The organism is Agrococcus beijingensis (assembly GCF_030758955.1).
In the GTDB taxonomy this organism is placed as follows: Bacteria; Actinomycetota; Actinomycetes; order Actinomycetales; family Microbacteriaceae; genus Agrococcus; species Agrococcus beijingensis.
In genome coordinates, this window is record NZ_CP132360.1 from 1721313 (window position 1) to 1777973 (window position 56661).

Below are 56661 nucleotides of genomic sequence, written 5' to 3' on the forward strand. Positions count from 1 at the left end.
GCCGCCACTCACACGCGGGCGCCGCCACTCACACGCGGGCGCCGCCACTCACATGCGGGCGCCGCCGCTCACACGCGGCAGCCGCCACTCACACGCGGGAGGCGCCAATCGATGAGTGCAGCGGGCGGTCCGGCGCAGGTGCGGGGCGGCGGGGCGGCGGGGCGGCGGGGCGGCGGGGCGGGGCGTCAGGCGCGGGCGGCCAGCTGGCGCACCAGGCGCTCGACGGCGTACTGCGGGTCGCGCTCGGCGCCCTTGACCGCGTGGTCGGCGTGCGCGATCGCCTGGATCGCGTCGAGCAGCGTTGCGTCGCTGTAGGAGCGCAGATCCTTGCGGGCGCCGCGCACCTGCCAGTCCTGCATGCCCAGCTGCCGCGCCGCCTGGCTGTCGGATCCGCCGGCGCCCGAGACCTTCGCGAGCTGCCGGAACCGCATCGCGAACGCCGCGACGATCGGCACCGGGTCGGCGCCGGTGGCGATCGCGTGCCGCAGCGTCACCAGCGCCTCGGCGACGTCGCCGCGGATCACGGCGTCGACCACCGCGAAGGCCGTCGTCTCGACCCGGCCCGAGTAGTACGTGCGCACGACCTGTTCGGTGACGCCGCCGTCGGTGTCGAGCGCCACCTGGCGCACGGCGTTCGCCAGCTCGGCGATGTCGGAGTGGAACGCATCGACGAGCGCTGCGATCGCGCCGGGCGTCGCCTCGCGCTCGATCAGGCGCAGCTCGGCCCGCACGAACGGCACGAGCTCGTCGCGCTTGAGCGGCTGGCAGACCACCTCGATCGCGCCGGGCGTCGAGCGGATCGCGTCGAGCATCTTCTTGCCCCGTACCGTCGAGCCGTCGTGGCGGATCACCAGCGTGGTGCCATCGACGGGGGACGCCAGGTAGCGGAGCACGTCGGCGATGAACGCATCCGTCGCCTTCACGCCCTGCTCGACGCGCACCAGCCGCGGCTCGTCGAACAGCGACGGGCTGGCGATCAGCTCGAGCTGCCCATCGATGTAGTGACCGGCGTCGACGTCGTGGATCTCGAGCTCGGGATCCTCGAGCAGCAGCAGGGCACGCAGTCGCTGCAGCGCGCGATCGGCGAGGAACGACTCCTTGCCGAACACGAGCACGACCGGTGCAGGAGACACCTGCTCCCAGCCGATCTTGGGGATGCTCGCTGCCATGCGTTCAGCCTACGGCCCGGTGCCCACAGTCGGAGCCGTCCCCGCAGGAGGGTCGGACCCGGACCGCTCCGACCACACGCGGATGCCGTCGTGGTCGACCGCCAGCGCGATGGTGCCCAGCAGGTCGGTGCGCAGCGGCGCACCGCCGGACTCGCGCACGATGCGCAGCGACGCATCCGTCGGGTGGCCGTAGTCGTTCTCCCCCACTCCGACGAGCCCGACGGCGGCGCCGATGCTCCGGTAGATCGCCGGCAGCTGATCGGCGGAGCCGTGATGCGCGACGACCACGATCGCCGCGGCCGGCACGCCGAGCCGCAGCAGCCGCGACTGCGACTCGGCCCCGAGGTCGCCGAGCACCACGAGCTCGAGGAGACCGCCGGACGGTGCCGTCGCGCCCGCGAGCGCACCGGCAGCACCTGACGGGGCAGCGCCTGACTCAGCGGCCCCTGACCCAGCAGCTCCCGCCGCAGCGCCCCCTGGCGAAGCACCGCCGGGCTCCACCGCTCCGGGATCAGGCAGGTCGACCGCCACCGCGACGCTGGCGTCGTTGCCGGGCCCGGCCTCCCCCACCGGCCACAGCGCCTCGACGCGCACGTCGCCGACGGCCCAGGCATCACCCCGGCGCGCCTCCTGCACCTGCGCGCCGGCGGTGGCGAGCTCGGCCACGAGCGGCTCGGAGCGCTCGTCGACGGGTCCGTGCACGAGCGTGCCGACGCGACCCAGCAGCGCGGTGGCGCCGCCCGAGTGGTCGAGGTCGAAGTGCGTGAGCACCAGCAGGTCGATGCGCTGCACCCCGAGGGTGCGCAGGCAGCCGTCGATGAGCGCCGGATCCGGCCCGGCATCGACGAGCACGATCGCCCCGCCCGAGCGCACGACCGTGGCGCTCCCCTGCCCGACGTCGCACTGCGCGATGCGCCAGTCGGCGAGCGTGCCCAGCCGGATGCCCGGCCACGCGGCCGTGCCCGCCGCGACGGCCCCGACCACCAGCGCGACGACGATGCCGCGCGCCAGCCGGCCGCGCGCGTGCGCCACCAGCACGGCGGCGAGCATGGCGGATGCGGTGACGACGCCCCAGGGCGCCACCGGCCAGGGCACATTGGCGGCCGGGAGCTGCTGGGCGACCATCGCCACCTGCCCGATCCAGGCGGCTGGCAGCCAGGCGACCCATGCCAGGCCGATCGCGACGGCCGGCGCGAGCGGCGCCGCGAGGCACGCGACCAGCCCGACGACGGTGACGATGGGAGCCGCCGGGCCGGCGAGCAGGTTGGCGAGCACCGACACCACGCTCACCTGGGCATCGAGGCCGACGAGCACCGGCAGGCACCACAGCTGCGCTGCCGCCGGCACGGCGATGAGCGCGGCGATCGGCATCGGCAGCAGCCGCGAGAGCGCCGCGGCGATGGGCCTCGCGTGCACGATCAGGCCGCAGGTGGCGAGGGCCGACAGCGCGAAGCCGGCGCTCGTCGCCAGGTGCGGCTGCGTCGCCAGCACCACGAGCACCGCCAGTGCCAGCAGCGCCACGGCACCCGCCTTCCGCCCGGTCACGATGCCGATGAGCGCGATCGCGGCCATCGTGGCGGCGCGCACCACCGACGGCTCGGGCGTCACGAGCACGACGAAAGCGGCGAGCGCCCCGGCCGCCGCCGCGACGCGCATGCCCCGCCTCGCTCCCACGGCCGCCGCCAGCTGGAACGTCGCGCCCACCACGATCACGCAGTTGGCCCCCGACACCGCGGTCAGGTGGCTGAGGCCCGCGTCGAGCATCGCGGCGCGCAGCCCCGCGCTCACCCGCCGCTCGTCGCCGATCGACAGGCCCGGCAGCAGCTCGCCGCCGAGCCCAGGCAGGCTCGCCGATGCCGCGAGCAGCCCGTCGCGCAGCTCGCCCGCCCACGCGGCCCAGGCGGCTGGAGCCTCGACCTCGAGCCGGCTGCAGGTGACGAGCCAACGTGAGCCGTCGAGCCACGCGTCGCAGCGCCCGGCGGCGGTCGCGCCGATCGCGAGCGACGCCTCCTCGGGCGCCCGCAGCAGCATGGCGCTGCGCAGTGCACCGGCGCCGTCGCAGCCGGTGACCACGACCTCCGTCGGCGCCGCCTCGCCGAGCACCAGGAGGCGCAGCGCGTCGCAGTCGTCGAGGGCCGCGCCCGCGGCGGCGTCGGCCCCGGCGAGCAGCGGGCTCGAGAGCGCCGCGGCCACGGCGATCGTGCGCAGGGCGGCCGCGGCACGCTCGGCGCCCGGGCCGGCCCGCATGGTGGCGGATGCGACCCGTGCCGCCACCAGGCACGCCCCGGCCGTGCAAGCGGTCACCACCGCGGCCGCGCCGAGCAGCGCGGCGTGAGCGCTGAGCGCCGCGAGCACCGCCCAGGCGATGGCCACCGGCAGCGCCAGCCGCAGGTCGCGCATCAGCGCCGGCTCGCGACCCGCGGCACCCGCAGCCGCCCGCTCACAGCGTCACCAGCGGCGTCAGCGTGGTGAGCAGGGCCGGCCCGATGCCGGGCACGTCGTCGAGCTGCGCGATGTCGGTGAAGGGGCCCTGCTCGTCGCGATGCGCGATGATCGCGAGCGCCAGCGAGGGCCCGACGCGCGGCAGCGCTTCGAGCGCGGCCTGGTCGGCGCGGTTCAGCGAGACGAGCCCGCCCGCCTGCGGCCCCGCGGCCGCCTGCTCGGCCTGCTCGCCCGCGGTCGGCACCAGCAGCTGCTCGCCGTCGACCAGCGGGCGGGCCAGGTTCAGCGATCCGGGTGCGGCCTCGGCGGTCGTCCCGCCGGCACGGGCGAGCGCGTCGAGCACCCGCGCCCCGCCGGGCAGACGGTAGACGCCCGGCTCCCCGACCGCGCCCTGCACGTCGACGACCAGCTCGGCCGAGGCGCTCGCCACCGGCGTCGCGACGATCGCGGCCGGCTGCGCGTCGACCACCATGCGCTGGGCGACGCCGCCCGCGACGGCCCCGAGCACGAGCAGCACCGCCGCGCCCGCGCCCAGGCGCCAGCGCGCATCCGTCCCGGCCATGCGGGCAGGCTAGGTCGGATGCGCTGCTGCAAGGCGGCTGCGCCGGTGCGGCTGTGGAGGGCGGGCGCGTCACGGCGCGGGCTTGAGCCCTGCGCTCGCCGGAAGATTCGGGCGGGTGGGCACTTCCGACTGGATGATCCGATCGGAGACCGCCACAGGTCGGAATCTTCCGGAGCCGCGCTCACCGATCAGAAGTCGACCAGCCGCGGCGCGTGCCGATCCGACGGGCTGAGCCAGCGCGGATCGACCCCGTCGGCCTCAGCCGATCACGAAGTTGACCAGCCGCGGCGCCCGCACGATCGCCTGCCGCACCGAGGCTTCGCCGATCGCCCGCACCACGCCGGGCAGGTCGCGGGCGATGCGCTCGAGCTCGGCCTCGGTCACGTCAGCGGCGACATCGATGCGGTCGCGCACCTTGCCGTTGACCTGCACGACGGCCGTCACGGTCTGCTCGACCAGCAGCGAGCGGTCGGCCTTCCGCCAGCCGGCGTTCGCGATCGGCGGGGCGAACCCGAGGTTCGCCCACATGTCCTCGGCCGTGTAGGGCGCGAACAGCGACAGGCCGAGCGCGATCGTCTCGATCGCCTCGCGCACCGCCGGGTCGGCGGCGCCGGGGCCGGAGTCGACCGCCTTGCGGGTGGCGTTGGTCAGCTCCATCAGGCGCGCGACGACGACGTTGAACTTGAGCGCCTCGATCTGCCCCGGCGCATCCGCCAGGAACTTGTGCGTCTCGCGCCGCAGCGCCCGGTCGCCGGGCTTCGGGTCGGTGCCCGGCTTCGCCAGCGACTCGTTCGACAGGCGCCAGGCGCGGGCGAGGAACTTCTGCGCACCGGTCGGGCTGACGTCCTTCCAGTCGATGTCGTCCTCGGGCGGCCCCGCGAAGCTCATCGACAGGCGCACGGCGTCGACGCCGAAGCGCTCGAGCTCCTCCGACAGCGTCACCAGGTTGCCCTTCGACTTCGACATCTTCGCGCCGTCGAGGATGACCATGCCCTGGTTCAGCAGCGACTCGAAGGGCTCGGTGAACGGCACGTGGCCCAGGTCGAACAGCACCTTCGTGATGAAGCGCGCGTAGAGCAGGTGCAGGATCGCGTGCTCGACACCGCCGACGTAGCGGTCGACGGGCGCCCAGCGCTCCACCTGCGCACGATCGAACGGCTGCGTCTCGTCGTTGGGGTTGAGGAAGCGCAGGTAGTACCAGGATGAGTCGACGAACGTGTCCATCGTGTCGGCGTCGCGCTTGGCGGGCGAGCCGTCGATGGGCGAGGGCACGTTCACCCAGTCCTCCGCGGCGCCCAGCGGGCTCGTGCCCTTCGGCGACAGGTCGAGGCCAGTCGAGTCGGGCAGCACGACGGGCAGCTGCTCGAACGGCACCGGCACCTCCTGCCCGTCGGCGGTGTGGATGATGGGGATCGGGGTGCCCCAGTAGCGCTGACGGCTCACCAGCCAGTCGCGCAGTCGGTAGGACTTCGCGGCGCGGCCGACGCCCTTGCGCTCGAGCACCTGCACCATCCGGCCGATCGCGTGCTGCTTCGACAGCCCGTCGAGCTCGCCCGAGTTGATCAGGCGGCCGTCGCCCGTGAGCGCCTCGCCGGTCGACTTCGGGTCGAGCGGCGGCTGCTCCTCGGGCCAGACGGCGTTGCCGTCGTCATCGAGCGGGATCTGCGGCATCACGCCCGTGACGGGCGCGTTCGTGTCGACGACCACCTTCACCGGCAGGTCGAAGACGCGCGCGAAGTCGAGGTCGCGCTGGTCGTGCGCGGGCACGGCCATGACCGCGCCGTGGCCGTAGTCGGCCAGCACGTAGTCGGCGGCCCACACCGGCATCCGCTCCCCCGTCAGCGGGTGGATGGCGGAGCGGCCGAGGTCGACGCCCGTCTTCGTGCGCTCGGTGTTCTGGCGGTCGATCTCCGTCATCCGACCGACGTCGTCCAGGTAGGCCTGGAAGCGCATCCGCACGTCTGCATCGGCGCCGGCGGCCAGCTCTGCCGCCAGGTCGGAGTCGGGCGCGACGACCATGAAGGTGGCGCCGTAGAGCGTGTCGGGGCGCGTCGTGAACACCGGCACGGTGCCCTGATGGCCCTCGATCTCGAACTCGACCTCGGCGCCCACCGAGCGGCCGATCCAGTTGCGCTGCATGCGCAGCACCTTGTCGGGCCAGCGGCCCTCGAGCTGGTTCAGGTCGTCGAGCAGGCGGTCGGCGTAGTCGGTGATCTTGAAGTACCACTGCGTGAGCTTCTTCTTCACGACCGGGGTGTCGCAGCGCTCGCAGCGGCCGTCGACGACCTGCTCGTTGGCCAGCACCGTCTGGTCGTTCGGGCACCAGTTGACGTTCGAGGGCTTGCGGTAGGCCAGGCCCGCCTTGTACATCTCGAGGAACAGCCACTGGTTCCACTTGTAGTAGCCGGGGTCGGAGGTGTGCAGGATGCGGTCCCAGTCGAAGGCGGTCGCGTACTGGCGCATCGACTGCTTGTGCTGCTCGATGTTGGCCTCGGTCCAGCGCTTCGGGTCCTCGCCGCGCTTGATCGCGGCGTTCTCGGCGGGCAGGCCGAAGGAGTCCCAGCCGATCGGGTGCAGCACGTTGAAGCCCTGCTGGCGCCAGTAGCGCGCGAGCACGTCGCCGTAGGCGTACGACTCCGCGTGCCCCATGTGGAGGTCCCCGGACGGGTACGGGAACATATCGAGCACGTACTTGCGCGGCCGTGCGTCGGTCTCGTCATCGGTCGCGAAGGGGCGCAGGGCGTCCCAGACCGGCAGCCACCGCTGCTGGATGCGGGCGAAGTCGTAGGTCTCGTCAGTCAACAGATGCTCCTGGGTGTCGTCGGCCCGTGTCGGCGCGACGGCTTCCAAGTCTACGGGCGCCCCGCAGGGGCTTCCCCGTGGCACAATCGAGACCGGCCGCGAGGATCGCCTGTGCGCGGTCGGAGGGATCTGCGCGGTCGGAGGGAGTTGGTCGGTGCCGGAGTTCGAGAACCCGCCAGCGACCGTCGACGTGCCCTCGGCGCGGGTGACCCGCATCGTCGCGGTCGACGCCCGGCGCAGCATCGTCTGGCGCTGCCTCACCGAGCCCGAGCTGCTCGCCCGCTGGCTCGGCGACATCGCCGCCTTCCCCGAGGGCGTGGTGGCCGGCGCCAACGGCCGCTTCGCCTGGACGGGCGAGGTCGTGCTCGCCGCCCGCGTGCTGGCGCTCGAGCCCGAGGAGCGCTTCGTCTTCGACTGGTCGGAGGGCATCCTGTCGGATCGCGCCTCGACGGTCGAGGTGACGCTGCGCGACACGGGCGCCGGCCCGAAGCACGGCACCCAGGTGCACCTGGTCGAGCACGGCTTCCCGCTCGAGGGCGACGACACCGCGCGCCGCGAGTCGCTGCGCGCGCTCGCCGCGGGCTGGACCGTCGAGCTCGACGAGCTCGTCGACCTGGCAGAGCACCTCGAGGCCGCAGCCAACTGAAGCAACCGAACGGTTGCACGACCGGCTGCGTCGGCGTAGCGTCACCTGCAACCGAAGGATTGCAGGAGGATGCGATGGGTCACGACGCCGAGGCCGAGGTCGACGAGGACACGATGCGCGTCACGCGCACGATCGAGGTGCGCGCGCCGCTCGATGCCGTCTGGGAGACGCTCACCGACCCGCGCGAGCTCGCCGAGTGGTTCGGCCAGCGCGCGGACTTCCCGGGCGGCATGCGCCAGGGTGCGACCGGCTCCTTCGGCTGGACGGCGCACGGCGACTTCCTCGCGGTCGTCGAGCGCTGGGAGCCGCAGCGCGTCTTCGCCTTCCGCTGGGGCACGCCCGGCGAGCCCATCCGCGACGACAACAGCACGCTCGCGACCTTCACGCTGGAGCGCGACGGCGACGTCACCCGGCTCACCGTGGTCGAGACCGGGTTCGACCGGCTTGCCGACGCGGGCGCCCGACGTGCCGCCATGCTCGACAACCGGCAGGGGTGGACGGAGGAGCTCGACGAGCTCGTGACCCTCCTCGCGCGCCGATGGACGCCATCCGTCGTCGACCGGGCCGCAGGCACCATCACCCGCTCGCTCGACATCCCGGCGCCGCGCGAGCGCGTCTGGCAGCACCTCACCGACCCGGCGTCGATCGAGACGTGGTGGGGCCACCCGGCGGTCTTCCCCGGCGGCGTGCGCGAAGGCGTCACGGGCACGTTCGAGCACGAGGGCCAGACCTGGCCGGTCACGATCCGGGTGCTGCGCGAGCCGGCTGCGTTCGCGTTCCGCTGGGGTGCCTTCGGCGAGGCCGAGCCCGGGCCCGAGGCCTGCGACGTGCGCTTCGACCTCGAGTCGCTCGGCAGCGGCGGCACCCGCGTCACGGTCGTGGAGTCGGGGTGGATGCGTGTGCCCGCGCAGGAGCGCGGCGAGCGGATGCAGGGCAACGGCGGCGGCTGGGAGATCGCGCTCGACGGCCTGCGGCGGCACGTGCTGGCGGCGGCGGGATGATGGCGCCGTCTGGGATGGCGGCGGGTGCAGCAGCGGCGCCGCTGCAGTTCGCGGCGCTCGCGGACGACACCCGCTGGGCGATCCTCGAGCTGCTCGGCAGCCGGGCGCGGTCGGCGAGCGAGCTGGCGCTCGAGCTGCCCGTCAGCCGGCAGGCCATCGCGAAGCACCTGGCCGTGCTCGAGGCCGCGGGGCTCGTCGACTCGGTGCGGGAGGGGCGCTCGGTGCGGCACCGGGCGATCGGCGCAAGCCTCAGCGCGCTCGCCGAGCGACTCGACGCGATCGGCCGGCAGTGGGATGCCCGGCTCGATCGCCTGACCGAGCGCGCCGAGGCCGCTGCGGCGCTGCGCGAGGCGGGCACGGCGGCGCGAGGCCGCTAGCTGGGCACGAGCGACGCGAGCATCGCCGCCGCCTTCACGTGCAGCTCCTCGACCTCGAACGCCGGCTCCGACAGCGCCGTGACGCCGCCCCCGACGCCGATGTGCGCGCCGCGCGCGTCGGCGACGACGCTCCGGATGACCATCGCCAGCTGGCACCGATCCCCCGCAACCAGCCCGAAGCATCCGCTGTAGACGCCCCGCGCCTCGCCCTCGAGCGCCTGCAGCAGCTCGACCGTGCGGCGCTTCGGCGCGCCCGTCATCGAGCCCGCCGGGAACAGCGCCCGCACCGCGTCGAGCGGCCCGAGGCCCGGCAGCAGCTGACCTCGCACGGTCGAGACGAGCTGGTGCACGGTCGGGTAGCTCTCGACGGCGAGCAGGCTCGACACCTCGACCGAGCCGGGCGACGACACCCGCTGCAGGTCGTTGCGGCAGAGGTCGACGATCATGACGTTCTCGGCGCGCTCCTTCTCGCTCTCGAACAGCTCGAGCGCGAGCGCGGCGTCGTCGTCGGCGCCGCGGCGGCGCGTGCCCTTGATCGGCCGGGTGGTCGCGACACCGTGCTCGACCTGCAGGAACGTCTCGGGGCTCGAGCTCGAGAGCGTGACGCCCGCGATGCGCAGCAGCGCGCCGTGGTGCACGGGGCTCGCCGCGCGCAGCCGGGCGTGGGTGGCGACCATGTCGAGCGGCGGCGCCTCGATCGCGGTCGTCAGGCACAGCACGTACGAGTCGCCCTCGTGGATGTGCTCGCGGCAGCGCTCGACCTTCGCGGCGTAGGCCGCGTCGTCGTCGCGCCAGCGCAGCAGCGCCCGGTCGATGCGACTGGTGTCGGGCAGCCGCGGTGCCTCCGCCGGCGGCAGCGCCCAGGGCTCGCCGCCCCGCGACTGCAGCTGCGCCGCGCCGTGCGCGACCACGACCCACCGGTCGAGCAGCAGCCACGCCGCCTCGGGGAAGCGCCCGGCCGCGGGCTCGACCCCGAGCATCCGCACCCCCGCCTCGTAGCCGAACCACCCAACCCAGGCGCCCGGCATCGCCGCGCGGGCCGTCTCGAGCGCCGCCACGGCGTCGCCCGCCACCGGCTCGCCGTCGAGCGTCGCCCGGCCGCCCTCGACGACCAGCACGTGCGCGCCCACGCCGATCAGGTGGTCGCCGTGCGACGACGAGTCGAGCCAGACGACGTGCTGCGCGTCGGCCTCGAGCGCCGCGAACGCCGCCTCGGGCGTGGTCTCGACAGGGTGCACCCAGCGAGCGCCGAGGTGCGGCAGCAGGGCCGCAGAGGTCGCTGGCATAAGGTGCATCCTATGAGCGAAGCCCAGCCTGCGCGCGCCTGGACGGCGGCAGGCTGGCAGCCCATCGAGGGCGACGCGAGCGGCGGCAGGCCGCCCGGTCGGAGCCCGATCGGCGAGACGCTGGCGGCCGACTCGTGGCTCGTCGTCGACGGCGAGGTGCTCGCGCTCGACCGGCATCGACTGCGGTTCGCGGATGCCGTGGCCGAGGCCGGCGGCGACCGTCTCGACGCGCTGAGCGCGGCCAGGCAGGCGATGGGGCTCGTGCCCGCCGGCCGCTGGTCGCCGCGCCTCGACCTCACGCCCGACGGGCTGCGGCTGCGGATTCGCACGCCGCCGCCGGCCGGCGGCACGGTCGACGTGGTCACGGCGCGCCGCGATCCGCGCACGCTGCCGTCGCGGAAGGGCCCCGACATCGCGGCGCTCGCCGTGCTGCAGGAGGAGGAGACGGCGCACGCCGGCATCGCCGTGGAGCCGGTGCTCGTGAGCCCGGAGGGCTGGGTGGCCGAGAGCGCCTGGTCGGCGGTGCTCTGGTGGCGGGGCGCGACGCTGTGCGTGCCCGACGCGAGCATCGCCCGCGTGGCCTCGGTCACCGCATCCGTCATCGTCGAGCTCGCGCGCCAGGACGGCATCGAGGTGCGCGAGGAGCGCGCAGCCCCGGCCGACCTCGACGGCTGCGAGGTGTGGCTCGCGAACGCGCTGCGGGGCGTGCGCGGGGTGGCCGCCTGGCACGACGGGCCGGCCGTCGGCGAGCCCGAGCGCGCCGCCGCCTGGCACCGGCGCCTCGCGGCGCTGCGCACGACCCCGACGGGCGTGCGCCGCTGATGGACGACATCGTCGGCGACATCCTCGACACGGTCAGCTCGATCGATCCGTTGCTGCGCACGGTCCTCGCGTTCGTGGCGATGCTGCTCGAGACGAGCGTGCTGCTGGGCCTGGTGATCCCGGGCGACACGATCGTGATCGTGGCCGCGCTCGCCGTCGAGCAGTGGCCGTGGTGGCTGGGCCTGATCGCCGCGACGGTGCTCGGCGCGCTCGCCGGCGAGTCGATCGGCTTCGCGATCGGCCACTGGCTCGGGCCCAAGATCGACCGCTGGCTCGCGCGGCGATGGCCGAAGGCCTCGCTGCGCTGGCGCCGCACCGAGCGCTACCTCGCCCGCCGCGGCGGCCCGGCGATCTTCCTGTCGCGGTTCCTGCCGGTGGCGCACTCGCTCGTGCCGCTGATCGTCGGCGCCTCCGACATGCCCTACCGCCGGTTCATCGCCTGGACGCTGCCGGCCTGCCTGCTGTGGGCGACCGCCTACGCGAGCGCCGGTTGGGCGGCGGGCGGCACCTACCGCGAGCTCGCCGACCGCCTGCACGGCGCCGGCTACATCATGGTCGGCGTCGTCGTGGCGTTCCTGCTGCTGGTGCTCGTCGCGAAGAAGGTCGTGGCGCGCTTCGAGGCGCGGCACATGGACGACGACGACTGAGCGGGCGCTCGTGCCCAGCCCGCGTCTGCGCGTCGCGCAGCAGCCGGGCAGGTCGCAGGATCAGGCGGGGCGGATGCCCGGGGTGCGAACGACGAGGGTGCGGCTGACCAGGTCGGCCGGCAGGGGTGCGTGGCTGATCGCGAGGATGATGCGGCCGTCGCCCTGCGCCGCGGCGAGGATGTCGCGCAGCATGGGCTCGGCCAGCTCGCGGTCGACGGAGGCGGTGGGCTCGTCGAGCACCAGGATGCGCGCGTCGGCGAGCAGCGCCCGGGCGAGCGCGATCCGCTGCGCCTGGCCGCCGGAGACCAGGCCGCCCCGCTCGCCCAGCTGCGTGGCGAGGCCGTCGCGCTCGCGCGCCCAGGCGGCGAGCCCGACCCGCTCGAGCACGGCCCACAGCTCGTCGTCGGCGGCCGTCTCGCGGGCGAAGCGCAGGTTCTGCTCGAGATCCTCGTCGAAGATGTGCGGGCGCTGCTCGATCAGCAGCACGGAGCGGCGCAGCGCATCCGGATCGATGCCGCGCACGTCGCGGCCGCCGATGCGGTAGCCGCCGGTCGACTCGAGCAGGCGCACGAGCGCCAGGCCGAGCGTCGACTTGCCGGCGCCCGACTCCCCGACCACCGCGACCGTCTCGCCGGGCATCGCGCGCAGATCGACGGGCTCCATCGCCGGGCCCGCGCCGGGCCACGCCGCCTGCAGGCCGTCGAGCTCGAGCGCGCCGACGGGTGCCTCGTCGGAGCCGCCCTCGGCGGGCACCGCGGCGGCGGCCCGCGCGTCGGGCAGCGCTGCGGCGACCGACGCGACCCGAACGACTACACCGTCAACTGCGAAGAGCCATATTTCTGCCGTGGACCGGTCTGCTGGGAAGCGCCCGCACTAGTAGCCGAGCCGGAAATCCTCAATTTTCTGGCGAATGACAGCGCTGGGTTCCTGCCCCCCGCAATTCAAAGCAAGCATTTCGTCGAAATCAGCGTCGTTGAGCACCACAATCAGTTTTCGATGCAGAATCCACTGCTCTCGCCGCGTTATCTCGGCGCTGCGATCCCCTGCTGTTCGACAGGCGATAATTCCAAAGAGTCCCGTTCCCGGCTCACTTAGGTAGTTGGCGACCTGCAATACTTGGTTCTTTTTGATGGGGCCAGTGTAGTTCTTGGCCTCCACGACAACAAAGTGCGCCGAGTAGTGGTTGCGTAGAAAATGCCAGAATCCGTCGACGGCATAATTCGGCATGATCACGTCTCGCCGATTTACACCCATCCTGTTGGAGAGTTCTTCGATCGGCGACTCGAGCGGCGGAGTAAGCACAAGCCGGAGGATGTCTCGAACGATAGTTTGATACTTGGACCAGTGTGCTCTACCTGGTGGAAGGGAACGCAACTCGTAACTGAGTCGTGCTTCGTCCGCGCACGCCGCCTGGACGCGCACGCGAGCCACGGCTTCGGGCCAGGGTAGGTCCGGCCCTAGGCCCCGGAGTTGAGGTCCGTCGATAATCCTGATGCGGGAACGATCGCCGTGCTTGCGCTCGTTCGTCAGTGCCCCCGGGACGATAAGCACAAGCTGTGGTGGAAAGTGCGATCGGGCCGCCAATCCGCTGGCGTAGGCCTCAAGTTGGAACTGAGCGGCCTCTAGACGCGATGTTGTTGACGGCGTATCGGTTTTCACCTCAACGATTGCGGACTGGCCGCCTCCGAGGTCGACCACAAAGTCCGGACGCCCGCCGTCTGAAAGCCTCACTTCCGGATCGATGCGCGCGCTGGGCCCAAAGAGTGCTGGCAGTACTTCGGCGACGAGATCCTTGAACTGGATCTCGAGCAACCGCGCTTCGCGTTCCATCTTTGCTCCGATCCTCGAGAGTGCACACGGTTGCGAACTCGTCGGAAAACTCGTGGACTGGCTGGGTCGTCCGCGGGTTGGCCGTACGTTAGCACGGGCGGCAGTCGTCGTCGGCTCTGCTTCGCCTCTCGGGGACTTCGGTGCCTTGGATTACTGAGGCTAGGGGGGAGTTCAAATTTTGACGCTTTAGTCCGAGTCTCATCCAGGAGGGGGCCTTGGTTGCTGCGTAGTGATCGTCGACGGACGAAGCGTTGTATAGCCACTCCCGACGCAAACTAAGGCGCGCTGGCGGCGCTTGTGAATGGCGTGCTGGATCCGGCCGCCGCGCTCGGGTGCCTGCCCAGAATTCGTACATCTTCGCGCGTGCATTGATGACCCCGAGAGCGCCGAGATCCTTGTTCGGAATGCTGATGCGTTCCGGCATCGATGGGCCGAGTATGTTGGCTCTTCGCCGTTGAGCGTGGGGAGCGGGTGACGCGCCGGTAGCCGCGGTTGCTCCGGAGATGGGTCGAGGTCCCCGAGGATCAGAGGACTTCTACCTCATCTGATCGCGAGGACCTCGACGATGACCGAGCCTACGTCCTGCTGCCGTGCCGACGGCAACTACTGCGACCGCTGCGACCTGCTGGTCGGCCTCGACGGGCTGCGCGTGATCGCGGTCGAGCGCCGCGGGCGCGACGCGCTGACCGTGACGGTCGAGTCGCCGGCGGGCCCGATCGGCTGCCCAGACTGCGGCGTCCTCGCGATCGGTCACGGCCGCGCGCCGGTGCCACTGGTGGATGCGCCCGCGATGGGCCGACCGGTCCGGCTGCTCTGGCGCAAGCGCCGCTGGCGCTGCCTGGAACCGGCATGCCAGGTGGTGACGTTCCTCGAGCAGGACGCGTCGGTCGCGGCACCGCGCTCGAAGCTGACGACGCGCGCGTCGTGGTGGGCGATCGAGCAGATCCGCCGCGAGCACGCGTCCGTCAACGGCATCCGCCGCCAACTGGGCACCGGCTGGCGGACCGTCTGGGAGCCGATCCGGCCGCTGCTGGCGGCGGCCGAGGCCGACCCTGCGCGCTTCGACGACGTGACCGTGCTGGGCGTCGACGAGCACATCTGGCACCACGTATCGACCAAGCCCATCAGCGCCGGCGGGCGGGGCCCGAAGGAACTCACCGGCATGGTCGATCTCACCCGCGACATCCACGGCCGCACGCGGGCGAGGCTGCTCGATCTCGTCCCTGGCCGCTCCGGCGAGGCGTACCGGTCGTGGCTGCACGAGCGCGGCCCCGAGTTCCGGGACCGGGTGCAGATCGCGACGCTCGACCCGTACCGCGGCTACAAGAACGCCATCGACGACCAACTCGAAGACGCCCGCGCGGTCCTCGACGCCTTCCACATCGTGAAGCTTGGCACCAAGGTCGTCGACGACGTCCGCCGCCGCGTGCAGCAGCAGATCCACGGCCATCGCGGCCGCAAGGGCGACCCGCTCTACGGCATCCGCAACCTGCTGCGCGCAGGCGAAGAGCACCTCACAGACAGACAGCGTGCACGGCTCGAGCGGGCGTGGGCCGCGGACGAACGCCACGTCGCCGTCGAGGTCGCCTGGCACTGCGCGCAGCAGCTGCGCGCCTGCTATCACCAGGCCACCCACCGCGACGGCCGCGCGCTCGCCGAGCAGGTCCTCGCCTCGTTCTCCACGTGCCCGATCCACGAAGTCGCACGCCTCGGCCGAACCTTGCGGACCTGGCGGTCCGAGTTCCTCGGCTACTTGGACACCGGCGGCGCGAACAACGGCGGCACCGAGGCGATCAACGGCCTCATCGAGCTCCACCGCCGCATCGCCCGCGGCTTCCGCAACAGAGACAACTACCGGCTCCGCATGCTCCTCATCGGCGGCGGGCTATTCGCATGACCCACACTCAACGGCGAAGAGCCAGTATGTTTGATGATTCGTCCGATGTCGAACGCGCTCAACCCAGCGCTACCCGCGCCCCCGCCATCAGCATCGTGAGGTCTGAGCCGGCCACGATGTAGCCGTAGCCCTTCGCGCGGGCCGCGACCACCGCATCCGCAGTGCCCGCGAAGATGCCCATCGGCACACCGGCGCGACCCGCCGCCGCCTCGATGGCGGCAGTCGCCTCCTGCATCGGCGCCGAGGCGAGGTCGCCCGGGGTGCCCAAGTCGACCGACAGGTCGACCGGGCCGATGAAGGCGACGTCGAGCGCGGCCATCGCGTCGTCGATCCCCGACGCGTAGTCGGCCGTCTCGAACTGGCCGACCGCGAGCGTCTCGCGGTTCGAGCGCGCGAAGTGCTCGGCGAGCGTCACGCCGATGCCGTACGAGGCGGCCGGCTGCGCGAGCGACACCGAGCGGGAGCCGAGCGGCGGGTAGGAGACGAGCGTGCGGAGCCCCGCAGCCGCATCCCCCGACCCCCGTGCGAGCTGGATGCCCGCGGCTCCCGCCTCGAGCAGCCGGTTGATGTCGCCGCGGTTCAGCTCCGGCACCCGCACCACCACCGGCAGGCCGCGGCCGACGCCGGCGCGCACGATGTCGGTGGCGTCGAGCAGCGACATCTGCCCGAGCTCGTAGTCGCAGACGACGAAGTCGAAGCCGGCGAGCGCGAGCAGGTCGACGACCTCGAAGCGCGGGATCTTCAGGAACGTGCCGACGACCGGGCCGGCGTCGAGCATGGAGCGCAGCGAGAGCGTGCCAGCAGCGGCACCGGCAGCAGCGGCAGCCATGACAGCCCCAGCAGGTTCGCGGGGTTGTCGTTCACGAGCTTGCGCACGTCGCCCTCGGGCAGGCCCCCGTCGAGTAGCCCGCGCGCGATGCGGGCGTAGGCCTCGACGGGGTATGGGTCGACCCAGAATCCGTTTGGATCGCCGTCGACCTCCGGGTCGCGGCCGTCGACGGCGACCGTCGCGCCATCTGCCTCGGCGGTCCCGATGTCGCCCACGACATTGTCGCGGTGGGTGGCCCAGATGAGCGGGCCCATGTCGTTGTCACGCGTGCCGTCCCGGTGCGGATGCCCTGCATTTGATCGGCGATCTTCGCCTGCAAGTAGTCCTTCGCCCGCAACTGGTCGGCGATCGACTCCGCCACGACCACCGAGGCGGGACCATCCGCGTACGGGCCGGCTGAAGCCCCACGTTTGCTGGGCTGTCCGCTGGGCGCGATGCACAGAACGAGCTTGCTAAGGTGCGCCTCCTATTGTTCGACGACCCACTCCTCGTACCAGCGAGGCCCGTCGCCTCGGAGACCGTCGAACATACTGCCGTCGATGTTCCCGACGGCCCGAGAGGCATAATCCGGCAGCTCCGACCTAGCTATGAGCTCGCCATCGTCGTAGTCAGGTCCGAGCGACAGGAACACCCGGTCGCTCGGCTGGGTCGTGCCTGCGAAGCGACGATCGCGCCGAACTGTGTGGCGCCGTAGTTCCTGCGCCTTGAGGTCTCGCTCGCTCATGTTGAACGTCACGTTGCGCTCAAGCTGGTTAGGTCCGGTCACGTCGCTGATGAAGCCCGCCAGGAGCGCACCGGCGATAAACGCGCCGTTGGTGAGATAGTCGCCTCGGAGCTCTTCGGCCAGGTGCTTGAGCCCATAGCTCGAGCGTGAGCGGTTCAGGCCCTTCAGCGGGGTGACGCTCTCGATCAGCCAGTCGTGGACCCACCGGATCGCGTCAAGTTCGCCGCGTAGATACTTGCGCAGCTCGGTGTACTTCACGTCGCGTTCCTGAGGCGAGAGGGCAGAGAACTCGCGCGTGCCGAACGCGGTACCCCGGATGCCGTCCATGCCGACGCTTGTGAGTTGCGGCCAGTCGTGCATGAGTAGCGCGAGCCGGCGTTCGAAGTCGTCCGCCGAGCGAAGGGTAGCCCAGTTCGTGAACCCGGCCTCCTGTGCGATGAGGTGCTGTGTCTTCTGCAGGGAGCGCAACTCCTGGAGCGGAGCGCCGTGTTCCTTAAGTCGCTGGCGGGCGAGCGTCTTGAAAGCGCGAACGGAATCCATGTGATGTCACTCTCCGGCCCGGCACAGTCGCTCGCATAGACAGCCGAACCGCGGTGAGATCAAAGATGGCTCGTGAGGTACTGCTGGAACTGGCGAAGCCTTCGCGCGAGCCGCGGGCATGCCCTATGCCCGCGGCAAGTCTACATGGCCCCCGAAGCCGCCGCCCAGCCTACGGATGCGCCTCGAGTACCTACTCCTCGGTTCCCGCCCGCCGCTGCCCATCCGGGCGACGCACGGATCGAGAGCGTATCGTGCAACCGCCGTCGAGCGCGTAGGCCGTTCTTCGTGCGGGCGGTGCGGGTGAGCTAGTGGCCCCCGCGCCATGAACGCTTCCACGCTCGCGTCTGTACCGGGAGAAGGCTCGATGCTTCTTGACCGCGTCACAGCGCGTCGAGCGGCCGGTAGCGATCACGTACCGAACCGCTTACGATCCATCGTCTTGAAGTAGCCCTTCTTCAGGGCGCGTTCGGCGCTGTCCTTTGGCGTCGAGAAGAAGTCCTGTTCAGAGTTCGACAGACCCACTGTCGCGACTTTCTCGCGAAGCAGCGTCAATGTGCAGCACAGGTCTGCTGCCTGGAAGAGACTGTAATCGGACGGCACGACCTTCCTGACCTCGACGTTGGACAAGTGGGCGTTGAAGACGCTGTTGACCAGGTTTGTGATCTCCCGCTGCCCGTTGTCGTAGTAGATCACGACTCGATCCCACTTGCTGAAGTAAGCGAGATTTTCGCGGATGAAGGTTCCGACCGCGCGAGACATCGCCGTCACCAACTTGTCCGTGTCGTCCAGCTCCCGCTTGCTGAACGCCCACGAGTGGTGCGTCACTTCGCAGAGGCGGACGAAGTCGACCAATACGCGGAAGATGGATCGCCGAGCCGGCAGATCCAGCCAGCGATAGTCGTGTTCGCGCCGGATCAGCGGCCCGGTGTGGATGGCGTGATCCACCGAGAGCCCGCGCGCTCGCAAGGCAGCATGAATCTTGTCGAGCTGACCAGCGATGTCGTCGCTCTGATCGTGCAGGACGACGCTCAGCACGTAGAACGGGGAGTGCTTCTGCACGGGACCGAAGTCCCCTGACTCATCGATGAAGATACTGAGTTCACGCGGGGCAGCCATCACGCCCCCGAAACACAATTAGGCGGGGGATGTCCCCGCCTAAAGGGTGGACCAGGGCCTCGCGGCCAGCCCAGTGCCACAACTGTAGCACTGAGCCGACCTGCGGGCGAAGGTCTTGTTCGACCCTCCGTAGAGTCGCCGTCGAGCGCGGCTCCGCCGCATAGCGGGCCTTGCCGAGGCGGCTTGGCGAGGCGCGATCGGCAGCCGGCAGCCCGAGATTGCCAACCGCTTCCTTCACGTCACCCTTGCCGAGCCGTATCGCGCGCTTCGCCGGGCGACGGCACAAGACTTGGCTTGAGCGCGGTAAGCACGGCGATGAACTGAGCCCAGTCGCTCTCGGTGAGGTCGCTGAGGCCCGTAACCGACACGAGCTTCCCGCTGGCGAGCGGGAAAGAAATCGGTGGGACCTGACCGGACGGAGCCCCGGATGCGATCGGGGCGTTGGTCACGGGCGGAGACGGATCTTGCGAGGCGCTCGGCCTGTCCGTAGCTGACCCAGGCTCGCTGCCGATCTCCGGGGTCTCTGCTCGCGCCGCTGCCGTCTCCGGCAGTTGGTCGTTCAGGTTTGCGAAGTCGATCGTGGCTCGGTACTCCCTGATGAAATCGGTTGCGCCGTTCTGGCTGAAGCCCCGTTCGCGGGTCAGGAACCATCTGAGGTTGTCTTCGGATGGAAGCGCTGGACCGTACTTGTTCCACATGTCACGGTGCACCGAAGGTAGTAGAGCGGCGCTACGCGTGGCGGCCTCACGCTCCTCTGGATCGGGATGTTCCAGAATCTTGACCGCCAAGTCTGTCACCCTGACCTTGCGCTCGTCTTTCGAGCCTTCGTCGTCGAGCAGGCCGAAGCGGGTCAGCGCGGCCAACTGGCCACCGCCCGGGCTGTTGAGGCTCGAGTAGCCCCAATGCCTGACCGCCTGAAGAGCCGGCATCGCATGCTGCCGCTCGGAGCTATAGAGGCTCCGAACTCTGTCAATCGCCCTCGCCAGATCGATCGACGGGTAGTTCGGACTACGCGTCAGGCGCCTTTTGCCGGGCTCGCTCTCACTCATGCTGTGACCTCCTGTGCCCACTGTAGCACACATAATCTAACACAAAACAGGAATCCGTCTACAGCGTGGGTCTGGATGTTCTACAAGGCAAGATCGCCCATGCACCGCGCGGGGCGCGAACTGCTACGCGGGGTTCGGGAACGTCGGATCCTGAGTCCAGGAGGCTTTCGCGAGCGTCACCGCGCGTGCGCGCGTGCGCATAGTGCCGACGCCTGTGGAGTTGTGGCCGGGAGGATCCTCTCGAGCGGGACTATCCCCGCCACGTAGAGACGTGCCCGACGCTCGACAGGCACGCGACGGTCCTGCAGTCGATTGCCCGCCGCTTCCCGCGCGCGGCTGCGGGCAATTGCCCGTGTCGCCGCGGGGTGCTCCCGATTGCAACTGACATGAGGGCGCGCGACCGTGGGCTTGGTCGCCGACGAACGATCCATCGCGGCGGGGCACGTGCTCGAGAACCGTCCGCACCAGCGAGCGTATTGCGCAAGCGAGGAGCCGGAAGTGGATAAGGCGGAGGGCCGACGCAACAGACGCTTCGATCCGGTCGTGCCGGTGAGCCCGGCGTCGGGGGACGGTGCCGGCTGCATCGCCGCGTCGAGCATGGTCACGGGTGGCCGCAATCGGGGTCAGCCCAGCGCAGCGCGCGCCCCCGTCATCAGCATCGTGAGGTCTGAGCCGGCCACGATGTAGCCGTAGCCCTTCGCGCGGGCCGCGGCCACCGCATCCGCTGTGCCCGCGAAGATGCCCCATCAGCACACCGGCGCGAGCGGCTGCCGCCTCGATCGAGGCGGTCGCCTCCTGCATCGGTGCCGACGCGAGGTCGCCCGGCGTGCCGAGGTCGACCGACAGATCCACCGGTCCGATGAATGCGACGTCGAGCGCGGCCATCGCCTGGGCGATCCCCGAGGCGTAGTCGGCCGTCTCGAACTGGCCGACCGCGAGGGTGTCGCGGTTCGAGCGCTCGAAGTGCCCGGCGAGCCTCACGCCGACGCCGAAGGAGGCGGCCGGCTGCGCCAGTGACACAGAGCGGGAGCCGAGCGGCGGGTACGAAACGAGCGTGCGGAGCCCGCAGCCGCATCCCCGACCCCCGTGCGAGCTGGATGCCCGCGGCACCCGCCTCGAGCAGCCGGTTGATGTCGCCGCGGTTCAGCCCGGGCACGCGCACCACCACGGGCAGGCCGCGCCCGACGCCGGCGCGCACGATGTCGGTCGCGTCGAGCAGCGACATCTGCGAGTGCTCGTAGTCGCAGACGACGAAGTCAAAGCCGGCGAGCGCGAGCAGGTCGACGACCTCGAAGCGGGGGATCTTCAGGAACGTGCCGACAACCGGGCCGGCGTCGAGCTGCGTGGTCTCATGGGGATCGCGGTGGAGCATGCGTCACGCTCACTTGACGCAACGCATCCATATGTATACCGTTGCACTCCGACAGTGAGGTCGCGACCGGGAGGATCCGTCGATGGAGACACAAGACCAGCCCACGGGCAAGCGCAGGCGCGTGCCCCGCGCTGCCCAGCTCGTGATCGGCGCAGTCGCGAGCGTCGCGATGATCGCGACCCTGACCGTGACCGGGCTCGAGCAGCGCTCCGACGCGGCATCCGGCTACCAAGCCGCGCTCGGCGGCCGCCAGCTCAGCATCATGGCGCCGGCCAACCCCGGCGGCGGCTGGGATCAGACCTCCCGAGCCGTGCAGGCCTCGCTCGCCGACATCGTCGGCCGCAGCGAGGTCTACAACGTCGGCGGCGCCGGCGGCACCATCGGGCTGCCGCAGTTCGTGCGGCACTCCGGCGAGGCCAACGAGCTCATGGTGACCGGCGCGATCATGGTCGGCGCGATCCTCACCAACGAGTCGGAGGCGTCGCTCGAAGACGTCGACATGCTCGCCCGCCTCACCACCGAGTACCTCGTGGTGGCGGTGCCGGCGAGCTCGCCGATCCAGACCATGGAAGAGCTCGGGGATGCGATGGCCGCCGACGTCGGATCGGTCTCCATCGCGGGCGGCTCGGCAGGCGGCGTCGAGCAGGTGCTCGCCGGGCTGATCGCGCAGGCCGTCGGCGCCGACCCGGCACAGGTCTCGTACGTCGCCCACTCCGGCGGCGGGGAAGCGCTGACCACGATGCTCTCCGGCAGCTCGACCGCGGGCATCTCGGGCATCTCAGAGCTCGCCCCCTACATCGCCGACGGCTCGATGCGCGCGCTCGCGGTCTCGAGCCCCGAGGAGCTCGAGACGCTGCCCGGCGTGCCTTCGCTGCGGGAGAGCGGCATCGACGTCGAGCTGCAGAACTGGCGCGGCATCGCGGCGCCCCGCGGCCTCGAGGACGACGAGCGCGCAGCGCTCGTCTCGATGCTCGACGAGATGCGCGACTCGGAGACCTGGCGCCAGATCCTCGACGACCGCGGCTGGGGCGACGCCTACCTGACCGGCCCCGAGCTCGAGGCCTTCATCGACGAAGAGCAGCAGACAACCGAGCAGGTACTCCGCTCGATCGGATTGGTGGACTGATCATGCTGGGACGCAAGCGAGACGACCGCGAGCGGCGGCACCGCCCCGGACTCGAGACGACCGAGATGAGCGTGCTCGAGAAGGCGGAGTTCAACGCGCCGCCTCCTCAGGACGCCTTCGCCGCCGGCGCCTACCCCGCGGTGCTCTCCGGCGCCACGACCGCGCTCGTCGGCGCGATCATGGTCGTCGCGGCCATCTTCGTGCTGTTCGATGCCGCCCGACTGCCTGCGGCATCCGACCCCCTGGGCCCGGCCGCGTTCCCGATCCTCATCGGCTCGCTGCTCGGCCTCGTCGGCCTCGCGCTCGCGATCATCAACCACCGCTACGCGCTCGTGCTGCTGCGCGTGCGTCGCGGCGGCGTCGTGCGCCGCGGTCGCGGCGTCAGCACCGTGCTCGTGCTGGTCGCGCTGCTCGCCTTCGCGGCGCTGCTGCCGCTGGTCGGCTTCTTCCTCGCCGCGGCGCTGCTCTACGTCGCCGTCGCCCTGCTGCTCGGCGCGCCGCGCGGCTGGCACCTGGCCATCACGGCCGTCATCCTCGCGGGCGCCATCGTGCTGCTCTTCGACCGCATCATCGGGCTCACGCTGCCCGCCGGACCCTGGGGGTTCTGACATGGAAGCCTTCTCCCTCCTGCTGCAGGGCTTCGAAGCGGCGCTCACGCCCGAGAACCTGCTCTGGGCACTGCTCGGCGTCACGATCGGCACCGCCGTCGGCGTGTTGCCCGGCATCGGACCGGCGCTCACCGTGGCGCTGCTGCTGCCCATCACCTTCACGCTCGAGCCCTCGTCGGCACTGATCCTCTTCGCCGGCATCTACTACGGCGGCATGTACGGCGGATCGACCACCTCGATCCTGCTCAACACGCCGGGCGAATCGGCCTCGATCGTCTCGGCGCTCGAGGGCAACAAGATGGCGCGCTCCGGCCGCGCGGCCGCGGCGCTCGCGACCGCAGCCATCGGCTCGTTCGTCGCCGGCACCATCGGCACGATCGGCATCACGCTCGTCGCGCCGCTGATGGCCGCCTTCGCCGTCACCCTCGGGCCGCCCGAGTACGTCGCGCTCATGGCGATCGCCTTCGTCTCGGTCGCCGCGCTGCTCGGCCCCGACCTGCTGAAGGGCGCCGCGAGCCTGCTCGTCGGCCTCACCATCGGGCTCGTCGGCATCGACGTGCAGTCGGGGCAGGCGCGCCTGACCTTCGGCAGCGACCGGCTGCTCGACGGCATCGACGTCGTGCTCGTCGTGGTCGGCCTCTTCGCCGTCGCCGAGACGCTCTCGCACGTGCTGTCGGGCACGGGCAAGTCGACCGTGCAGCCGGTGCGCGGCAGGGCGAGCCTCACCCGCGAGGAGTGGCGACGGTCGTGGCCCGCGTGGCTGCGCGGCACCGCGCTCGGCTTCCCGATCGGCTCGCTGCCTGCCGGCGGCGCCGAGATCCCCACCTTCCTCAGCTACGCCGCCGAGAAGAAGCTCACCAAGCACAAGGGCGAGTTCGGCCACGGCGCCATCGAGGGCGTCGCCGGCCCCGAGGCCGCGAACAACGCGGCGGCCGCCGGCGTGCTCGTGCCGCTGCTGACCATCGGCCTGCCCACCAGCGCCACCGCGGCGATCATCCTGACCGCCTTCCAGTCCTATGGGCTGCAGCCCGGGCCGACCCTGTTCGCCGAGTCAGGCGATCTGGTCTGGGCACTCATCGCCTCGCTCTACATCGGCAACGTGATGCTGCTCGTGCTCAACCTGCCGCTCGTGAAGGTGTGGGCGCGGCTGCTGACCATTCCCACCTGGGCGATCTACGCATCCGTCACCGTCTTCGCGGCGCTCGGCGCGTTCGCGGCCGGCGGCTCGGTGTGGGACGTCGTGATCCTGGTGGTGCTCGGTGCGTTCGGCATGCTGCTGCGGCTCGCCGACATCCCCGTCGCGCCGGCGGTCGTGGGCCTGATCCTCGGCCCGCTGATGGAGGCCCAGCTGCGCCGCGCGATGACCCTCTCGGAGGGCGACCCGATGGTGCTCATCGAGAGCCCGCTGTCGATCGGCCTGTGGGTGGTCGTGCTGCTGCTGCTCGCGCTGCCGCCGCTCATCGGCGTGGGCCGCCGCCGCCGACGCGCCCTGCGCGATGCGGCGGTCGCCGACGCGGGCGCTCAGAGCGACGCCGAGGCGGTCGAGCCGGCCGCGAAGTAGCGCGCTCGACGCCAGCGCATACATCTGTATACAATGGTGCGCAGCATCGCCGTTCGCGCCCGAGAGGACCCAGACATGACCACTCCCACCAGCTACGACGTGCTCGTCGTCGGCGGCGGCAACGCGGGCTTCGCGGCCGCGCACGCCGCAGCCGAGCGGGGCCGCAGGGTGCTGCTGCTCGAGCGCGGCCAGCGCGACATGGCCGGCGGCAACAGCTTCTACACCGCCGGTGCCACGCGCATGAACCACGCCGGCCTCGACGACCTGCGCGACATCGTCGAGCACGACGACCGCCACGCGGTCACCGAGGTGCCCGCCTACTCGTCGGAGGAGTACCTCGCCGACCTGATCAAGGTCACCGACGGCAAGACCGACCGCGACATGGCGCAGGTGCTGGTGACCGAGACGGCGGATGCGGTGCGCTGGCTGAGCGGGCTGGGCCTGAAGTACCGACTCATGTACGAGCGGCAGGCATACGACCGCCCCGACGGCACCTACCTCTTCTGGGGCGGCCTGCACGTCGGCAACGTCGGCGGTGGCGAGGGACTGATCGCCGACCACACCGCGGTCGCCGAGCGGCTCGGCACCGAGGTGCGCTACGGCATTCGCGCCCGCTCGCTGATCGTCGAGGGCGGCCGCGTCGTGGGCGTGAGCGCCACCGACGACGACGGCGCCGAGCACGAGCTGCGCGCCGAGAGCGTGATCCTCGCCGCCGGCGGCTTCGAGTCGAGCCCCGATTGGCGCGAGGAGCACCTCGGGCAGGGCTGGGCGAACGCGAAGGTGCGCGGCACCCCCTACAACGTCGGCGACATGCTCTCGGCGGCGCTCGAGATCGGCGCGGCGAAGGGCGGCGACTGGTCGACCTGCCACTCGGTGCAGTGGGACGCCGGCGCCGAGCACAACGAGTCGAACCGCGAGCTCACCAACCGGCTGACGCGCCAGAGCTACCCGCTCGGCATCATCGTCAACCGCGACGGGCAGCGGTTCCTCGACGAGGGCGCCGACTTCCGCAACTACACCTACGCGAAGTACGGCCGCGAGATCCTCAAGCAGCCGGGCTCGATCGCCTGGCAGATCTTCGATGCGACGCTGCGCCCGATGCTCCGCACCGAGGAGTACGACATGCCGGGCATCGGCGTGCACCAGGCCGACACGCTCGACGAGCTGGCGGATGCGATGGGTGTCGACCGCGCGTCGCTCACCTCCGAGATCGACGCGTTCAACGCATCCATCGACCGCTCGACCACGTTCGACCCGACCGTCAAGGACGGTCGCCGGGCCGACGTGCAGCCGCCGAAGTCGCACTGGGCGTCACCCATCGAGACCGGGCCGTTCTACGCCTACCCGGTCACGTGCGGCATCACGTTCACGTTCGGCGGGGTCAAGGGCGACCTCGACGGGCGTGTGCTCGACGAGTCGGGCGCGCCGATCCCCGGCCTGCTCGCGTGCGGCGAGATGCTCGGTGGGCTGTTCTCGGGCAACTACCCGGGCGGCTCGGGGCTCGCTGCCGGTATGGTGTTCGGGCGCCGGGCGGGCTCGATCGCCTGAGCTCGTCGCGCGTCGCGCCGGCCCGGCAGGTTCGCCAGGGCCGGCGCGAACGCATCCCGGTAGATTCGGCAGCGGAGGTGGTGCGCAGATGGCGACCAGTGTGTACGACGAGATCCGGCAGGCGATCGTCGACGGGCGCATCAAGCCCGGCGAGGCGCTCTCCGAGAACCGGCTCGCCGCCGAGTTCGGCACTTCCCGCACCCCCGTGCGCGAGGCGCTGCACCGGCTCGAGATCGAGGCGCTCGTCGAGCGGCTGCCGCGCGGCGTGCAGGTGCGCGAGACGAGCCCCGAGGAGATCATCGACATCTACGACGTGCGCATCACGCTCGAGGGGGCGGCCGCACGGGCCGCGGCCGAGCGGGCGACCGAGCTCGATCGGCGCAGGCTGCGCGCGGCGCAGGAGGCGATGGCGAGCACGGGGTCGGATGCGCGCGCTCGCGCAGCCGCGAACCGGCAGTTCCACGAGACCATCTGGGCCGCCAGCCACTCGGCCACCCTCGTCGACCTGCTGCAGCGGCTCAACGTGCACCTCGTGCGCTACCCGACCACGACGCTCGAGGGCGACGACCGCTGGGCGGCCGTGCTCGAGGAGCACGAGCAGCTGCTGGCCGCCATCGACGCGCGCGACGGGCTGCGGGCCCGCGAGATCGCGGAGTCGCACATGACAGCCGCGCGCGAGGTGCGGATGCGGATGTACTCGGAGGCGCCGGCGGCGCGGTGAGGCGGTCGTCCACAAGTTATGGTGGGCAGGCACGCGGTGTGGGTCGGAAGTGCGAGCATGGCCGATGCGCACAGGACCAGGTGGGGGTGATCCCGATCACGACACAGTTCGAATTCCGTCTGGTTGACGGAGCCGCGCCTTCCGGCGAGCTCGAGGCGGATCAGCTCATCGCCATCGCGCAGAGCCTCAAGGAGCTGGCGACCAAGCTGAGCCGCTCAGAGACCGAGGCCGAGCCGATCGGGCGCCCTTCGGCTCGGACCCAGCGCGTGGCGAGGCTCACGATCGGGCTCGCGCCCGGGAGCACCCGTGTCTTGGTGCGCCGATCCGAGGACGACGACGCGCTCGCCTTCGACCTGGACGAGGAGCGAGCGTTCGATGAGAAGTTCGAGGCGATCGTCGACTCGATCGCGCTTGACGAACGTCCCGATTGGGTGACTGACACAGTGGCCCTCGCTGCCGGTGAGCTGCGATCCGCGCTGGAGAAGGCGGCGCCGAAGGTGGAGTTCCTCGTCGCGGGGAGGGTGAGTGCCAAGTTCTCCACGGCTGCGACGCACAGGGAGACCTGGCGTCCTCGCAGCACGGACCAGGCTCCTGACACCGTGACGTTCGTCGGCCAGTTGCGCATGGTCAACCTGGACACGCAACGGCTGCAGGTGACCGACGACGTCGGCAACAAGGTCGCTCTGCCCAATGTGGTCAACGCGGATCACGTCGGAGGACTGATCGGCTCCTACGTTGCGGTCGTCGGAGTTCCGGGCCTCGACGCGAGAGGCAGGCTCGCGCAGATTCAGGAGGCAGTCATCGAGCCGGCCGTGGGCCTCGCCGCGACGGCGGGCGCGAGGGCGCCGGCTTCGCTCGAGTCGATTCTCGCTAGCGCGCCTGGCCCGGAGCCAGGCGGCCTGCCCGGCCTCGCACCGCAAGAGGCAGAGGCGTTCTTGCAAGCGATCGGACGCTGAGTGGCGTTGCGCGCGGCATTGTTGGACACGGACGTGTTCAGCGCGCTGTACGTGACGCCCAGGGAGACGGTCACGAAGCAGCAGTACCCGGTTGCTGCGTGGGAAGCGAGCCTTGTCGGTCATCGGGTGCTCATCGCCTTCCAGACCCGAGCTGAGCTCTTGAGCGTAAGGCGCCGGCTCAAGTCGGCGACAGGTGGATAGCGGCGTGCGCCATCGCGAAGGGTCTACCCCTGCTCACCGGCAACCAGCGGCACTTCGAAGGCGCCCCGGGACTCGAGCTCATGGCAGCGATCCTCTAGGTGCTGGCTCGTGCGGCCGTCGCCACCACGATCGGACGGTTCACCGCTCCGGCGTGAACCGCAGCGGAAACCGCCACGGCCCTGCGGCCCGAGACCGCGACGACGGCGCGACCCAAAGGGGCGGCGCCGTCGTCGGTCGGCGTCAGTTGCTCGGGAACCCGAGGTTCAGTCCACCGTGGCTCGGGTCGAGCCAGCGGCTCGTGACGACCTTCTCGCGCGAGTAGAAGTCGAAGGCGTGCTTGCCGTAGGCCTTGCCCTGGCCGAACGCCGACTGCTTCCAGCCGCCGAACGAGTGGTAGCCGACCGGCACCGGGATCGGCACGTTGACGCCGACCATGCCCACCTGCACCTCGTTCTGGAAGCGCCGCGCCGCGCCGCCGTCGTTCGTGAAGATCGCGGTGCCGTTGCCGAACGGGTTCGCGTTGATCAGCTCCAGGCCCTCCTCATAGGAGGCGACGCGCACGATCGACAGCACCGGTCCGAAGATCTCCTCCTGGTAGGCGGCCGAGCTCGTCGGCAGCTTGTCGAGCAGCGTCGGCTTCACCCAGAAGCCGTTCGGGTCGCCATCCACCTCCGGGTCGCGGCCGTCGACCACGACTTCCGCGCCGTCTGCCTCGGCCGTGGCGATGTAGCCGACCACCTTGTCGCGGTGAGCGCCCGAGATGAGCGGGCCCATGTCGTTGTCGCGCGTGCCGTCGCCGGTGCGGATCGTCGCCATGCGCTCGGCGATCTTCGCCTGCAGCTCGTCGGCGATCGACTCCACCGCGACGACGACCGAGATGGCCATGCAGCGCTCGCCCGCCGAGCCGAAGCCGGCGTTCACCGCGGCGTCGGCCGTCACATCGAGGTCGGCATCCGGCAGCACCAGCATGTGGTTCTTCGCGCCGCCGAGCGCCTGCACGCGCTTGCCGTGCTTCGAGCCCGTCTCGTAGACGTACTGCGCGATCGGCGTCGAGCCCACGAACGAGACGGCGGCGACGTCCTCGTGGGTGAGGAGCACATCCACCGCCTCCTTGTCGCCGTGCACGACGGTGAGCACGCCGTCGGGCAGGCCCGCCTCCTGGTAGAGCTCGGCGATGAACACTGCCGCCGAGGGGTCCTTCTCGGACGGCTTCAGCACCACGGCGTTGCCCGCCGCCAGCGCGATCGGCGCGAACCACAGCGGCACCATCGCCGGGAAGTTGAACGGGCTGATGATGCCCACGACGCCGAGCGGCTGCCGCAGCGAGTAGACGTCGACGCTGGTCGAGACGTTCTCGGAGTACTCGCCCTTCGTCAGCAGCGGGAACGCGGTCGCGAGCTCGACGACCTCGATCGCGCGCGCGATCTCGCCCAGCGCATCCGAATGAACCTTGCCGTGCTCGGCGGTGATGATGCGGGCCAGGTCGTCCTTGCGGCTGACGATCAGCTCGCGGAAGCGGAACATGATCGCCTGCCGCTTCGCGATCGACAGGTCGCGCCAGGCCGGGAACGCCGCCTTCGCCGCCGCGATCGCCTCGGCGACCTCGTCGGCCGAGGCGAGCGCCACCTCACGGGCGACGGTGCCCAGCGCCGGGTTGTAGACCGGGGCGGTGCGGCCCGAGCCGGCCGTACGGGCACCGGCGATGAAGTGGGGGATGGTCTCGACCGCGCGGGTCTCGGTGATCGTCATGGATGCTCCTCGTTGCGATGGATTGCGTCGTACTGCGTACTGGGGTTGCGGTGCGCCCGGCGCCAGCGGCGCGGCGGCGCAGCCGGCGGACGGGGTCAGGCGTAGATCGCCTGGTAGAGCTGCTCGACCTGCTCGGCGGTCGGCACGCGGGGGTTATTGCTCGGCGAGCCCGAGGCGAGCGCCTGCTGCGCCATGACGGGCACGAGCGCATCCCAGGCGGCGCGCTCGATGCCGCGCCCGGCGGGCGTCGGCACCTCGAGCTCCCCCGCCAGCAGCCGCAGCTCGGCCACGAGCCGCTCGGCCGCGTCGGCATCGCTGTGCGAGGCGTCGGCGACGCCCAGCGTGCGCGCGCAGGTCGCGTAGCGCTCGATCGCGGCCTCGACCGAGAAGGCGGTGAGCTCGGCGAACAGCATCGCGTTGGCCATGCCGTGCGCGATGCCGAAGTGGCCGCCGAGCGGGCGGCTCATGCCGTGCACGAGGGCGACGGATGCGTTCGAGAACGCGAGCCCCGCGAGCGTCGACGCGAGCATCATCTGCTCGCGCGCCTCGACATCGGTGCCGTCGGCGTAGGCGCGGCGGAGGAAGCGCCCGATGCGCTCGATCGCGGCGAGCGCGTAGGTGTCGGAGACCGGGTTGGCCTTGCGGCTGACGTAGGCCTCGATCGCGTGCGTGAGCGCGTCGATGCCGGTGTCGGCGGTGAGGCGCGGCGGCATCGAGACGGTGAGCTCGTAGTCGATCACGGCTGCCTTGGCGAGGTAGCCGGGGCCGGCGCAGAGCATCTTCTCGTTCGTCGCGCTGTCGGTGATGATCGTGAACTGCGTCACCTCGGAGCCCGTGCCGGCAGTGGTGGGCACGGCCACGACCGGCAGCGCCGGGCCGACGAACTGGAACGGCGCCTTCAGCTCGCGCATGCCGCCGCCCCGCACCGCCAGCGCCGAGAGCGCCTTCGCGGTGTCGATGGGGCTGCCGCCGCCGAGCGCGACGATGCTGTCGGCGTCGTGCGCGCGGATCGCGGCGAGGCCCGCCTCGAGCGAGTCGCTCGTGGGGTCGGGGATGGTGCCGTCGAAGACCGCGACGTGCGCGCCTGCGCGGCGGAGCGCATCCGCCACCCGGCCGGCGACGCCGACGGAGACGAGGAAGCGGTCGGTGACGACCAGCGGCTGGCTGGCGCCCTGCGCGGCGAGCAGCTCGCCGATGCCGTCGACGGAGCCCGCACCGAAGCGCAGGACGGGAGGGGTCTGGATGTCGTAGCTCACCAGTGGCACGCCTTCGTGTCAGCCCGAGTCTCGGGGAGGGGGGATGCCACCAGCATCGGGCGCATCGATGCAGGGCGCAACCGCCATTCGCGCAGTGTCGACTGCAGAAGTGCAGAATGGAGTGATGGACGCCGAGAACCTGCGCTACCTGCTCGAAGTCGCCCGAGCCGGCCGGCTGCGCGATGCCGCCGCGCACCTGCAGGTCGACGAGACGACCGTCTCGCGCCGCATCAGCCGGCTCGAGCAGGAGCTGGGCGTGCGGATGTTCGACCGCACGCCGCAGGGCTGGCGCATCACCGAGCCGGGGCGGCTGCTGCTGCCGCACGCGGAGGCCATCGAGTCGAGCGTGTCGCGCGCGCTCGAGGCGGTCGTATCGCGACCGGGCGTGCTGAGCGGCACCGCCCGGATCCTGGCGCCCGACGGGTTCGGCGCGAACGTGCTGATGCCGGGGCTGCGGCCGCTCATCGAGGCGCACCCGGGGCTCGGGCTCGAGCTCATCACCGCCACCAGTCACGACCTCATCACCGCGCGTGACTTCGACGTGGCGGTGACGCTCGAGCGGCCGGCGCCGCGCGCGGCCGCCGTCGCGCACCTGGCCGACTACGAGCTGCGGTTCTACGCCAGCCGCGACTACCTCGAGCGACACGGCGCGCCCGCGTCGCTCGAGGCGCTCCGAGACGACCACGACCTCATCTGGTACGTGGATGCGCTGCTCGACGTGGCGCCGCTGCGGATCCTCGAGGAGCTGCTGCCGCGGGCCCGAGCGCGGCTGCAGACCAACAACATCACCGGACACCACAGCGCCGCGCGGGCGGGCCTCGGCGTCGCGCTGCTGCCGACCTACATCGGCGCGACCGATCCCTCGCTCGTCGGGGTGCTGCCGGAGCAGCTGCGGATCCGCCGCACCTACTGGCTCGTCGTGCCGCGCGACCTCACCGAGCTGCTGCGCGTGCGCGAGATCACCGCGGCGCTGCACGCGCTGGTGGCGGCGCACCCGCACCTGGAGACGCGCGCGCTGACTCGGCCGGCTACCCCTCCGGCGTGAACCGCAGCGGGAACCGCACAGGGCCCGTGTTCCCCGAGACCGGCAGCCACTCGCCCGGCCCGTCGGCAGCGACATCTGGCATCCGCTGCGCGAGCAGGGGGAGTGCGACGCTCATGTCGGTGCGGGCGACGAAGTGGCCGAGGCAGTGGTGCACGCCGCCGCCGAACCCCGCGTGCAGGGGCCGGTCGTCGTAGCGGATGTCGAACGGCACGTGCTCGGCCATGGCGAGCGGGTCGGTGCCGATCGCGTGCGACAGCACCTGCACGATGCCGCCCTTGGGGATCAGCAGGCCGTTCAGGTCGACGTCGTCGATCGCCTCGCGGGTGACCCAGGTGACGGTCGGGTTCACGCGCATCACCTCTTCGACCGCGCGGGAGCCGAGCTCCGGTCGCTCGGCGAGCAGTGCCCACTGATCCGGGTGCTTGAGGAACGTCTGCAGGGCGAGGCCCAGCTGGTTGCGGGTCGTCTCCATGCCCGCGAACGCGAGGAAGACCAGCGCGACCGACAGCTCTCGGCGACTCAACGCATCCCCCGCCTCGTGCGCGGCGATGAGGGTGCTCACGAGGTCGTCGCGCGGATGCGACTGGCGGTCGACGATGACCCGCTCGATGTACTCGGTGAGCTGCTCGAGCGCCGCCTCGATGCGCGGCAGGTCGTGCTTCACGTTGATGCCGAACGACTTGCCGAGGTCGTCGGCCAGGTGGGCGACCTGCGGCCACTCCTCGTCGGGCAGGCCGAGCAGCAGGCAGAGGATCCGGCTCGAGTAGGGCTCGGCGAACTCGCTCACGAACTCGACCGTGCCGCGCGCCGCGAACTGATCGATCAGGTCGTTCGCCAGCGCCTGGAACTGCGGCCGCATCGCCTCGATGGTCTTGCTGCGGAAGGCCGGGCCGAGCAGCCGCCGCAGCCGCAGGTGGTCGTCGCCGTCGATGCTCAGCAGCGTCTCCTGCCACCACTCGCGCCACGGCCCGTCGTGGATGCCGTTCTGGTCGGGCCACTTGTCGTTGCCCTGGCGGAAGCGGCGGTCCTTCAGGATCGCCGTGCCCTCCTCGTAGCGCAGGATCGCCCAGCCGTACGGCGTCTCGGCGAACCAGCTCTCGTCGCGCGCCGCATGCACGACCTCGGAGGTGACGTCGAAGGCCGGGTCGGCGAGGTCGAGGAAGCGCGAGGCGGTCATGACCGGAGCCTATGGGCGGGCGTGGGCGGTGGCCAGCATCCGCGCGGCACGATCGGGGCGGATGCGCTGCCACGGCTCGGGCGCACCGGTCGCCGGACGGCGCGCACACCGAGAGCCATGCGCCCTCGCACAGGTGCGCTCGTTACGCTCGAAGATGCGAGCCGAACCCGTCGGCTCCCGACGGAGCGCACATGACCGGCAACGCGACCACCCGCTTCAGCAATGTCGCCCTGCTCTCCGTCGCGAGCGCCCTGCCCAGCCGAGTCACCACATCCGATGACATCGAGCACCGCCTGAGCGGCGCGCTCTCGCGCCTCAAGCTCAAGGGCGGCCTGCTGCGCCGCGTCGCGGGCGTCGACGAGCGCCGCAACTGGGCCGAGGGCGAGTCGGCCGACGCCGCCACCGTGCACGCCGGCAGCCGCGCGCTCGCCGACGCCGGCATCGACGCCTCGCAGGTGGGCCTGCTCATCAACACGAGCGTCACCCGCAAGCACCTCGAGCCCTCGGTCGCCGTGCGGCTGCACCACGAGCTGGGCCTGCCGTCGAGCGCCATCAACTTCGACGTCGCCAACGCCTGCCTCGGCTTCGTCAACGGCATGAGCCTCGCCGCCGGCATGATCGAGTCGGGCCAGATCGACTACGCGATCGTCGTCAACGGCGAGGACGCCGACGACATCCAGGTCAACACCATCGAGCGGCTGCTCGGGGCCGACATCGACCGCGCCGACTTCCTCAGCGAGTTCGCCACCCTCACGCTCGGCTCGGGATCCGCCGCCGCCGTGCTCGGCCGCGCCGACCGCCACCCCGACGGCCACCGCATCCTCGGCGGCGTCACCCGCGCCGCCACCCAGTGGCACGACCTGTGCGTCGGCAGCGCCGAGGGCATGTACACGAACGCGAAGGCGCTCCTCAAGGGCGGCCTCGAGCTCGTCGTCTCGGCCTGGAAGGAGGCGGCGCCCGAGTGGCGGTGGTCAGACATGGATCGCTACATCACCCACCAGGTCTCCTCCGTGCACACGAGCGCCATCATCAAGGCGGCCGGCCTCGACCCGGCCCGCGTGCCCACGACCTTCCCCCGCTTCGGCAACGTCGGCCCGGCATCGATCCCCATCACGCTCGCCGAGGAGCAGGCCGGCCTGCGCCGCGGCGACCGCGTGCTGCTCATGGGCGCGGGTTCGGGCCTCAACACCGCGATGATGGAGCTCGCCTGGTGACAGGCGCGACCGCCGGCGGCGCGGTGCCTGCTGGGCCGGAGTCGGCGGGCCCGGCGCCTGCTGGCCCGCCGTCGACCGCGATCCCCGCCTCGCTGCCGCCGCGCGATCTGCCGGGGCTCGATCCGGCGTGGAGCCGCATCGTCGCTGTGCCCGGCCGCGGCCGCGACGCGGGCAGCACGCGCCACTGGCACTGCATCGACACGGCGGATGCCCTGGGTCGCCTGGGCGTGCACCCCGGGTCGGAGAGGCTGGCCGGCACGATCCTCGCGGTGCACGGCAATCCCACCTGGTCGTACCTCTGGCGCAGCATCGCCGCCGAGTCGCTGCGGCGCGCGGAAGCCGGGCAGCCGGCGTGGCGGGTCGTCGCCGTCGACCAGCTCGAGATGGGCTTCTCGGAGCGGAGCGCCGAGGGAGTGCCGCTCGACCGCCCGCTGGCGCAGCGGGTCGCCGACCTGACGGCGTTCACGGATGCGCTCGGTGCTGATGGCGCCGCGCTCGAAGGCCCCGTCGTCACCCTCGGGCACGACTGGGGCGGCGTCATCTCGCTCGGCTGGGCCGTCGATCACCCGTCGCAGCTGGCGGGCGTCGCGCTGCTGAACACCGCCGTGCACCACCCGGAGGGCGTGCCGATCCCCGCGCCGCTGCGGCTCGCGGGCGCTCGCGGCGTGCTGAGCGCCTCGACGGTCGCGACGACCGGCTTCCTCGACACGACGCTCGCGCTCGCCTCGCCGGCCCTGCCGCCGGCCGTGCGGGATGCGTATCGCGCGCCGTACCGCTCGGCCGAGCGGCGCCGCGGCATCGGCGCGTTCGTCGCCGACATCCCCGTCGACGCGCGGCACGAGAGCTTCGCCGAGCTGACGCGCATCAGCGACGGCGTCGCCGCGCTCGCGGTGCCGGCGCTCATGCTGTGGGGGCCGAACGACCCGGTCTTCGGCGACCGCTACCTCGACGACCTCGTCGACCGCCTGCCGCACGCCGACGTGCACCGCTTCGAGGGCGCCAGCCATCTGGTCGCCGAGGATCGCCCCTATGCCGAGGCAATGCTCGACTGGCTCGACGACCGGGCGGTCGCGCGCCGCGAGCGCGGACCGCGCGCGAGCGTCGAGCGGGCGGCGCCCGATGCCCTCGCGCCCGATGCCATCGCGCTCGAGGCCCTCGCGCCCGAGGCCATCGCGCTCGAGGCCGTCGCGCTCGAGGCCATCGCACCCGAGGCGACGAGCGCGCCTGCCGCAGCCGACGCATCCGCCCCCTTCGTGCCTCTCTGGCGCGGCCTCGACGAGCGCGCCGCCGACGACGCGGTCGCCGTCATCGACATGGCCGCGCGCGGCAGGAGCGGTCACCGCCGCGTGAGCTGGCGGCAGCTCGACACGCGCGTGCGCGAGCTCGCCGCCGGCCTGCACGCGATGGGGGTGCGCAAGGGCGACCGCGTCTCGCTGCTCGTGAAGCCCGGCCCCACGCTCACCGCCGTGCTCTACGCCTGCCTGCGCATCGGCGCGGTCGTCGTGGTGGCCGATGCGGGCCTCGGCCTGCGCGGCCTCACCCGCGCGGTGCGCGGCACCTGGCCCGACGTCGTCATCGGCGAGCGGCTCGGCCTCACCGCCGCGCGGGCGCTCGGGTGGCCGGGCTTGCGCATCTCGGCGGAGCGGCTGCCGGGCATCGCGGCGGCGGCGCTCGGGGTCGCCTGCAGCCTCGCCGACGTGGCCGCGCTCGGCCGCGGCGCCCCGCTGCCCGCCGAGCCCGGCGCCGACGACGAGGCGGCGATCCTGTTCACCTCCGGCTCCACCGGCCCCGCGAAGGGCGTCGCCTACCGGCACGGCCAGCTGAGCGCCCTGCGCGACGTGCTCGCCAGCCACCTCGAGATCGAGCCCGACAGTGGGCTCGTGACCGGCTTCGCCCCCTTCGCGCTGCTCGGCCCGGCGCTCGGCACCCGCTCGGCGACGCCCGACATGGATGTCTCGGCGCCGCGCACGCTCACCGCGACCGCGGTCGCCGCGGCGGTGCGCGAGTCGCATGCCGGCATCGTCTTCCTGTCGCCCGCGGCGATCCTCAACGTGGTCGAGACGGCGGATGCGCTCACCGCCGACGATCGCGCGGCACTCGCGGGCGTGCGCACCTTCCTCTCCACCGGCGCGCCGATCAGCGAGGCGATGCTCACCGCGGTCGCCGAGCTGATGCCGAGCGCCATCCCGCACACCCCCTACGGGATGACCGAGTGCCTGCTCGTCGCCGACATCACGCTCGACGGGGTGCGGGCGGCTGCCGCAGCGCCCGACGCGGGGGTCTGCGTCGGCACGCCCATCGGCGCCAACCGCGTGCTCGTCAGCGCCCTCGACGGCGATGGGCGCGCGACCGGCCAGCCGAGCGCCGAGCCTGGCGTGCTGGGCGAGATCGTCATCTCGGCGCCGCACCTCAAGCAGCGCTACGACCGGCTGTGGCTCACCGATCGCGCGGCGGCGCGCGAGACGCCCGCCGACGGCGCGCGCTGGCACCGCACCGGCGACATCGGCCACCTCGACACCGAGGGTCGCCTCTGGATCGAGGGACGCATCCAGCACGTCATCGTGACCGCCGAAGGGCCCATCGCCCCGGTCGGCGCCGAGCAGGATCTCGAGCGGGTCGACGGTGTGCGCCGCGCTGCCCTCGTCGGCATCGGACCGCACGGGCTGCGGCAGGCGGTCGCCGTGATCGAGCCGGCGACCGGCGACGCGGGGCGCGCTCGCAGGCCCGGGCTCGCCGACCCGCAGCTCACCGCGGCGGCCAGGCGGCGCTCGCGGGTGCCGCTGGCGGCCGTGCTCGTCGTGCCCCAGCTGCCCACAGACATCCGCCACAACTCCAAGATCGACCGCTCGCGGCTGTCGACCTGGGCCGAGCGCGTGCTCGACGGCCAGCGGCCGGGCGCGCCGTGAGCGCGGCCATCGACGGGAGCCCGCGATGAGAGTGCTCGTCACCGGCGCATCCGGGTTCCTCGGCCGCGCGGTCGCCGCCGAGCTCGTCGCCGCCGGCCACGACGTGCGCGCGCTGCAGCGGCGCCCCTCGCGGGTGCCGGGGGTGACGGATGCGCTGGGTTCCGTCACCGACGCCGCGCACGTCGCGCGCGCGATGGCAGGGGAGGGGGGCTCGCTGGAGGGCGGCGCCGTCGAGGGCGTCGTGCACCTCGCCGCGAAGGTCTCGCTCGCGGGCGATCCGGAGGACTTCCGGCGGGTGAACGTGGAGGGCACGCGCACGATGCTCGACGCGGCCGAGCGGGCGGGCGTCGCGCGCTTCGTGCAGGTGTCGTCGCCCTCGGTCGCGCACACCGGCTCGTCGCTCGCGGGCGTCGGCGCCGAGCCGGCGTCGCCGGAGTACGCGCGCGGTGACTACGCCCGGACGAAGGCGGAGGCCGAGCTGCTCGCGCTCGCGCGCGACTCCGAGGCGATGCGCGTGCTCGCTGTGCGGCCGCACATCGTGTGGGGGCCGGGCGACACGCAGCTGATCGAGCGGATCGTCGAGCGCGCCCGCCGCGGCCGCGTGCCGCTGCTGAGCGGCGGCCGGGCGCTCATCGACACCACCTACGTCGACAACGCTGCGAGCGGCATCGTCGCGGCGCTGCATCGGGCGGATGCTGCCCACGGCAAGGCCTACGTGATCACGAACGGCGAGCCGCGGCCGGTCGCCGACATCCTCGCCGGCATCTGCATCGCGGCGGGCGTCGAGCCGCCGCACCGGAGCGTGCCCGCCGGCCTCGCCCGGTTGGCCGGCTCGGCGGTCGAGCGGCTCTGGGCGATCCGCCCGGGCACCGACGAGCCGCCGATGACGCGCTTCCTGGCGGAGCAGCTCTCGACCGCGCACTGGTTCGACCAGCGCGCCACGCGCGCCGCCCTCGACTGGGCGCCGACCGTCTCGATCGACGAGGGCCTGCGGCGGCTCGCGGCGCACTACGCTTAGCCACGCCGCCCCGCACTGCGTCACCGCACGTCCCCGCGCTGCGTCACCGCCCGCGCCAGCGCTGCCGCCCCGCCGCCGCGTGCAGCGTCACGAAACGCGGACGCATCCGCCAAACACACCGAAACGCGGATGCACCCCCCGCTTTTCGCGACCACTCCGCGTTTCGGCACGCCCGCGGCGCGGAGCGACCGAGCCACGCCGCGGATCCGACCGACTCACGCCCACGCCGGCAGAACGTCACCGCGCCGCCCGCGCCCCCGCCCCCAACGTCGCCAAACGCGGACGCATCCGCCAAGCCGCACCGAAACGCGGATGATCCACCCGCGTTTCGCGACGACTCCGCGTTTCGGCACCGCCGCCGACGCTCGTCAGTCCGGCGAGCCATCGAGCAGCAGGAATTGCACGAGCGGGGGAGCAGACTTCACGTTGGGTCGACGACTCTCCTGCAAAGAACCGGGATGCCGCAAGGTCTCGACGAGTCAGGAATTCACCTTCTGATCTCCGTCGACTCATGCTGACCGGTTCGCGACTGCCCTGGGGCAGTCGCGCAGTGCCGCGACACGACACTGCCCCGTCACCGGCATCCGCCAGGATGGTCGCGTGGAGGAACTGCCGTGACCGCCGTCAGCGCAGCGCTGCGCCTGCAGCGCCTCGTCGCCAGCGACGCGGCGCTCGCGCTGCTGCGCGCCGAGCACGCGCCGATCATCGTCGCGCTCCTTGCCCGGCACCTCGGCGGCGAGGTGCGGCGCAGACCGGCCGAGGAGTTCATCGATCTCGTCGACGCCGACCTCGACGCCCTCCGCCCGCACTTCGCGCTGCCGCAGACCGGCAAGGCCTACGCCGCCGCGTGGCGGGCCGCCGGGTGGCTGGTGCGCCGCCCCGCGCCCGAGGCCCGCGCCGAGACCGTCGAGCTGTCACCCGAGGCGCTCCGGGCCATCCGCATCTTCGAGCAGATCGAGCAGCCGCGCGCGACCGCGACCGAGTCGCGGCTCATGACCATCCGCGACCAGGTGCAGCGGCTCGCGGTCGAGACCGATCCCGACGGCACCCGCCGGCGCGAGGCGCTCGAGCGCGAGCGCGCGGTGATCGACGCGCAGATCCAGGCGATCGGCGAGGGCCGCTTCGAGCCGCTCGACCCCGGCCGCGCCAAGGAGCGCGTCAGCGAGATCCTGCGTCTCGCCGAAGACGTGCCCTACGACTTCCAGCGCGTGCGGTTCCGCTTCGACCAGCTCAACCACGAGCTGATGGCCAGCCTGCTCGACTCCGACGAGTCGCAGCGCAGCGTGCTCGAAGACATCTTCCGCGGCGTCGACCTGATCGAGCAGACCGACGAGGGACTCACCTTCGCGGCGTTCTCGGCGCTCGTGCTCGACGCCGAGCGCAGCGAGGCGTTCGAGGCCGACATCGAGAGCCTGCTCGACCGCGACCTCGGCGACGCGATGACGACGGCAGAGCGCCGCTTCCTCCGCACGTTCCTCCGCACCCTGAAGCTCGGCAGCCACGAGATCCACGGCGTGCTCGCCGAGTTCGCGCGCGGCCTCCGCCGCTACGTGCAGTCGCAGGACTTCCAGCGCGACCGGGCTCTCCAGCGCGCCATCCGCTCCACCCTCGCCACCGCGCTGCAGGCGGCCGCGCACCTGAAGCCCTTCCACGCGAGCGGACTCGACCTGCCGCTCACCTCGGTCGAGCTCTCGAGCGTCGGCGCGCTCAGCTTCCACGACCCATCCGAGTTCGCCATCGACCAGCAGGTCGTCTCCCACGAGGCCGGCCTCGCCGACCTCGAGCAGCTGCGGGCGCTCGCGCGCGACACCGAGATCGACTTCGAGGAGCTGACGGGCGTCGTCAACGAGCGCGTGCGCGGCGACGCTCCGCTCACCGTCGCCGAGCTGCTCGCCGACTGGCCGGCGACCCAGGGCGTCGCGAGCGTCGTGGGCCTGATGACCCTGGCGATGCGGCACGGCACGGTCGCGGTCGACGAGACCGAGACCGTCGTCTGGCCCGGCATCGACGGCGCCACCCGCAGCGCCGTCGTGCGCAGCCACCGCTTCGTCGAGAGGATCCCGACATGATCGACACGCGTGCGGGCGAGCAGATGCCCGCGACCGACCTGGCGCTCGAACCCGACGGGGCGGATGCGTCGCCCGGCTCCACGACGCTGTGGCCGGGAGACGTTGGCCGGCTCCGCGAGGACTCGCGGCGGGCGCTGCTCGAGCTGATCCAGGGGCCGTACCTGTCGGCGTCGAACCGCGGCCGGCTCTGGATCGCGCTGCTCGCCGACACCGACGCGATCCGCTCGCGCCTGCACGAGCTGTTCCTCGAGCTGGTGATCGACCGCACCGACGAGATCGCCTTCGTGCGCCCGGTCGACGCCGGCGACCGCCCGGTGCCGCTCGCCGTGCGCTCCCGGGCGCTCACCTTCATGGACACCCTGATGCTGCTCGTGCTGCGCCAGCACCTGGTCGCCGCCCGGGGGGAGCGGCGCGTGTTCGTCGATCGGAGCGACGTCTACGAGCAGCTCGCGCCCTACCGGGTCGCGCGCGACGAGGCGGACTTCGAACGCCGGATGAACGCATCCTGGACCAAGCTGATGAACAAGCTCGGCCTCATCCACCGCGCGGGCACCGACGATCGGGTCGAGATCTCGCCGGCGCTGCGGCTCATCTTCGACGACGACCGCGTGCAGGCGCTGCGCCGCGAGTACGAGGCGGTGATCGAGCGGGGCGGCGCCGCCGCGCTCGACGCGGCAGAAGCCGAGCGTGCCGGACGGCACGCGCAGCCGCCGGAAGACGACGTGGATGACGAGGAGCCGACGCCGTGACGATGCTGGAGATCCCCGAGCTCGACGTGCTCGATCCGACCACGCAGGACCCGACCACGCAGGACCCCACGAAGCAGTGGCGCCTGGCCGAGGTGCAGCTGCTCAACTGGGGCACCTTCGACGGCCTGCACCGGGTGCCGATCGCTCGCAAGGGCCAGCTGATCACCGGCGCCTCGGGCTCGGGCAAGTCGTCGCTGCTCGACGGCATCGCCGCTGTGCTGACGCCCGACGGGCTGCTGCAGTTCAACGCCGCCGCCCAGGGAGCCGGTGCGGTGCGCGGCGACCGCAGCGTCGTCAGCTACGTGCGCGGTGCGTGGTCGAAGGCCGCCGACGAGGAGCAGGATCGCATCGTCAGCCGCTACCTGCGGGCCGGCACGGTCGTGAGCGGCGTGCTGCTGCGGTACGAAGACGGGGCGGATGCGGTGGTCACGCTCGCGAGGCTGATGTTCCTGAAGGGCACATCGACCGACAAGAGCGACCTGCGCGACGCGTACCTGCTCGAGCAGAGCCACCTCGACCTCGATCAGCTGCGGGCCTTCGTGACCAGCCAGGCGAGCGGCATCGACACCCGCGGCCTGCAGCGGGCCTACCCGAAGGCGGTGCTCACCACCAGCGGCAAGCACGCGAAGTTCTACGCGCGGCTGGGCAGCGTGCTCGGCATCAGCGGCGACAACGCGCTGCAGCTGCTGCACCGCACGCAGTCGGCGAAGAACCTGGGCAGCCTCGACCACCTCTTCCGCACGTTCATGCTCGACCGGCCGCAGACCTTCACGATCGCCGACAATGCCGTGCAGCAGTTCGGCGAGCTGGATGCGGCGCACAAGCACGTCGTCGACCTGCGCCTGCAGCGCGACGCACTGACGATCATGCGCGACCTCGGCGACCGCTACGACGACGCATCCGCCCGTGCCACGACCGCGGGCGGGCTGCGGGACCTCGTGCGGCCGTTCGAGACCCGTGAGCGGATGCGGCTCGCCCGGCAGGAGCGGACGGTCGCCGACGTCGCGGCGCAGCAGGCGCGCGCGGCGCTCGACGCGGCGCGCGACGGCGACGCGGCCGCCGCCGAGGATCACCGGCTGGCACTGCAGGCGCTCGATCGCGCGGGCGGCGCTGACCTCGTGCAGCTCGACGGGCGCATCGGCGACGCGCAGCGCGAGGTCGGGCATCGGCGGGCGCAGCTCGAGCGACTGACGCGGCAGCTCGCCGACGTCGGCATCGACCGCGCACCCCGCGACGAGGCGCAGTTCGCCGAGCTGCGCTCGATGGCCGACGACGAGCTGCGGCAGCCCGCGGCCAAGCTCGACATGGAGCATCCCGCCGTGCAGCGGCTCACGCAGTCGACCGAGCGGCGCAAGCGGATCGATGCCGAGCTGCAGGCGCTGCGGCGCTCGCGGAGCAACATCGACGCCCGTCGGCTCGACGTGCGGTCGCGGCTGGCCGCGCACCTGGGGGTGCTCGAGCGGGCGGTGCCCTTCGCGGGCGAGCTGCTCGACGTAAAGCCGGAGGAGCGCCGCTGGACGGGCGCGATCGAGCGGGTGCTGCGGCCGCTCGCCACCACGCTGCTGGTGCGGGCGGAGCATCTGGCGGCGGCGCGGCGCTGGATCGACGGCGAATCGCTCGGCACGCGCCTGACCTACGAGGTCGTGGAGGCAGAGGTGCCGAGCCCGCGCTCGCTCGCGAGCGACGCCTCGCTCGTGCGGAAGGTCGCCGTGGGCGGCGGCGGCTTCCACGACTGGCTCGCGCACCGGCTCTCGGACCAGTACGACATCGCCTGCGTCGAGACCGCCGACGAGCTCGACCGCTTCGCCCGTGCGGTGACGATCCGCGGGCAGGTGAAGCGCTCGGCCACCCGTTACGAGAAGGACGACACGTTCGCCGTCGACGATCCGACACGCTGGCTGCTGGGCTCGAGCGACGCGCGCCACGAGGCGCTGCTCGGGCAGCATGCCGAGGCGGAGGCCGACGTGCGCTCGGCCGCGCGCGAGGTCGAGCTGCTGCAGGCCGAGGTCTCGCTGAGCACGCGCCGTCGGCAGCAGCTGACGCAGCTGCGCTCCGAGTCGTGGGAGCAGTACGACGCCGAGGCAGCGGTTGCGCGCGTCGCCCAGCTGCAGCGGCAGCGACTCGCGCTCACGAGCGCCAGCGGCGACCTGGAGCGCACGGCCGCGGCCGTCGAAGAGGCACGGGTCGCGTCGGCTGCGGCGCGAGCCGCCGCCGACGAGGCGCTCGCGACCGACCGAGCGGCGCGGCGCCAGCTCGAGCTGCTCGACGACGCGATCGCCGGGGCCGACCGCACCATCGCCGCCGACGGGCTCGGCGAGCTCGCAGCGGAGGCCGTCGACCAGCTGTCGGCTCGCTTCCGGGAGGTGCGGCGTCGCATCACGCTCGCCGAACTGTCCGACGCCTCGCGCGAGGTCGAGGGGCGGCTCGGCAAGGAGCGCGAGCGGGCGATCGGCGAGCGCGATCTCGCCGCCCAGGACTTCGCGGCGACCGCGACCGCGTTCAAGACCAGGTGGGCCACCGCATCCGCCGACTTCGTCGCTCGCATCGACGATCGTGCCGGCTTCAGGGCGCTGCTCGACACGATCGAGGCCAACGATCTGCCGTCGCAGGAGCAGAGCTTCCGGCGACTGCTGCGCGACAAGTCGAGCACCGTCGTCGGCTTCCTGCGCAAGGAGCTGCTCGATGCGCCGAAGGAGGTGCGCGAGCGCATCGCGCCGGTGAACGAGTCGCTCGGCCGCTCGCAGTTCGACCGCGACCGGTTCCTGCGCATCAGGGTGAAGCTGACGCGCGGCGAGATCGTGCAGCGCTTCCTGCAGGAGCTGACGCAGATCGCCGAGGGCAGCTGGGACGACGAGGATGCCGCCTCGGCGGAGCGCCGCTTCGCGGTGCTCGCGCAGTTGATGGCGAGGCTCGCGTCGAGCGACTCCGCCGACCGCAAGTGGCGCGAGCTGTGCCTCGACACCCGGCAGCACGTCTCGTTCCTCGCAGAGGTCATCGACCGCTCGGGGCTCGTGCACGAGACCTACGACTCCGGGGCGTCGCTCTCGGGCGGGCAGCAGCAGAAGCTGGTCGTGTTCTGCCTCGCCGCGGCGCTGCGCTACCAGCTCACCGAAGACGGCTCGGCGCTGCCGCGCTACGGCACCGTGATCCTCGACGAGGCGTTCGACAAGGCCGACAGCACCTACACGCGCATGGCGATGGACGTCTTCGTCGAGTTCGGCTTCCACATGGTGCTCGCCACGCCGCTCAAGCTGCTGCAGACGCTCGAGCCCTACATCGGCGGGGTCGCGGTGGTGCAGAACCCGACGCAGCGGCAGTCGACGGTCGACCAGCTGGGGTTCGCGGAGGCGACGTGATCACGGTCGCCGACGCTCGTGCGCGGGTGGCTGCGCGGGTCGCGGCACTCGCTCGCGACTGGGCGGCGTCGCCAGCCGCTGCCGCCGAGGCGAGTGTGCGGATCGCCCTGCACCCCCCGAGCGAACGTGAGGCGCTCGAGCAGCAGTCAGCGGTGATCGCGTGGCGCGACTCCTGGCGAGCGGTGGCCGACGAGCCCGGAGTGGCGGTCGAGTGGGCGACCCGCAACTGGAGCCGACTGGGCGCGCAATCGGTGCCGGTGCGGGTCGCCGTCGAGGGTGCGGATGCGCTGGCCCGCTTCGCCGGGCAGGGTTCGATGGATGCCTGGGCACGCCTGCGCGATCGGGTCGCGACCGCGATCGAGGAGTTGGGTGGCGGCGCGACGGTCGCCGCGGCAGCGCGCTCGCACGCCACCGCGCTGACCGGGTATGCCGACGCGGAGTTCGACGCCGTGCTCGCCGTCGCCCGCTGGCTCGCCGAGCAGCCCGTGGAGGGCATGCGGCCGAGGCAGCTGCCCATCCGCGGCGTCGACTCCAAGTGGTTCGGCGCGCACCGCGCCGTGGTCTCCGCCCTGGTGATCGCGGCGAGCGGCAGGAAGACGCTGGGCATCGTGGGCGACGAGCAGCAGTTCCGCGTTCGACTGCTCGACGACGGCATCCTGCCCGCCGCTCCGCGCGCGTTCGGCGCATCGATCGCGGCGCTCACCGGGCTGCGCGTCGAATGCGAAGCGGTGCTCGTGCTCGAGAACCTCGAGAGCCTGCTCGCGCTGCCGGGGCTGCAGGGCGTCATCGCGGTGCACGGCAACGGCTTCTCGGCCGCAGAGCTGGCTCGCGTGCCGTGGATCGCCGCGAACCCGATCCTCTACTGGGGCGACCTCGACTCGAACGGCTTCGCGATCCTGCACCGCCTGCGCTCCGCGCTGCCGACGGTGCGCAGCGTGCTGATGACGGAGGACGCCCTCCTCGCGCACCGCGACCTCTGGGTGCCGGAGCCGAAGCCGGCTCGCGGCACCTTCCCGACGCTCGACGTCGACGAGCAGGCGGCGCTCGACCGCCTGCGCGACGAGGGCGACGTGCGGCTCGAGCAGGAGCGCATCCCCTGGGTCTTCGCGCTCGAGCGACTGCAGACCGCGCTCGGCTGACTGAGTCGGTTGCTCGGCCCAACCGGAGCGGAGCGGCCGCTAGATGAACTCGAGCGGGTCGAACTCGTCGATCGCGATGATCCGCACGCGCGGCAGTCGGCTGTTGAAGGCCGCGACGTCGTACTCGAGGTCGAACAGCTCCATGCCCGGCACCTCGCGCAGGCTGTTGGCGAGGAACTCGCCGAAGCCGATCACGCCGATGCGGCGCTCGCCGGCCTCGGAGAGCAGCTCCATCTGCGGCGCGAAGTCGCTGTCGTGGCTGACGAGCATCACGTCGGCGTCGCGGGCGACGAGCGCCTCGGCGGTGCGCTGGATGGCGATGTCGACGACCTTGCCCTCGCCGCGCAGCGGCACCGGCCGGTAGCCGATCGCGATCAGGGCCTGGACGAAGGATGCCGGCAGCTCACCGGGGACGGCGAGGAAGAACAGGCCCTTGACCGGCTGCTGCCACGCCTGCTCGGCGAAGGCGAGCACCTTGTTCCAGCGCGGCCGCTCCTCGGGCTGCGGGCGCCGCTGCAGCAGGGAGACGCCGAGCGTCGCATCGATGTTCTCGCCGTCGACGAGGAGGTAGGTGGTGCGCTCGGCCATGTCGCGACCCTATCGGCGCTGGTGCAGCAGGCGGCCGTGCCGCGCTCGGCGGGCTGCGAGAGGCTGTCTCACCGATGGCCGCGGCGCCGGTGCTCCACCGCCGCACACGACAGCTCACCGGGGCGCAGATCGCCGACCATCCGCATGGTCGCCAGCACGAGCTGCGCGACGAGCCACACCGAGCAGCCCGGCAAGAAATCGAGCGAAAGGCCCTCGCAGGCGCTGCCTCGGCAGCGATTCCACCCGAACTCGATGAGGTCGTCGACCTGGCCAGGGTCTTCGTGACGCTGCACCAGGTGCGCCTGCCATCCGCCGTCCTCGACCATCGTCACCACGATCGACATGTCGGACTCGACGGGCAGCAGCCCCATTCGCATCGCCGCGCGACCGTGCCTGCCGCAGTCGCATGCGCGCAGGCCACGGGCGGCGATCTCGCTCGCGGGCAGGAACGCCACCGGAACGATCGACATCGCGTCTCCGGTGAATCGCACGTGGTCGAGCATGCTGACGACTTCGGCGACATCGTCGTTCCACTCCGCCCCGAACAGCACATCGTCGCGCAGCATCTGCCGTGCCTCACCGTCCCCATCATCGACGCCGAGCGGCACATGTTCGCGCAGTCGCACCGGCGCACCGGCATGACGCGCGATCTGCTCGGCCTCTTGTCGAGTGCGCGCGAGGCAGATGAAGGTGGCATGGCGCCCGACGACGTCGAACTCGAATCGGTGGGTGGCATCCGCTCTCATGCCGAGAGGATGCGTCCTCACCCGGATCGCGCGCGGGTGCCGGGAGGTGGCCTGTGGACAAGCGATCGCTCAGCGCGCGCCGCTGCTCAGTTCGGATGGGTGGCGCCGATCTGCAGCCCGCCCTTGCGACGGTGCACGCTGAAGTAGCGCAAGCCATCCGGCCCCGCCTCGATCGCCCGGCGCGAGCGGCGGGGAAGCCAGACGATTGCGCCCTCGGTCAGGCCGACCTCGGTCGAACCCGAGCGCAGCACCCCCGAGCCGGCGAGCACATGCAGCAGGACGTCCTCATCCGGCCCGACGTGGTCGGCGATCGCATCGCCCGGCGGCAGCGCGATCACGTTGGCGTCGAGGTGGCGGTCCGCCGGCTCCAAGCGCCAGATCGCGCCGCTCTCCCCGGCGTCTGCGGCGGCCGCCAGCTCGGTCGTGCTGCCCAGCAGCCTCACCGCTGAACCGCCCGAGCCCGGGCCGCCCGCCTGCTGCACCGACGCATCCGCCATGTCTGCCTCCCGGGGCGAGGCTACGCCTGCGCGACCGCCGCGCGGCGCCTGCGCAGACGCTTGCCCGACGCTGACGCGCCGTCGTGCGCCCCGGGAGTACCGTGCAGCCATGAGCGCAGTGGTTCGCGCCTCTGGTCGGGCGCATCTCCGGTTGCTGGGCAGCATCGCCGGGGCCTTGTTCGGTGCGGCGGGCATCTTCCTGCCGTTCGCCGCCATGCAGCTGATCGCGGTTGTCACGGGCGTCACCGCCCTGCAGCCCGACGACTGGGTCGAGGGCGTGCTGACCGTGGTGCCGCCGGTGCTTGGCGCCGCGCTGAGCGTGCTGTGGCTGCGCCGGGCCGGCGTCGAGCGCGCGGGCCGCGTGACGGCGCTGGCCGGGCTGCTGTCGGCCTGCCTCGGGTGGTTCTCGCTGATCCTGCTCACGCCGGTGATGCTGCTGCTCGGCACGTTCGGCGTGCTGCTGCCAGATACCAGCATGCTCGCTCTGCTGCCGTGGATCGCCGCGGCCCTCGGCGCCCTCGGCGGCTTCTTCTTCTGGCGCTCGTTCGCCCGCACGCTGGGCAGCGCTCGGGAGCCGATCGCGGTGCAGCCGCCGCCGGCGGTCGGCTGATCCGCGAGCGCTACACGCACGCCCCAGCGACGCGGGGAGCCGACCGCACCGCACCGGCTCCCCGCCGCACCCACTCGACCTCAGTCGGTCGTGACCCGCTCGCCCAGGCCGAGCGGACGCATCCGCGTCAGCTGCGTCACGTGGCGCGGCTCGAGCTCCTCGAGCGTCGAGACGCCCAGCAGCGCCATGGTGCGCTCGATCTCGGCGCGCAGGATGGCGATCGTGCGGTCGACGCCCTGGCGTCCGCCAGCCATCAGCCCGTAGAGGTAGGCGCGGCCGATGAGCGTGAACCTTGCGCCCAGCGCCACCGAGGCGACGATGTCGGCGCCGTGCATGATGCCGGTGTCGACCATGATCGTCGCGTCGCGGCCCACCTCGCGCACGACCCGCGGCAGCAGGTGGAAGGGCACCGGCGCCCGGTCGAGCTGCCGGCCGCCGTGGTTCGAGAGCACGATGCCGTCGACGCCGTCGTCGATCAGCCGCACCGCGTCGGGCACGTTCTGCACGCCCTTCACGACCAGCTTGCCCGGCCACATCTCGCGGATGATCGCAAGATCCTCGAACGAGATCGTCGGATCCATCGCCGAGTTCAGCAGCTCGCCGACGGTGCCGCCGGTCGTCGACAGCGACGCGAACTCTAGCTTCGGGGTGGTGATGAAGTCGAACCACCACCACGGCCTCGGGATCGCGTTCGCGACCGTCTTCAGCGACAGCTGCGGCGGGATCGAGAAGCCGTTGCGGGTGTCGCGCAGCCGCGCGCCGGCGACCGGGGTGTCGACCGTGAACATGAGCGTGTCGTAGCCCGCCGCCGCCGCCCGCTCGACCAGCCCGTACGAGATCTCGCGCTGCCGCATCACGTAGAGCTGGAACCAGTTGCGGCCGTGCGGGTTGACCGCCTTGACGTCCTCGATGGTGGTGGTGCCGAGCGTCGACAGCGTGAACGGGATGCCCGCCGCGGCAGCCGCGCCGGCGCCGGCCGTCTCGCCCTCGGTCTGCATCAGCCGCGTGAAGCCGGTCGGCGCGATGCCGAACGGCAGCGCGCTCGGCCCGCCGAGCACCTGCGTCGACGTGTCGACGTGCTCGGCGGGGCGCAGGATGTCGGGGTGCAGCTCGATGTCCTGGAACGCCTCGCGCGCCCGGCGCAGCGACACCTCGCCGTCGGCCGCGCCGTCGGTGTAGTCGAAGGCGGCGGCCGGCGTGCGGCGCTTCGCGATCGCGCGCAGGTCGTCGATCGTGAGCGCGGCGCTCAGCCGACGCCGGCGCGCGTCGCGATCGGGCTTCTTGAACTGCATGAGCTCGGCGAGCTCGCGCACCTGGGGCAGCTGGCGCTTCATGGGCGGTTCCTCTCTCGGGCGGCGGATGCGTCGGGTCGCGGTCAGCGCGACGTGGCGGCGGGGGCGGTGGTCGCGTCGGGCGCTGCCGCAGCCGCCGCGATGTCGCCAGCCTCGAGGCCGGTCGGCTCGACGTGCGCGACGTGCTTGATGAAGAACGACGCGATCACCGACAGGCCCGCGCACACGGCGACGTAGGCGGCGATCGGCCACCACTGGCCGCCGCTCGCCTCGAGCAGCCAGGCCGCGATGAGCGGCGCGGTGCCGCCGAAGATCGCGGCACCGACCTGGTAGCCGAGGGTGGCGCCCGTGTAGCGCACCTCGGGGCTGAAGCTCTCGGCGATGAGCGTGCCGAGGATGGCGTTGACGCTGCCCCAGAGGATGCCGAAGGCGCCGATCGTGGCGGCGAAGATCGCCCAGGTCTCGCCGATGTTGAGCACCCAGAAGTAGGGCACGACGAGCACGATGGTGGCGATCGCCGAGAAGCGGTAGAGCACGGCGCGGCCGACGCGGTCGGAGAGGTGGCCGAAGAAGGGCATCCAGACGGTGGCGACGAGCGCGGCGGCGGCGACAGCCAGCAGCACGGTGTTCTGGCGCACGTCGAGGATGTTCGTGGCGTAGGCGATCACGTAGGTGCCGAAGATGTAGAAGGGGCCGGTCTCGGCGGCCTTCGCGCCGATCGAGACGAGCACGGCGCGCCAGTGCTTGGTGACGACCTCCTTGATCGGCAGCTTCAGGCGCGAGCCCGTGTCGCGGATGCGCTGGAACTCGGGCGTCTCGTCGAGGCCGTTGCGGATCCACAGTCCGATGAAGACGAGCACGATGCTGCCGACGAACGGCACGCGCCAGCCCCAGCTGAGGAACTGGTCCTCCGGCAGCAGGGTGAGCAGCGCGATCACCGACGAGGCGAGCAGCAGGCCGAGCGAGATGCCCATCTGCGGCACCGCGCCGTAGAGGCCGCGGCGGTGCTTCGGCGCGTACTCGTAGGCCAGCAGCAACGCGCCGCCCCACTCGCCGCCGATGCCGATGCCCTGCAGGATGCGGAACAGCAGCAGCAGGATGGGCGCCGCGATGCCGATGGCGGCGAAGTCGGGCAGCAGGCCGATGGCGACCGTGCCGCCGCCCATCAGCATGAGCGTCAGGAAGAGCGTCTTCTTGCGGCCGATGCGGTCGCCGATGTGAGCGAAGACGATGCCGCCGACGGGGCGGAAGAAGAAGGTGAGCGAGAACGACGCGTAGGCGAGCATCGTCGACAGGAACGGGTCGTCGGTGGGGAAGAAGGTCTTGTTGAAGACCAGCGCCGCGACGGTGCCGTAGACGAGGAAGTCGAACCACTCGATGACGCTGCCCGAGAGGCTGCCGAGGAGGACGCGATAGTTCAGCCGCTCCTGCGGCTGGGCGGTGGCGGTCGTGGAGGCCAAGGCTCTCTCCTTTGAGAACGGGTGCTGCGGGTGCTGTGCGCTCGGGGCGCCGTGTGGTCGAACCATGTGGTCTGACCACAGCGACGATAGGGCAGCCGGCCGTCGCCGTCAAGCGGGGCGGATGCCTCCGCTCACGCCCCCGAGTCGGTGGCAGCGGCGTCGACGGCCGGTTCCGCGCTCGCCGCGCCGGCGCCCTCGTCGCTGGGCATCTCGCCGGCCCCGTCGCGCCGCGACGTCTCGAGGTAGTAGCCGCGGATGTGCTCGCGCAGCAGCGTCGACGCGCCCTCCCGGTCGTCGGCGCGCATCCGCTCGTAGATCCCGCGATGCTCGGCGCGCAGCCGCGCGGCCGTCGCCGTCCAGTCGGGCAGGGCCTCGGCGCGCGCGAGCGTGTGGTCGGCGATCGAGGTGCGCAGGGCATCCATCAGGGTGCTGATGAGCGGGTTGCCCGCCGCGCGCGAGAGGGTCACGTGGTACTGCGCGTCGAGCTGCAGGAAGTCGGCGACCGCGAGGGCGGGGTCGTCCATGCGGTCGAGCAGCGCGGCGGCGGTCGCCCAGTCGCCGCTGGCGAGGTCGGCGTGCGCGGCGCTCCACGTCTCGAGCAGCAGCCGCACCTCGAAGATGTGCTCGTGCTCGACGTGCCGCGTCGCGAGCTGCATGTTGAGCGCCAGCGCGAGCGCCTGCTCGGGCGCCGCGGTGATGATCGTGCCCGAGCGAGGCCCGGAGCCGGTCGACGTACGGATCGTGCCGAGCGCCTCGAGCACGCGCAGCGCCTCGCGCAGCGACCCGCGTGACACCTGCAGCGTCTCGGCGAGCACGCGCTCGCCGGGCAGGTGGTCGCCGATCGAGAGCCGCCCGCTCCGCAGCTCCGCGGTCACCCAGTCCATGACCGTCTCGTGCACCTTCTTCATCGGGTCGAGTATCGCAGTGGGGGCGGATGCGTCGGCGCACGTCGCGGCGCGGATCTCACCGCGTCATGCGCGCGCGTCGGGCACCGCATGCTTAGGCTCTGGCCATGGCCTCGAGCATGGATGCTGAGCCGCGTCGCTACGCGCCGCCCGTGGCCGCGCCGTCGGCGGTTCCGGCGCCCGCGCCGGCAGCTCGCCCTGCGCTGCCGCCCGAGGAGCGGCGCCGGCTGCGCATCACCGGCGCCATCGCCGGCGCACTGATCGCGGCCGGCGCAGGGGCGGCGCTGCCGATCACGGGCATGCTGCTGCTGCGGGTGGTGCTGCTGTGGATGGGCGTCGACCTCTTCGGCGACGATCCGTTCGTGTGGCTCATGGTCGGCATCGGCAGCCTCGGCGCGCTGCTCGTGCTCGCCGGCTGGCTGGTGAGCCTGCGGCTGCTGCGCCACTGGGGCTCGCGCGGTCAGCGGCTCACGCTGGTGGCGGCTGCGATCTCGTTCGCCGCCGCCGTGCTGGCCGATGTCGTGCTCGTGGTCCTCCTGCTCGCCCTCGACGGCTCGGGCGAGTTCCCCGGCTCCTGGCTCATGGTGGGCTTCGGCGGTGCGGCGGCGCTGCCGGTCGGCGCGCTCGTCGGCCTGTGCGCCTGGCCGTGGGTGGCGCACCTGCTGCGCCCCGCGCATCCGCCCCTCACGACCTGAGCGCCGGCACCATCTCGGCGAGGCTTGGCAGTGGCGAGGCTGGGCGACGAGCCAGCCGCCATCGACGAGGTGCTCGCGGCCTGACCGCACGTCGCCGCTGCCACGCAACAGGTGGTGCCCGGCAGGTGGCACGATCGAAGCATGGGATGGCTGGCCGGTCGGCGCGTGTGGCGCTGGCTCTTCGGCGCCGCGGTGCTCGCACAGCTGGTCGCGCTCTACCTGCCCGACCCGCCCTCGAGCGGCGGCCTGCCCGGCGCCGACAAGGTCGTGCACTTCGGAATCTTCCTCGCGCCGGCGCTGCTGGGCGTGCTCGCCGGGCTGCGGCCGGTGCTGCTCGGCGCGCTGCTCGTCGCGCACGCGATCGTCTCCGAGCTGCTGCAGCACTTCCTGCTGCCGGGCCGTGGCGGTGACCCGTGGGATGCGCTCGCCGACGTCGTCGGGGTCGCCGTCGGGCTGGCGATCGCAGCGGCGCTGCGCCGCCGTGCTACAGCTGCTCGAGGAAGGCCAGCAGACCCTCGTTGAAGGCCCGCCACTGCTCGAGGTTGGTCGCGTGGCCCGCCCGCAGCAGCACCGCCGACGAGCCCTGCGGGGCGAGCGCCGCGGCGGCCGCGGCGTGCGCCGACGGCCAGAACTCGCTCTCGGCGCCCGCGATGAAGAGCACCGGCTTGGTGAAGCGCGCGATCACCGGTCGCCAGTCGGCGGTCGCGTGGTCGTGCAGCACGCGCAGGTCGGCAGCCGAGAGGTCGCGCGAGCCGCCGCCCGCGCCCATCGCCCGCAGCACCCGCGCCACGCGGCGCGGCCTGCGCCACAGCGGCAGCCCGACCCCGGTGGGCGGCACGCCGCGGGCGAAGAGGGTTTCGCGGTTGCGCGCCGTGTAGCCGTAGAAGCCGTGCTCCCACGGCGCCTGCTCGCCCCGGCCACGCGCCGGACGCCCGGGCACCGGCGGGTCGTCGTTCAGCATCCGCGGTGTCTGGTCGACCGACACCACCGCCCGCACCCGATCGTCGCCGTGCGCCGCCACGTATGCCCAGATGGTCGAGGCGCCCATCGAGCCGCCCACCAGTACCGCGTCGGTGATGTCGAGCTGCCGCAGCACCGCCTCGAGGTCGTCGGCGCGGGTCGCCATCGTCGTGCCGGCGGTGGCCGCGTCGGCCGCGCCGTGCCCGCGCACGTCGACGACCGTGACGCCGTGACCGGCCTCGACCAGGGCCGGCACCTGGAACCGCCACGAGGTGCCCGGCGTGCGGAAGCCCGCGACCAGCACCACATCGGTGCCGGATGCGTCGCCGTGCTGCTCGAAGGCGACGCGCGTGCCGTCGTCGGTCACGATGGTGGGCATGGTGCCTCCTCGATGCGCCCCGCAGCAGGCGGGGAACGCCCCGCGATGCAGCGTGCGCTCAGTATCGTCCGCTCTGCCGCGCGCGGGTAGCCCTCGCTGCGTGTCGCAACTCTGCGGCCGGCGGGTCGGCATGCGGGCGCCGAGGGTGGGCACGCGGACCCCGCAGCGTTCTTCAGTCGAGGTCGGCCGCGCCCACGCCGTCGTTCGTGCGGGCGTCCTCGTCGATCGCCTCGACGGCCTCGGTCAGCTCCGGCTCGCGAGCCGGGCGCGCGTCGAGGTGCACGCCGGCGATCATGCAGCGCACCGAGCCGCCGGCGAGCTCGATGGTCGGGATGTCGACCGCGACGATCTCGCACGACTCCTCGATCACCGCGATCTGCGCAGCCGTCAGCGACGCCCGCGCCCGCGCCGACATGGCCATGATCGTGCGGCGTCGGCCGTCGGGCGAGCGGCCCATCAGCTCGACGGCGTTGCCCGCGAACTCGCGCACCTGGTGCTCGGTCAGCTCGATCACGCGGCGACCATGCACCTGCAGGCGCTCGCGCACCTCGCGGCGACGCAGCGCATCCGGGATCATCTCGAGCGCGAACAGCGCCACGTCGGTGCCCACGCAGGCGATGACGTTGGTGTGGTAGACCGGCACGCCGTCGCTGTCGACCGCGTCGAAGACCATCGGCTCATAGCCGAAGTCGGTGCAGAAGCGCTCCAGCACGTGCGTGTCGGCGCGGTGGCTGCGGGCGAGGTAGGCGACGCGCGAGACGTGGTCGAGCACCATGGCGCCCGTGCCCTCGAGGAAGATGCCGTCGGGCTCGAGCCCCGAGTAGTCGACGATCGTCTGCACCCGGTAGGTGCTCTTCAGGAACTCGAGCACGTCGGCACGGCGCTCGTGCCGCCGGTTCGAGGCGTACATCGGGTAGACGGCGACCGCCCCGCCCGCGTGGGTCGAGAGCCAGTTGTTGGGGAAGACGCTGTCGGGCCGCGTGTGATCCTCGTCGTCGAACACGTGCACGGTGACGCCGACGGCGCGGAGGGCCTCGGCGACGGCGTCCATCTCGGCGAGCGCGTTGGCGGCGACGGTGTCGGATGCGTCCTCGGGCTCGGCCTGGAAGGCGTTGTCGGCCGCCGTGGCAGGGTTGGGGCGGAACCGCTGCGCACGGATCAGGATGACGGCTTCAGGGGCGACGGCGCTCACACCTGCCGAATCTAGCGGCGGATGCGCGCGGATTTCCGGATTCCGCGCAAGACGGCCGCGTGCGGACGGCTCGCCGAGCGGATCGCTTGCGCCAGGGCCCGCCGCAGCGCTCTCTCGCCCTGCCCAGGCCCCTCGACTGGCGCCTCCCGCACCTGACTGGCGGCTCCGGCGTCTGACTGGCGCCTCCAGCGTCTGACTGGCGCCTCCCGCGTCTGACTGGCGCCTCCCGCATCTGACTGGCGGCTCCGGCGCCTGACTGGCGGCTCCGGCGTCTGACTGGCGCCTCCCGCATCTGACTGGCGCCTGCCGCGCCTGAGCGGCGCCTCCCGCATGTGAGTGGCGGCTCCCGCATCTCGCTGGCGCCTCCCACGTGGCACGCACGCCTCGCCGCCCGGTCCGCAAGCCACCAGGCACACCCCGCTCCCGGATGTGATCGACTGGGCACCATGCAGGCCATCCAGCAGCACGACGTCGGCGGCGAGCTCTTCTGGGCGGATGCGCCCGACCCGGTCGCGGGGCACGGCGAGGTGGTCATCGACATCGTCGCGTCGGCGGTGAACCGCGCCGACGTGATGCAGGCGGCCGGCAAGTACCCGCCGCCGCCCGGAGCCTCGCCCGTCATCGGGCTCGAGTGCTCCGGCACGATCAGCGAGGTGGGCGCGGGTGTCGACGGCTGGGCGGTGGGTGACCGCGTGTGCGCGCTGCTGGCCGGCGGCGGCTACGCCGAGCAGGTCGCGGTGCCGGCGACGCAGCTGCTGCCGGTGCCCGACGGCGTCTCGCTCGAGGACGCCGCGGCGCTGCCCGAGGCCCTCTGCACGGTGTGGAGCGCGGTGCGCGACATGCCCGACCCGTCGCCCGGCGCGATGGCGATCGTGCACGGCGGCAGCGGCGGCATCGGCACGGTCGCGATCCAGCTGCTGCGGGCGCACGGCTACCGCGTGGCCGCGACCTCGAGTGCCCGCCACCTCGAGCTGGTGCGCTCGCTCGGCGCCGAGCTCGCGATCGACTATCGGTCAGACGACTTCGTGGATGCGGTGCTGACGGCCACCGACGGACGCGGCGCCGAGTGCATCCTCGACGTCGTGGGCGGCGACTACCTGGCGCGCAACCTCGCGGCCCTCGCGCTCGACTCGGCGCTCACGGTGATCGCGGTGCAGGGCGGCGCGAAGACCGAGATCGACCTGCGGACCATGATGACGAAGCGGGTGACGCTGCGGGCGATGACGCTCCGCGCGCGGCCCGTCACCGGTCGCGGTGGGAAGGATGCGGTGGTCGCCGAGGTGCGCGAGCGCTGGTGGCCGCTGGTCGGCCAGGGCGTCGTGCAGCCGGTGATCGGCGCACGCCTGCCGATGATCGAGGCACAGCGGGCGCATGCGCTGATGGGCTCGAGCGAGTCGCCCGGGGGCAAGATCCTGCTCGTGCGGTGAGCCGCGGGATTGTGCCCATCCGCCCGGGCGCATCCGCCCGTGCATGTGGGCGGCCGGTGGTTGCCTTGCAGCGTTCGAAGGCGACAACTGGAGGCGAACGATCATGGGACGCACCGCACGCACCACCCGATTCGGCACGGCGAAGACCTCGTGGCTGGCACGGCACACCATCGCGGTCGAGCGCGAGCACCAGCTGCTCGAGCACGACCACCTGCGCGCGGAGATCTCGGCGTCGCGCGGGCTGCTGTAGCCGCAGCCATCGCGCCCGGGCGGCGGTGATGCCCGCGCTCCGAGACGGCAGATCGGCGTGCTGAGCAAGACTGCGCCGTCAGCGCATAGGGTGCGAGGGCATCCACCCTCGAGCCAGGAGCCGCTGTGCCTGACGTCTTCAGCCTGCCCA

General features: G+C 72.2%; 49 protein-coding genes (1 of these 49 cut by a window edge). 26 read left to right on the forward strand and 23 right to left on the reverse strand.

Translation table 11 applies throughout. The annotated features are described in order from the left end of the window. Positions 1-185 precede the first annotated feature (185 nt). The 4 genes from holA to leuS all read right to left on the reverse strand — a co-directional run bounded on the left by holA (position 186) and on the right by leuS (position 7191). Positions 186-1169: a DNA polymerase III subunit delta gene (gene holA / locus Q9250_RS08295; protein ID WP_306231393.1), complete on the reverse strand. Its 984-nt coding sequence runs from the start codon at positions 1167-1169 to the stop codon at positions 186-188. Positions 1170-1178: 9 nt separating this feature from the next. After that, positions 1179-3569, reverse strand: coding sequence for a ComEC/Rec2 family competence protein (locus Q9250_RS08300; protein WP_306231394.1), 2391 nt, complete (start codon positions 3567-3569; stop codon positions 1179-1181). A 40-nt stretch (positions 3570-3609) separates the two neighbouring features. Further along, the gene (locus tag Q9250_RS08305) at positions 3610-4173 is read right to left on the reverse strand and encodes a ComEA family DNA-binding protein (RefSeq protein ID WP_306231395.1); all 564 of its coding nucleotides are present in this window, start codon (positions 4171-4173) and stop codon (positions 3610-3612) included. 258 nt (positions 4174-4431) lie between these two features. Beyond that, positions 4432-7191: a leucine--tRNA ligase gene (leuS, locus tag Q9250_RS08310; protein WP_422665033.1), complete on the reverse strand. Its 2760-nt coding sequence runs from the start codon at positions 7189-7191 to the stop codon at positions 4432-4434. On the opposite strand from leuS, the gene Q9250_RS08315 reads away from it, so the two are divergent. The 3 genes from Q9250_RS08315 to Q9250_RS08325 all read left to right on the forward strand — a co-directional run bounded on the left by Q9250_RS08315 (position 7130) and on the right by Q9250_RS08325 (position 8999). Beyond that, positions 7130-7621 (forward strand): SRPBCC family protein, encoded by a 492-nt coding sequence (locus tag Q9250_RS08315; RefSeq protein WP_306231397.1) that lies wholly within the window; start codon positions 7130-7132, stop codon positions 7619-7621. The genes leuS and Q9250_RS08315 overlap by 62 nt on opposite strands. 74 nt (positions 7622-7695) lie before the next feature. Beyond that, on the forward strand, positions 7696-8622 hold the full coding sequence (locus tag Q9250_RS08320) for an SRPBCC domain-containing protein (RefSeq protein ID WP_306231398.1): 927 nt from the start codon (positions 7696-7698) through the stop codon (positions 8620-8622). 14 nt (positions 8623-8636) lie between these two features. Next, positions 8637-8999, forward strand: coding sequence for an ArsR/SmtB family transcription factor (locus Q9250_RS08325; RefSeq protein WP_306231399.1), 363 nt, complete (start codon positions 8637-8639; stop codon positions 8997-8999). On the opposite strand, the gene Q9250_RS08330 is transcribed toward Q9250_RS08325, so the two are convergent. After that, positions 8996-10285: an anthranilate synthase component I family protein gene (locus Q9250_RS08330; RefSeq protein ID WP_306231400.1), complete on the reverse strand. Its 1290-nt coding sequence runs from the start codon at positions 10283-10285 to the stop codon at positions 8996-8998. The two genes, Q9250_RS08325 and Q9250_RS08330, sit on opposite strands and share 4 nt — an antisense overlap. A 12-nt stretch (positions 10286-10297) precedes the next feature. Between Q9250_RS08330 and Q9250_RS08335 the strand changes: the two genes are divergently transcribed. Beyond that, positions 10298-11107: an aminotransferase class IV gene (locus Q9250_RS08335; RefSeq protein WP_306231401.1), complete on the forward strand. Its 810-nt coding sequence runs from the start codon at positions 10298-10300 to the stop codon at positions 11105-11107. Then, entirely contained in the window at positions 11107-11754 is a 648-nt protein-coding gene (locus Q9250_RS08340) for a DedA family protein (protein WP_306231402.1), read from the forward strand. The genes Q9250_RS08335 and Q9250_RS08340 overlap by 1 nt, the downstream gene beginning before the upstream one ends. Positions 11755-11814: 60 nt before the next feature. Here the strand turns inward: Q9250_RS08340 and Q9250_RS08345 are convergent, their stop codons facing one another. Next, positions 11815-12507 (reverse strand): ATP-binding cassette domain-containing protein, encoded by a 693-nt coding sequence (locus Q9250_RS08345; protein WP_306231403.1) that lies wholly within the window; start codon positions 12505-12507, stop codon positions 11815-11817. Between the two features lie 120 nt (positions 12508-12627). Further along, the gene (locus Q9250_RS08350; RefSeq protein ID WP_306231404.1) at positions 12628-13584 is read right to left on the reverse strand and encodes a hypothetical protein; all 957 of its coding nucleotides are present in this window, start codon (positions 13582-13584) and stop codon (positions 12628-12630) included. Between the two features lie 565 nt (positions 13585-14149). On the opposite strand from Q9250_RS08350, the gene Q9250_RS08355 reads away from it, so the two are divergent. Continuing rightward, on the forward strand, positions 14150-15481 hold the full coding sequence (locus Q9250_RS08355) for an ISL3 family transposase (protein ID WP_306231405.1): 1332 nt from the start codon (positions 14150-14152) through the stop codon (positions 15479-15481). A 58-nt stretch (positions 15482-15539) separates the two neighbouring features. On the opposite strand, the gene Q9250_RS08360 is transcribed toward Q9250_RS08355, so the two are convergent. From Q9250_RS08360 to Q9250_RS08380, 5 genes are all read right to left on the reverse strand, one after another. Further along, the gene (locus Q9250_RS08360; protein WP_306231406.1) at positions 15540-16259 is read right to left on the reverse strand and encodes an HpcH/HpaI aldolase family protein; all 720 of its coding nucleotides are present in this window, start codon (positions 16257-16259) and stop codon (positions 15540-15542) included. Continuing rightward, positions 16223-16564 (reverse strand): hypothetical protein, encoded by a 342-nt coding sequence (locus Q9250_RS08365; RefSeq protein WP_306231407.1) that lies wholly within the window; start codon positions 16562-16564, stop codon positions 16223-16225. The genes Q9250_RS08360 and Q9250_RS08365 overlap by 37 nt, the downstream gene beginning before the upstream one ends. A 212-nt stretch (positions 16565-16776) precedes the next feature. Beyond that, positions 16777-17574: a hypothetical protein gene (locus Q9250_RS08370; protein WP_306231408.1), complete on the reverse strand. Its 798-nt coding sequence runs from the start codon at positions 17572-17574 to the stop codon at positions 16777-16779. Between the two features lie 408 nt (positions 17575-17982). Continuing rightward, complete coding sequence (locus tag Q9250_RS08375; protein WP_306231409.1) at positions 17983-18690, reverse strand: DUF3800 domain-containing protein; 708 nt, start codon at positions 18688-18690, stop codon at positions 17983-17985. A gap of 239 nt (positions 18691-18929) precedes the next feature. Continuing rightward, positions 18930-19739, reverse strand: a complete 810-nt coding sequence (locus Q9250_RS08380; RefSeq protein ID WP_306231410.1) for a hypothetical protein — start codon at positions 19737-19739, stop codon at positions 18930-18932. Positions 19740-21193: 1454 nt separating this feature from the next. Between Q9250_RS08380 and Q9250_RS08385 the strand changes: the two genes are divergently transcribed. The 6 genes from Q9250_RS08385 (at position 21194) to Q9250_RS08410 (ending at position 27631) form a co-directional block, all read left to right on the forward strand. Next, positions 21194-22237, forward strand: coding sequence for a Bug family tripartite tricarboxylate transporter substrate binding protein (locus Q9250_RS08385; protein WP_306231411.1), 1044 nt, complete (start codon positions 21194-21196; stop codon positions 22235-22237). A 2-nt stretch (positions 22238-22239) separates the two neighbouring features. Further along, complete coding sequence (locus tag Q9250_RS08390; protein WP_306231412.1) at positions 22240-22845, forward strand: tripartite tricarboxylate transporter TctB family protein; 606 nt, start codon at positions 22240-22242, stop codon at positions 22843-22845. A 1-nt stretch (position 22846) separates the two neighbouring features. Next, positions 22847-24406 carry a tripartite tricarboxylate transporter permease gene (locus Q9250_RS08395; RefSeq protein WP_306231413.1) on the forward strand — a complete coding sequence of 520 codons (1560 nt, stop codon included), beginning with the start codon at positions 22847-22849 and terminating at the stop codon, positions 24404-24406. A 75-nt stretch (positions 24407-24481) separates the two neighbouring features. Further along, the gene (gene tcuA / locus Q9250_RS08400; RefSeq protein WP_306231414.1) at positions 24482-25954 is read left to right on the forward strand and encodes an FAD-dependent tricarballylate dehydrogenase TcuA; all 1473 of its coding nucleotides are present in this window, start codon (positions 24482-24484) and stop codon (positions 25952-25954) included. An 88-nt stretch (positions 25955-26042) separates the two neighbouring features. Next, positions 26043-26675, forward strand: coding sequence for a GntR family transcriptional regulator (locus Q9250_RS08405; RefSeq protein WP_306231415.1), 633 nt, complete (start codon positions 26043-26045; stop codon positions 26673-26675). Between the two features lie 86 nt (positions 26676-26761). Next, a complete protein-coding gene (locus Q9250_RS08410) occupies positions 26762-27631 on the forward strand; it encodes a hypothetical protein (RefSeq protein ID WP_306231416.1) in 870 nt (289 codons plus the stop codon). A 441-nt stretch (positions 27632-28072) separates the two neighbouring features. Here Q9250_RS08410 and Q9250_RS08415 read toward each other — a convergent pair whose 3' ends face one another. After that, on the reverse strand, positions 28073-29581 hold the full coding sequence (locus Q9250_RS08415; RefSeq protein WP_306231417.1) for a CoA-acylating methylmalonate-semialdehyde dehydrogenase: 1509 nt from the start codon (positions 29579-29581) through the stop codon (positions 28073-28075). Positions 29582-29676: 95 nt separating this feature from the next. Beyond that, positions 29677-30837 (reverse strand): iron-containing alcohol dehydrogenase, encoded by a 1161-nt coding sequence (locus Q9250_RS08420; protein ID WP_306231418.1) that lies wholly within the window; start codon positions 30835-30837, stop codon positions 29677-29679. A 124-nt stretch (positions 30838-30961) separates the two neighbouring features. On the opposite strand from Q9250_RS08420, the gene Q9250_RS08425 reads away from it, so the two are divergent. Next, positions 30962-31882, forward strand: a complete 921-nt coding sequence (locus tag Q9250_RS08425) for a LysR family transcriptional regulator (RefSeq protein WP_306231419.1) — start codon at positions 30962-30964, stop codon at positions 31880-31882. Here Q9250_RS08425 and Q9250_RS08430 read toward each other — a convergent pair. Continuing rightward, the gene (locus tag Q9250_RS08430) at positions 31866-33059 is read right to left on the reverse strand and encodes a cytochrome P450 (protein ID WP_306231420.1); all 1194 of its coding nucleotides are present in this window, start codon (positions 33057-33059) and stop codon (positions 31866-31868) included. The genes Q9250_RS08425 and Q9250_RS08430 overlap by 17 nt on opposite strands. Positions 33060-33250: 191 nt before the next feature. Here Q9250_RS08430 and Q9250_RS08435 point away from each other — a divergent pair, with 191 nt between their 5' ends. The 7 genes from Q9250_RS08435 (at position 33251) to Q9250_RS08465 (ending at position 45510) form a co-directional block, all read left to right on the forward strand. Continuing rightward, positions 33251-34273, forward strand: coding sequence for a 3-oxoacyl-ACP synthase III (locus tag Q9250_RS08435; protein ID WP_306231421.1), 1023 nt, complete (start codon positions 33251-33253; stop codon positions 34271-34273). An 80-nt stretch (positions 34274-34353) separates the two neighbouring features. After that, positions 34354-37179 (forward strand): alpha/beta fold hydrolase, encoded by a 2826-nt coding sequence (locus Q9250_RS08440; RefSeq protein WP_306233961.1) that lies wholly within the window; start codon positions 34354-34356, stop codon positions 37177-37179. A 25-nt stretch (positions 37180-37204) separates the two neighbouring features. Next, entirely contained in the window at positions 37205-38197 is a 993-nt protein-coding gene (locus Q9250_RS08445) for an NAD-dependent epimerase/dehydratase family protein (RefSeq protein WP_306231422.1), read from the forward strand. Between the two features lie 614 nt (positions 38198-38811). Next, positions 38812-40266 carry a DUF3375 domain-containing protein gene (locus Q9250_RS08450; RefSeq protein WP_306231423.1) on the forward strand — a complete coding sequence of 485 codons (1455 nt, stop codon included), beginning with the start codon at positions 38812-38814 and terminating at the stop codon, positions 40264-40266. Next, entirely contained in the window at positions 40263-41015 is a 753-nt protein-coding gene (locus tag Q9250_RS08455) for a DUF4194 domain-containing protein (protein ID WP_306231424.1), read from the forward strand. Before Q9250_RS08450 ends, Q9250_RS08455 begins: the two co-directional genes overlap by 4 nt. Before the next feature lie 2 nt (positions 41016-41017). Then, entirely contained in the window at positions 41018-44371 is a 3354-nt protein-coding gene (locus tag Q9250_RS08460; protein ID WP_306233962.1) for an ATP-binding protein, read from the forward strand. Positions 44372-44397: 26 nt separating this feature from the next. Then, the gene (locus tag Q9250_RS08465; RefSeq protein ID WP_306233963.1) at positions 44398-45510 is read left to right on the forward strand and encodes a Wadjet anti-phage system protein JetD domain-containing protein; all 1113 of its coding nucleotides are present in this window, start codon (positions 44398-44400) and stop codon (positions 45508-45510) included. A 39-nt stretch (positions 45511-45549) separates the two neighbouring features. Here the strand turns inward: Q9250_RS08465 and Q9250_RS08470 are convergent, their stop codons facing one another. The 3 genes from Q9250_RS08470 to Q9250_RS08480 all read right to left on the reverse strand — a co-directional run bounded on the left by Q9250_RS08470 (position 45550) and on the right by Q9250_RS08480 (position 47341). Beyond that, complete coding sequence (locus Q9250_RS08470; protein ID WP_306231425.1) at positions 45550-46098, reverse strand: NYN domain-containing protein; 549 nt, start codon at positions 46096-46098, stop codon at positions 45550-45552. Positions 46099-46166: 68 nt separating this feature from the next. Continuing rightward, on the reverse strand, positions 46167-46844 hold the full coding sequence (locus Q9250_RS08475; RefSeq protein WP_306231426.1) for a hypothetical protein: 678 nt from the start codon (positions 46842-46844) through the stop codon (positions 46167-46169). Between the two features lie 86 nt (positions 46845-46930). Continuing rightward, positions 46931-47341, reverse strand: a complete 411-nt coding sequence (locus Q9250_RS08480; protein ID WP_306231427.1) for a cupin domain-containing protein — start codon at positions 47339-47341, stop codon at positions 46931-46933. Between the two features lie 109 nt (positions 47342-47450). Between Q9250_RS08480 and Q9250_RS08485 the strand changes: the two genes are divergently transcribed. Next, entirely contained in the window at positions 47451-47951 is a 501-nt protein-coding gene (locus Q9250_RS08485; RefSeq protein WP_306231428.1) for a hypothetical protein, read from the forward strand. Positions 47952-48031: 80 nt separating this feature from the next. Here Q9250_RS08485 and Q9250_RS08490 read toward each other — a convergent pair whose 3' ends face one another. The 3 genes from Q9250_RS08490 to Q9250_RS08500 form a co-directional block, all read right to left on the reverse strand. Beyond that, positions 48032-49285, reverse strand: coding sequence for an alpha-hydroxy acid oxidase (locus Q9250_RS08490; RefSeq protein ID WP_306231429.1), 1254 nt, complete (start codon positions 49283-49285; stop codon positions 48032-48034). Between the two features lie 41 nt (positions 49286-49326). After that, entirely contained in the window at positions 49327-50703 is a 1377-nt protein-coding gene (locus tag Q9250_RS08495) for an MFS transporter (RefSeq protein ID WP_306231430.1), read from the reverse strand. Positions 50704-50834: 131 nt separating this feature from the next. Further along, on the reverse strand, positions 50835-51611 hold the full coding sequence (locus Q9250_RS08500) for a FadR/GntR family transcriptional regulator (RefSeq protein WP_306231431.1): 777 nt from the start codon (positions 51609-51611) through the stop codon (positions 50835-50837). A gap of 104 nt (positions 51612-51715) precedes the next feature. On the opposite strand from Q9250_RS08500, the gene Q9250_RS08505 reads away from it, so the two are divergent. Both Q9250_RS08505 and Q9250_RS08510 read left to right on the forward strand, forming a co-directional pair. Further along, positions 51716-52303 carry a hypothetical protein gene (locus Q9250_RS08505; protein WP_306231432.1) on the forward strand — a complete coding sequence of 196 codons (588 nt, stop codon included), beginning with the start codon at positions 51716-51718 and terminating at the stop codon, positions 52301-52303. A 141-nt stretch (positions 52304-52444) separates the two neighbouring features. Then, positions 52445-52825: a VanZ family protein gene (locus tag Q9250_RS08510; protein ID WP_306231433.1), complete on the forward strand. Its 381-nt coding sequence runs from the start codon at positions 52445-52447 to the stop codon at positions 52823-52825. Here Q9250_RS08510 and Q9250_RS08515 read toward each other — a convergent pair. Together Q9250_RS08515 and ctlX are read right to left on the reverse strand one after the other, a co-directional pair. Beyond that, the gene (locus Q9250_RS08515; protein WP_306231434.1) at positions 52788-53642 is read right to left on the reverse strand and encodes an alpha/beta fold hydrolase; all 855 of its coding nucleotides are present in this window, start codon (positions 53640-53642) and stop codon (positions 52788-52790) included. The two genes, Q9250_RS08510 and Q9250_RS08515, sit on opposite strands and share 38 nt — an antisense overlap. 172 nt (positions 53643-53814) lie before the next feature. Next, positions 53815-54834, reverse strand: coding sequence for a citrulline utilization hydrolase CtlX (gene ctlX / locus Q9250_RS08520; RefSeq protein ID WP_306231435.1), 1020 nt, complete (start codon positions 54832-54834; stop codon positions 53815-53817). 446 nt (positions 54835-55280) lie between these two features. Here ctlX and Q9250_RS08525 point away from each other — a divergent pair, with 446 nt between their 5' ends. From Q9250_RS08525 to Q9250_RS08535, 3 genes are all read left to right on the forward strand, one after another. After that, positions 55281-56261 (forward strand): NAD(P)H-quinone oxidoreductase, encoded by a 981-nt coding sequence (locus Q9250_RS08525; RefSeq protein WP_306231436.1) that lies wholly within the window; start codon positions 55281-55283, stop codon positions 56259-56261. Positions 56262-56364: 103 nt separating this feature from the next. Continuing rightward, on the forward strand, positions 56365-56511 hold the full coding sequence (locus Q9250_RS08530) for a hypothetical protein (protein ID WP_306231437.1): 147 nt from the start codon (positions 56365-56367) through the stop codon (positions 56509-56511). Between the two features lie 125 nt (positions 56512-56636). After that, positions 56637-56661, forward strand: the 5' end (the start) of a protein-coding gene (locus Q9250_RS08535) for an SPFH domain-containing protein (protein ID WP_306231438.1). 1523 nt of this gene lie beyond the right edge of the window; 25 of the gene's 1548 nt are visible here — the first part of the coding sequence; the start codon lies at positions 56637-56639; the stop codon falls past the right edge of the window.

Bases quoted from the DNA above. Each gene is read 5' to 3' on its own strand.
- Q9250_RS08335 (WP_306231401.1), top strand. From the start codon at position 10,298: ATGAGCGAAGCCCAGCCTGCGCGCGCCTGGACGGCGGCAGGCTGGCAG.
- Q9250_RS08325 (WP_306231399.1), top strand. From the start codon at position 8,637: ATGGCGGCGGGTGCAGCAGCGGCGCCGCTGCAGTTCGCGGCGCTCGCG.
- Q9250_RS08380 (WP_306231410.1), bottom strand. From the start codon at position 19,739: ATGAGTGAGAGCGAGCCCGGCAAAAGGCGCCTGACGCGTAGTCCGAAC.
- Q9250_RS08435 (WP_306231421.1), top strand. From the start codon at position 33,251: ATGACCGGCAACGCGACCACCCGCTTCAGCAATGTCGCCCTGCTCTCC.
- Q9250_RS08360 (WP_306231406.1), bottom strand. From the start codon at position 16,259: ATGCTCGACGCCGGCCCGGTCGTCGGCACGTTCCTGAAGATCCCGCGC.
- Q9250_RS08405 (WP_306231415.1), top strand. From the start codon at position 26,043: ATGGCGACCAGTGTGTACGACGAGATCCGGCAGGCGATCGTCGACGGG.
- Q9250_RS08365 (WP_306231407.1), bottom strand. From the start codon at position 16,564: ATGGGCCCGCTCATCTGGGCCACCCACCGCGACAATGTCGTGGGCGAC.
- Q9250_RS08320 (WP_306231398.1), top strand. From the start codon at position 7,696: ATGGGTCACGACGCCGAGGCCGAGGTCGACGAGGACACGATGCGCGTC.
- Q9250_RS08525 (WP_306231436.1), top strand. From the start codon at position 55,281: ATGCAGGCCATCCAGCAGCACGACGTCGGCGGCGAGCTCTTCTGGGCG.
- Q9250_RS08370 (WP_306231408.1), bottom strand. From the start codon at position 17,574: ATGGATTCCGTTCGCGCTTTCAAGACGCTCGCCCGCCAGCGACTTAAG.
- Q9250_RS08300 (WP_306231394.1), bottom strand. From the start codon at position 3,569: ATGCGCGACCTGCGGCTGGCGCTGCCGGTGGCCATCGCCTGGGCGGTG.
- Q9250_RS08415 (WP_306231417.1), bottom strand. From the start codon at position 29,581: ATGACGATCACCGAGACCCGCGCGGTCGAGACCATCCCCCACTTCATC.
- Q9250_RS08340 (WP_306231402.1), top strand. From the start codon at position 11,107: ATGGACGACATCGTCGGCGACATCCTCGACACGGTCAGCTCGATCGAT.
- Q9250_RS08430 (WP_306231420.1), bottom strand. From the start codon at position 33,059: ATGACCGCCTCGCGCTTCCTCGACCTCGCCGACCCGGCCTTCGACGTC.
- Q9250_RS08375 (WP_306231409.1), bottom strand. From the start codon at position 18,690: ATGGCTGCCCCGCGTGAACTCAGTATCTTCATCGATGAGTCAGGGGAC.
- Q9250_RS08470 (WP_306231425.1), bottom strand. From the start codon at position 46,098: ATGGCCGAGCGCACCACCTACCTCCTCGTCGACGGCGAGAACATCGAT.
- Q9250_RS08485 (WP_306231428.1), top strand. From the start codon at position 47,451: ATGAGCGCAGTGGTTCGCGCCTCTGGTCGGGCGCATCTCCGGTTGCTG.
- Q9250_RS08490 (WP_306231429.1), bottom strand. From the start codon at position 49,285: ATGAAGCGCCAGCTGCCCCAGGTGCGCGAGCTCGCCGAGCTCATGCAG.
- Q9250_RS08355 (WP_306231405.1), top strand. From the start codon at position 14,150: ATGACCGAGCCTACGTCCTGCTGCCGTGCCGACGGCAACTACTGCGAC.
- Q9250_RS08505 (WP_306231432.1), top strand. From the start codon at position 51,716: ATGGCCTCGAGCATGGATGCTGAGCCGCGTCGCTACGCGCCGCCCGTG.
- Q9250_RS08455 (WP_306231424.1), top strand. From the start codon at position 40,263: ATGATCGACACGCGTGCGGGCGAGCAGATGCCCGCGACCGACCTGGCG.
- Q9250_RS08445 (WP_306231422.1), top strand. From the start codon at position 37,205: ATGAGAGTGCTCGTCACCGGCGCATCCGGGTTCCTCGGCCGCGCGGTC.
- Q9250_RS08330 (WP_306231400.1), bottom strand. From the start codon at position 10,285: ATGCCAGCGACCTCTGCGGCCCTGCTGCCGCACCTCGGCGCTCGCTGG.
- Q9250_RS08425 (WP_306231419.1), top strand. From the start codon at position 30,962: ATGGACGCCGAGAACCTGCGCTACCTGCTCGAAGTCGCCCGAGCCGGC.
- Q9250_RS08395 (WP_306231413.1), top strand. From the start codon at position 22,847: ATGGAAGCCTTCTCCCTCCTGCTGCAGGGCTTCGAAGCGGCGCTCACG.
- Q9250_RS08480 (WP_306231427.1), bottom strand. From the start codon at position 47,341: ATGGCGGATGCGTCGGTGCAGCAGGCGGGCGGCCCGGGCTCGGGCGGT.
- Q9250_RS08475 (WP_306231426.1), bottom strand. From the start codon at position 46,844: ATGAGAGCGGATGCCACCCACCGATTCGAGTTCGACGTCGTCGGGCGC.
- Q9250_RS08350 (WP_306231404.1), bottom strand. From the start codon at position 13,584: ATGGAACGCGAAGCGCGGTTGCTCGAGATCCAGTTCAAGGATCTCGTC.
- Q9250_RS08515 (WP_306231434.1), bottom strand. From the start codon at position 53,642: ATGCCCACCATCGTGACCGACGACGGCACGCGCGTCGCCTTCGAGCAG.
- Q9250_RS08510 (WP_306231433.1), top strand. From the start codon at position 52,445: ATGGGATGGCTGGCCGGTCGGCGCGTGTGGCGCTGGCTCTTCGGCGCC.
- leuS (WP_422665033.1), bottom strand. From the start codon at position 7,191: ATGCGGGTCACCCGCGCCGAGGGCACGTCGACGGTCGCTGGCGGGTTC.
- Q9250_RS08500 (WP_306231431.1), bottom strand. From the start codon at position 51,611: ATGAAGAAGGTGCACGAGACGGTCATGGACTGGGTGACCGCGGAGCTG.
- holA (WP_306231393.1), bottom strand. From the start codon at position 1,169: ATGGCAGCGAGCATCCCCAAGATCGGCTGGGAGCAGGTGTCTCCTGCA.
- Q9250_RS08460 (WP_306233962.1), top strand. From the start codon at position 41,018: ATGCTGGAGATCCCCGAGCTCGACGTGCTCGATCCGACCACGCAGGAC.
- tcuA (WP_306231414.1), top strand. From the start codon at position 24,482: ATGACCACTCCCACCAGCTACGACGTGCTCGTCGTCGGCGGCGGCAAC.
- Q9250_RS08305 (WP_306231395.1), bottom strand. From the start codon at position 4,173: ATGGCCGGGACGGATGCGCGCTGGCGCCTGGGCGCGGGCGCGGCGGTG.
- Q9250_RS08385 (WP_306231411.1), top strand. From the start codon at position 21,194: ATGGAGACACAAGACCAGCCCACGGGCAAGCGCAGGCGCGTGCCCCGC.
- Q9250_RS08390 (WP_306231412.1), top strand. From the start codon at position 22,240: ATGCTGGGACGCAAGCGAGACGACCGCGAGCGGCGGCACCGCCCCGGA.
- Q9250_RS08530 (WP_306231437.1), top strand. From the start codon at position 56,365: ATGGGACGCACCGCACGCACCACCCGATTCGGCACGGCGAAGACCTCG.